The sequence below is a fragment of the Paenibacillus sp. 481 genome (genome assembly GCF_021223605.1).
Taxonomy (GTDB): domain Bacteria; phylum Bacillota; class Bacilli; order Paenibacillales; family Paenibacillaceae; genus Paenibacillus_B.
The window spans coordinates 2,420,172-2,477,842 of record NZ_CP075175.1 but is presented as its reverse complement, the minus strand read 5'-3'; the positions used below and the strand labels follow the sequence as shown (position 1 = coordinate 2,477,842).

The 57,671-nt window shown below is 42.5% G+C and carries 52 protein-coding genes, 2 pseudogenes and 1 riboswitch (2 of these 55 cut by a window edge); of the genes and pseudogenes, 22 read left to right on the top strand and 32 right to left on the bottom strand.

Features of this window, described 5'->3' with window-relative positions:
• The 5 genes from KIK04_RS10805 to KIK04_RS10785 all read left to right on the top strand — a co-directional run.
• Positions 1 to 229, top strand: the 3' end of a protein-coding gene (locus KIK04_RS10805; protein WP_232278236.1) for an HAD family hydrolase. 440 nt of this gene lie to the left of the window's left edge; the window shows 229 of its 669 coding nt (coding positions 441-669); its start codon lies beyond the left edge, outside the window; its stop codon occupies positions 227 to 229.
• A gap of 124 nt (positions 230 to 353) precedes the next feature.
• A complete protein-coding gene (locus tag KIK04_RS10800) occupies positions 354 to 797 on the top strand; it encodes a MarR family winged helix-turn-helix transcriptional regulator (protein ID WP_232278235.1) in 444 nt (147 codons plus the stop codon).
• A gap of 54 nt (positions 798 to 851) precedes the next feature.
• The gene (locus KIK04_RS10795) at positions 852 to 1,793 is read left to right on the top strand and encodes a ring-cleaving dioxygenase (RefSeq protein ID WP_232278234.1); all 942 of its coding nucleotides are present in this window, start codon (positions 852 to 854) and stop codon (positions 1,791 to 1,793) included.
• Between the two features lie 28 nt (positions 1,794 to 1,821).
• Complete coding sequence (locus tag KIK04_RS10790; RefSeq protein ID WP_232278233.1) at positions 1,822 to 2,880, top strand: LLM class flavin-dependent oxidoreductase; 1,059 nt, start codon at positions 1,822 to 1,824, stop codon at positions 2,878 to 2,880.
• A 12-nt stretch (positions 2,881 to 2,892) separates the two neighbouring features.
• Complete coding sequence (locus KIK04_RS10785) at positions 2,893 to 3,465, top strand: NADPH-dependent FMN reductase (protein ID WP_232278685.1); 573 nt, start codon at positions 2,893 to 2,895, stop codon at positions 3,463 to 3,465.
• Between the two features lie 485 nt (positions 3,466 to 3,950).
• Here the strand turns inward: KIK04_RS10785 and KIK04_RS10780 are convergent, their stop codons facing one another.
• From KIK04_RS10780 to KIK04_RS10770, 3 genes are all read right to left on the bottom strand, one after another.
• Positions 3,951 to 6,818 (bottom strand): pullulanase-associated domain-containing protein, encoded by a 2,868-nt coding sequence (locus tag KIK04_RS10780; RefSeq protein ID WP_232278232.1) that lies wholly within the window; start codon positions 6,816 to 6,818, stop codon positions 3,951 to 3,953.
• A gap of 211 nt (positions 6,819 to 7,029) precedes the next feature.
• A complete protein-coding gene (locus KIK04_RS10775; protein WP_232278231.1) occupies positions 7,030 to 8,226 on the bottom strand; it encodes an epoxide hydrolase family protein in 1,197 nt (398 codons plus the stop codon).
• A 214-nt stretch (positions 8,227 to 8,440) separates the two neighbouring features.
• Positions 8,441 to 9,397, bottom strand: coding sequence for a helix-turn-helix transcriptional regulator (locus KIK04_RS10770; protein WP_232278230.1), 957 nt, complete (start codon positions 9,395 to 9,397; stop codon positions 8,441 to 8,443).
• Between the two features lie 198 nt (positions 9,398 to 9,595).
• On the opposite strand from KIK04_RS10770, the gene KIK04_RS10765 reads away from it, so the two are divergent.
• A complete protein-coding gene (locus tag KIK04_RS10765) occupies positions 9,596 to 9,898 on the top strand; it encodes a hypothetical protein (RefSeq protein ID WP_232278229.1) in 303 nt (100 codons plus the stop codon).
• Between the two features lie 150 nt (positions 9,899 to 10,048).
• On the opposite strand, the gene KIK04_RS10760 is transcribed toward KIK04_RS10765, so the two are convergent.
• Positions 10,049 to 10,951 carry a helix-turn-helix transcriptional regulator gene (locus tag KIK04_RS10760; protein ID WP_232278684.1) on the bottom strand — a complete coding sequence of 301 codons (903 nt, stop codon included), beginning with the start codon at positions 10,949 to 10,951 and terminating at the stop codon, positions 10,049 to 10,051.
• A gap of 74 nt (positions 10,952 to 11,025) precedes the next feature.
• Between KIK04_RS10760 and KIK04_RS10755 the strand changes: the two genes are divergently transcribed.
• Positions 11,026 to 11,559 carry a dihydrofolate reductase family protein gene (locus KIK04_RS10755; RefSeq protein WP_232278228.1) on the top strand — a complete coding sequence of 178 codons (534 nt, stop codon included), beginning with the start codon at positions 11,026 to 11,028 and terminating at the stop codon, positions 11,557 to 11,559.
• A gap of 447 nt (positions 11,560 to 12,006) precedes the next feature.
• On the opposite strand, the gene KIK04_RS10750 is transcribed toward KIK04_RS10755, so the two are convergent.
• Positions 12,007 to 12,471 (bottom strand): SRPBCC family protein, encoded by a 465-nt coding sequence (locus KIK04_RS10750; RefSeq protein ID WP_232278227.1) that lies wholly within the window; start codon positions 12,469 to 12,471, stop codon positions 12,007 to 12,009.
• Positions 12,472 to 12,640: 169 nt separating this feature from the next.
• Between KIK04_RS10750 and KIK04_RS10745 the strand changes: the two genes are divergently transcribed.
• Positions 12,641 to 13,591, top strand: coding sequence for an L-lactate dehydrogenase (locus tag KIK04_RS10745; protein WP_232278226.1), 951 nt, complete (start codon positions 12,641 to 12,643; stop codon positions 13,589 to 13,591).
• A 5-nt stretch (positions 13,592 to 13,596) separates the two neighbouring features.
• The gene (locus tag KIK04_RS10740) at positions 13,597 to 15,171 is read left to right on the top strand and encodes an L-lactate permease (protein WP_232278225.1); all 1,575 of its coding nucleotides are present in this window, start codon (positions 13,597 to 13,599) and stop codon (positions 15,169 to 15,171) included.
• Between the two features lie 101 nt (positions 15,172 to 15,272).
• Here the strand turns inward: KIK04_RS10740 and KIK04_RS10735 are convergent, their stop codons facing one another.
• On the bottom strand, positions 15,273 to 15,656 hold the full coding sequence (locus KIK04_RS10735) for a DUF2238 domain-containing protein (RefSeq protein WP_232278224.1): 384 nt from the start codon (positions 15,654 to 15,656) through the stop codon (positions 15,273 to 15,275).
• 573 nt (positions 15,657 to 16,229) lie between these two features.
• Between KIK04_RS10735 and KIK04_RS10730 the strand changes: the two genes are divergently transcribed.
• Positions 16,230 to 16,904 carry a class I SAM-dependent methyltransferase gene (locus KIK04_RS10730; protein ID WP_232278223.1) on the top strand — a complete coding sequence of 225 codons (675 nt, stop codon included), beginning with the start codon at positions 16,230 to 16,232 and terminating at the stop codon, positions 16,902 to 16,904.
• Positions 16,905 to 17,067: 163 nt separating this feature from the next.
• Here the strand turns inward: KIK04_RS10730 and KIK04_RS10725 are convergent, their stop codons facing one another.
• Positions 17,068 to 18,618: an SAM-dependent methyltransferase gene (locus tag KIK04_RS10725; protein WP_232278222.1), complete on the bottom strand. Its 1,551-nt coding sequence runs from the start codon at positions 18,616 to 18,618 to the stop codon at positions 17,068 to 17,070.
• Between the two features lie 276 nt (positions 18,619 to 18,894).
• Here KIK04_RS10725 and KIK04_RS10720 point away from each other — a divergent pair, with 276 nt between their 5' ends.
• Together KIK04_RS10720 and KIK04_RS10715 are read left to right on the top strand one after the other, a co-directional pair.
• Positions 18,895 to 19,776: an AraC family transcriptional regulator gene (locus KIK04_RS10720; RefSeq protein WP_232278221.1), complete on the top strand. Its 882-nt coding sequence runs from the start codon at positions 18,895 to 18,897 to the stop codon at positions 19,774 to 19,776.
• 213 nt (positions 19,777 to 19,989) lie between these two features.
• Entirely contained in the window at positions 19,990 to 20,424 is a 435-nt protein-coding gene (locus KIK04_RS10715; RefSeq protein ID WP_232278220.1) for a hypothetical protein, read from the top strand.
• A 294-nt stretch (positions 20,425 to 20,718) separates the two neighbouring features.
• On the opposite strand, the gene KIK04_RS10710 is transcribed toward KIK04_RS10715, so the two are convergent.
• A complete protein-coding gene (locus tag KIK04_RS10710; protein WP_232278219.1) occupies positions 20,719 to 21,345 on the bottom strand; it encodes a TetR/AcrR family transcriptional regulator in 627 nt (208 codons plus the stop codon).
• Positions 21,346 to 21,403: 58 nt separating this feature from the next.
• Positions 21,404 to 22,861, bottom strand: a complete 1,458-nt coding sequence (locus KIK04_RS10705) for an FAD-dependent oxidoreductase (protein ID WP_232278218.1) — start codon at positions 22,859 to 22,861, stop codon at positions 21,404 to 21,406.
• Between the two features lie 89 nt (positions 22,862 to 22,950).
• On the opposite strand from KIK04_RS10705, the pseudogene KIK04_RS10700 reads away from it, so the two are divergent.
• Positions 22,951 to 23,090: pseudogene (locus tag KIK04_RS10700) on the top strand (dihydrofolate reductase family protein); the annotation flags it as partial.
• A 103-nt stretch (positions 23,091 to 23,193) separates the two neighbouring features.
• Here KIK04_RS10700 and KIK04_RS10695 read toward each other — a convergent pair.
• From KIK04_RS10695 to KIK04_RS10665, 7 genes are read right to left on the bottom strand one after another with little or no spacing between them, the layout of a single operon-like run.
• Complete coding sequence (locus tag KIK04_RS10695; RefSeq protein WP_332330017.1) at positions 23,194 to 24,279, bottom strand: DegT/DnrJ/EryC1/StrS family aminotransferase; 1,086 nt, start codon at positions 24,277 to 24,279, stop codon at positions 23,194 to 23,196.
• 31 nt (positions 24,280 to 24,310) lie between these two features.
• Positions 24,311 to 25,057 (bottom strand): class I SAM-dependent methyltransferase, encoded by a 747-nt coding sequence (locus tag KIK04_RS10690; RefSeq protein WP_232278216.1) that lies wholly within the window; start codon positions 25,055 to 25,057, stop codon positions 24,311 to 24,313.
• The gene (locus KIK04_RS10685) at positions 25,035 to 25,994 is read right to left on the bottom strand and encodes a glycoside hydrolase family protein (protein ID WP_232278215.1); all 960 of its coding nucleotides are present in this window, start codon (positions 25,992 to 25,994) and stop codon (positions 25,035 to 25,037) included. The genes KIK04_RS10690 and KIK04_RS10685 overlap by 23 nt, the downstream gene beginning before the upstream one ends.
• Positions 25,995 to 26,963 carry a glycoside hydrolase family protein gene (locus tag KIK04_RS10680; RefSeq protein ID WP_232278214.1) on the bottom strand — a complete coding sequence of 323 codons (969 nt, stop codon included), beginning with the start codon at positions 26,961 to 26,963 and terminating at the stop codon, positions 25,995 to 25,997.
• 2 nt (positions 26,964 to 26,965) lie between these two features.
• Positions 26,966 to 27,400 (bottom strand): GNAT family N-acetyltransferase, encoded by a 435-nt coding sequence (locus KIK04_RS10675; RefSeq protein WP_232278213.1) that lies wholly within the window; start codon positions 27,398 to 27,400, stop codon positions 26,966 to 26,968.
• Between the two features lie 12 nt (positions 27,401 to 27,412).
• Positions 27,413 to 28,108 carry a WbqC family protein gene (locus KIK04_RS10670; protein ID WP_232278212.1) on the bottom strand — a complete coding sequence of 232 codons (696 nt, stop codon included), beginning with the start codon at positions 28,106 to 28,108 and terminating at the stop codon, positions 27,413 to 27,415.
• 14 nt (positions 28,109 to 28,122) lie between these two features.
• The gene (locus KIK04_RS10665) at positions 28,123 to 30,243 is read right to left on the bottom strand and encodes a glycosyltransferase family 2 protein (RefSeq protein WP_232278211.1); all 2,121 of its coding nucleotides are present in this window, start codon (positions 30,241 to 30,243) and stop codon (positions 28,123 to 28,125) included.
• A gap of 328 nt (positions 30,244 to 30,571) precedes the next feature.
• Here KIK04_RS10665 and KIK04_RS10660 point away from each other — a divergent pair, with 328 nt between their 5' ends.
• Positions 30,572 to 31,522 carry a YndJ family transporter gene (locus tag KIK04_RS10660; RefSeq protein ID WP_232278210.1) on the top strand — a complete coding sequence of 317 codons (951 nt, stop codon included), beginning with the start codon at positions 30,572 to 30,574 and terminating at the stop codon, positions 31,520 to 31,522.
• A 142-nt stretch (positions 31,523 to 31,664) separates the two neighbouring features.
• Here KIK04_RS10660 and KIK04_RS10655 read toward each other — a convergent pair whose 3' ends face one another.
• Positions 31,665 to 32,126: a GNAT family N-acetyltransferase gene (locus tag KIK04_RS10655; RefSeq protein WP_232278209.1), complete on the bottom strand. Its 462-nt coding sequence runs from the start codon at positions 32,124 to 32,126 to the stop codon at positions 31,665 to 31,667.
• Positions 32,127 to 32,462: 336 nt separating this feature from the next.
• Between KIK04_RS10655 and KIK04_RS10650 the strand changes: the two genes are divergently transcribed.
• The 3 genes from KIK04_RS10650 to KIK04_RS10640 all read left to right on the top strand — a co-directional run bounded on the left by KIK04_RS10650 (position 32,463) and on the right by KIK04_RS10640 (position 37,102).
• The gene (locus KIK04_RS10650) at positions 32,463 to 34,820 is read left to right on the top strand and encodes a M13-type metalloendopeptidase (protein ID WP_232278208.1); all 2,358 of its coding nucleotides are present in this window, start codon (positions 32,463 to 32,465) and stop codon (positions 34,818 to 34,820) included.
• Between the two features lie 392 nt (positions 34,821 to 35,212).
• Positions 35,213 to 36,382 (top strand): DUF418 domain-containing protein, encoded by a 1,170-nt coding sequence (locus KIK04_RS10645; RefSeq protein WP_232278207.1) that lies wholly within the window; start codon positions 35,213 to 35,215, stop codon positions 36,380 to 36,382.
• Between the two features lie 453 nt (positions 36,383 to 36,835).
• Positions 36,836 to 37,102, top strand: coding sequence for a hypothetical protein (locus tag KIK04_RS10640; RefSeq protein WP_232278206.1), 267 nt, complete (start codon positions 36,836 to 36,838; stop codon positions 37,100 to 37,102).
• Positions 37,103 to 37,171: 69 nt separating this feature from the next.
• On the opposite strand, the gene KIK04_RS10635 is transcribed toward KIK04_RS10640, so the two are convergent.
• From KIK04_RS10635 to KIK04_RS10610, 6 genes are all read right to left on the bottom strand, one after another.
• A complete protein-coding gene (locus KIK04_RS10635; protein WP_232278205.1) occupies positions 37,172 to 37,636 on the bottom strand; it encodes a hypothetical protein in 465 nt (154 codons plus the stop codon).
• 131 nt (positions 37,637 to 37,767) lie between these two features.
• Positions 37,768 to 37,938: riboswitch (cyclic di-AMP (ydaO/yuaA leader) on the bottom strand.
• A gap of 389 nt (positions 37,939 to 38,327) precedes the next feature.
• Positions 38,328 to 38,744: a hypothetical protein gene (locus tag KIK04_RS10630; RefSeq protein WP_232278204.1), complete on the bottom strand. Its 417-nt coding sequence runs from the start codon at positions 38,742 to 38,744 to the stop codon at positions 38,328 to 38,330.
• Between the two features lie 25 nt (positions 38,745 to 38,769).
• Positions 38,770 to 39,312: a LytTR family DNA-binding domain-containing protein gene (locus tag KIK04_RS10625; protein ID WP_232278203.1), complete on the bottom strand. Its 543-nt coding sequence runs from the start codon at positions 39,310 to 39,312 to the stop codon at positions 38,770 to 38,772.
• Between the two features lie 23 nt (positions 39,313 to 39,335).
• Positions 39,336 to 40,517: a serine hydrolase domain-containing protein gene (locus KIK04_RS10620; protein ID WP_232278202.1), complete on the bottom strand. Its 1,182-nt coding sequence runs from the start codon at positions 40,515 to 40,517 to the stop codon at positions 39,336 to 39,338.
• 290 nt (positions 40,518 to 40,807) lie between these two features.
• The gene (locus tag KIK04_RS10615; protein WP_232278201.1) at positions 40,808 to 41,896 is read right to left on the bottom strand and encodes a phosphotransferase enzyme family protein; all 1,089 of its coding nucleotides are present in this window, start codon (positions 41,894 to 41,896) and stop codon (positions 40,808 to 40,810) included.
• Positions 41,897 to 41,984: 88 nt separating this feature from the next.
• Positions 41,985 to 42,866 carry a helix-turn-helix domain-containing protein gene (locus tag KIK04_RS10610; protein ID WP_232278200.1) on the bottom strand — a complete coding sequence of 294 codons (882 nt, stop codon included), beginning with the start codon at positions 42,864 to 42,866 and terminating at the stop codon, positions 41,985 to 41,987.
• 353 nt (positions 42,867 to 43,219) lie between these two features.
• On the opposite strand from KIK04_RS10610, the gene KIK04_RS10605 reads away from it, so the two are divergent.
• Positions 43,220 to 45,574: a M13-type metalloendopeptidase gene (locus KIK04_RS10605; RefSeq protein ID WP_232278199.1), complete on the top strand. Its 2,355-nt coding sequence runs from the start codon at positions 43,220 to 43,222 to the stop codon at positions 45,572 to 45,574.
• Between the two features lie 227 nt (positions 45,575 to 45,801).
• Here KIK04_RS10605 and KIK04_RS10600 read toward each other — a convergent pair whose 3' ends face one another.
• From KIK04_RS10600 to KIK04_RS10570, 8 genes and pseudogenes are all read right to left on the bottom strand, one after another.
• On the bottom strand, positions 45,802 to 46,434 hold the full coding sequence (locus KIK04_RS10600; RefSeq protein ID WP_232278198.1) for a hypothetical protein: 633 nt from the start codon (positions 46,432 to 46,434) through the stop codon (positions 45,802 to 45,804).
• 36 nt (positions 46,435 to 46,470) lie between these two features.
• Complete coding sequence (locus tag KIK04_RS10595; RefSeq protein WP_232278197.1) at positions 46,471 to 47,010, bottom strand: CPBP family intramembrane glutamic endopeptidase; 540 nt, start codon at positions 47,008 to 47,010, stop codon at positions 46,471 to 46,473.
• 214 nt (positions 47,011 to 47,224) lie between these two features.
• Positions 47,225 to 47,389 (bottom strand): annotated as a pseudogene (locus KIK04_RS24425) (MerR family transcriptional regulator); the annotation flags it as partial.
• Between the two features lie 204 nt (positions 47,390 to 47,593).
• Positions 47,594 to 48,988, bottom strand: coding sequence for an FAD-binding oxidoreductase (locus KIK04_RS10590; protein ID WP_232278196.1), 1,395 nt, complete (start codon positions 48,986 to 48,988; stop codon positions 47,594 to 47,596).
• A 180-nt stretch (positions 48,989 to 49,168) separates the two neighbouring features.
• The gene (locus KIK04_RS10585; protein ID WP_232278195.1) at positions 49,169 to 49,687 is read right to left on the bottom strand and encodes a hypothetical protein; all 519 of its coding nucleotides are present in this window, start codon (positions 49,685 to 49,687) and stop codon (positions 49,169 to 49,171) included.
• Between the two features lie 70 nt (positions 49,688 to 49,757).
• Entirely contained in the window at positions 49,758 to 51,152 is a 1,395-nt protein-coding gene (locus KIK04_RS10580) for a sensor histidine kinase (RefSeq protein WP_232278194.1), read from the bottom strand.
• Positions 51,146 to 51,859: a response regulator transcription factor gene (locus tag KIK04_RS10575; RefSeq protein ID WP_232278193.1), complete on the bottom strand. Its 714-nt coding sequence runs from the start codon at positions 51,857 to 51,859 to the stop codon at positions 51,146 to 51,148. The genes KIK04_RS10580 and KIK04_RS10575 overlap by 7 nt, the downstream gene beginning before the upstream one ends.
• 63 nt (positions 51,860 to 51,922) lie before the next feature.
• Positions 51,923 to 52,525, bottom strand: coding sequence for a TetR/AcrR family transcriptional regulator (locus KIK04_RS10570; protein WP_232278192.1), 603 nt, complete (start codon positions 52,523 to 52,525; stop codon positions 51,923 to 51,925).
• A 163-nt stretch (positions 52,526 to 52,688) separates the two neighbouring features.
• On the opposite strand from KIK04_RS10570, the gene KIK04_RS10565 reads away from it, so the two are divergent.
• Together KIK04_RS10565 and KIK04_RS10560 are read left to right on the top strand one after the other, a co-directional pair.
• Complete coding sequence (locus KIK04_RS10565; RefSeq protein WP_232278191.1) at positions 52,689 to 53,798, top strand: NAD(P)-dependent alcohol dehydrogenase; 1,110 nt, start codon at positions 52,689 to 52,691, stop codon at positions 53,796 to 53,798.
• A gap of 18 nt (positions 53,799 to 53,816) precedes the next feature.
• A complete protein-coding gene (locus KIK04_RS10560) occupies positions 53,817 to 55,265 on the top strand; it encodes an aldehyde dehydrogenase family protein (protein WP_232278190.1) in 1,449 nt (482 codons plus the stop codon).
• Positions 55,266 to 55,477: 212 nt separating this feature from the next.
• Here KIK04_RS10560 and KIK04_RS10555 read toward each other — a convergent pair whose 3' ends face one another.
• Positions 55,478 to 56,392 carry a LysR family transcriptional regulator gene (locus tag KIK04_RS10555; RefSeq protein ID WP_232278189.1) on the bottom strand — a complete coding sequence of 305 codons (915 nt, stop codon included), beginning with the start codon at positions 56,390 to 56,392 and terminating at the stop codon, positions 55,478 to 55,480.
• 134 nt (positions 56,393 to 56,526) lie between these two features.
• On the opposite strand from KIK04_RS10555, the gene KIK04_RS10550 reads away from it, so the two are divergent.
• Both KIK04_RS10550 and KIK04_RS10545 read left to right on the top strand, forming a co-directional pair.
• On the top strand, positions 56,527 to 57,537 hold the full coding sequence (locus KIK04_RS10550) for an alpha/beta fold hydrolase (RefSeq protein ID WP_232278188.1): 1,011 nt from the start codon (positions 56,527 to 56,529) through the stop codon (positions 57,535 to 57,537).
• Positions 57,538 to 57,627: 90 nt separating this feature from the next.
• Positions 57,628 to 57,671, top strand: partial view of an MFS transporter gene (locus tag KIK04_RS10545; protein ID WP_232278683.1) — the beginning only. The gene runs 1,117 nt beyond the window's last position; only the first 44 of its 1,161 coding nucleotides appear in the window; the start codon lies at positions 57,628 to 57,630; the stop codon falls past the right edge of the window.

Genomic DNA, 57,671 nt, shown 5'->3' with positions numbered 1-57,671 from the left:
TAAAGCATTGGATACGCTAGGGATACACCAATCGGAGGCCGTATTCGTAGGAGATAGCAATGCGGACATACTTGCCGGTATGGCCGCGGGGATACGTACTTACGGCGTTCAGTGGCTTTCTACATCCCAAAGCTTGGTCTATGACGTTCTGCCGGATCGAATTTTTATGCGTGTGGCTGATTTTCGTGAGCTGCTTGCTGAAGAGATCGTCTTCCATAGGAGCCGATAGAGTGATAATGGGGGCTGCTTGTCTAGCCCCCATTTCGCCTTGTCAGTTCACCCTTCATGTGATTTGACAATTTATCAGTTGAGTAGTAAAGTGATATTAAGATTAGCGAAGGGGAGAAAACGAAATGCGTAATAATACGATAGGATCATTAATCTGGTTACGCTTAATGCGTTTTACAACCCAGAGCAATCAGATGTCGAATGACTTTTTGAATCGATTTGGATTAACGACAGCACAATTTGACGTACTTATGCAAATTCGCACCTACCAGCCACTCACGCAAATGGAGTTAGCTGAGAAAGTGACGGTTACACAAGGCGGTATTTCGCGTATGCTCGTTCGCCTTGAAAAAGAGGGCTATATTGTACGTAAACTCGATTGGAAAACAAAGACGATTAGTCTTACCGCTAAAGGTGAGTCTATTTTAGAACAAGCGATGCCCGATCAATTGGCCTTTCAATCGTCATTTTTTGACGATGTATTAAGCGAAGAAGAACAGAAAACACTATACTCACTAATGACACGCGTTCATAAACATAGCCTTTCTAAGGAGATACCTCCTGAATAGATTTTTTTACACCATCACTTGACTAATCAAATGATAAATAGAGGAGGAACTGCCATGTACACCATTGCAGGACACCATCATGTGACGATGCTAACTAAAAGCGCACACACCAATAATGAATTTTATCAAAACGTATTAGGATTACGCAGAGTGAAAAAGACGGTCAACCAAGATGACCCTACGATGTATCACTTATTTTATGGCGATTTAACTGGCAGTGCTGGGACGGAGCTATCTTTTTTCGAACTTCCCATTGCAGGGAGAATGGTGCGTGGGACGAATGCGATTACGCAAATCGGACTGCTCGTGCCGTCGTATGACAGCCTTGTATTTTGGAAAGACCGCTTTGAGCAGCTACATGTCAAGCATGGTGACATTACAACGTATGCTGGCCGAGATGCTATCCACTTTGAGGACTCAGAAGGCTTGCGCTTGATTTTAATAAATAACAACGGTGAAGAAATCCCAGCTCATTGGTCAGCATGGGGTGACTCTACGGTCGTGCAGCAACATCGAATTCTAGGATTAGGTACAGTCGAAATGACCGTGCGCTACCTTGACCGTTTAGCCAATGTATTGAAGGACATGTTCGGTTATGCGGAAATAGCTCGCTCTGAACAGGAGGCCATTTATCAGGCCGTAGCTGGGCAGGCATTTGGCGAGATTGTGATTAAACAACAAGAAGGGCCAGCTGAGAAGTATGGCCGAGGAAGTGTGCATCATTTAGCAATCCGAGTGAACAACGAAGACGAGCTGCGTTATTGGGACGAGAATGTGAAGCAACGTGGCTTCCAATCAACAGGAATTGTAGATCGCTTCTATTTCAAAAGCCTGTACTTCCGTGAATCCAACGGAATTTTATTCGAAATTGCGACTGATGGCCCTGGATTCACTGCGGATTCAACCATTGAAGATCTCGGTAAAGCATTAGATTTGCCACCCTTTTTAGAGGCACGACGCGCTGAAATTGAAGCCAAATTAAAACCACTTGATTAACAACTTCATTAAGAGGGAGAGAACAACTATGAAACCATATCGAATCGATCCAGATAAAGGTCTTGAAATCGGTCTATATTCTATTGGAGACCATTTAGCGAATCCACATACAGGCACCAAGATTAGTGCCGAACAGCGGATTCATGAGCTCATTGAAGCAGGTAAGCTCGCTGATGAAGCAGGACTGGATGTATTTGCTGTCGGGGAAAGCCATCAGACGCATTTTACAACACAGGCGCATTCGGTCATTTTAGGGGCCATCGCACAAGCAACAAAAAAGATTAAAATTGCTAGCTCGGCAACGGTGTTAAGTACATCTGACCCTGTTCGGGTGTACGAAGATTTCGCTACCCTCGACCTAATCTCGAAAGGTCGCGCTGAAATTGTCGCTGGGCGTGGTTCACGTGTAGGGGCATACAGCTTACTAGGTTATGATGTACGCGATTATGAGGAATTGTTTGAGGAAAAAATGGAGCTTCTAATGAAGCTGAATAACGAGGAAAGTGTAACGTGGGAAGGGCAATTCCGTGCACCTTTGAAAAATGCATCCATTTTGCCGCAGCCTCAAAATGGCCAGATGCCCATTTGGCGGGCAGTAGGCGGGCCGCCTGCCAGTGCCATTAAGGCTGGAGTTGCAGGTGTACCGATGATGCTGACAACGCTTGGTGGTCCAGCAACTAGCTTTAAGTATTCCGTTGATGCGTACCGTGAGGCAGCAGAGCAAAATGGATTTGATCCCGCGACGTTGCCTATTGCAACGACAGGTTTGTTGTATACAGCTGCAACGACGCAGGATGCGCTGCGCGAGTACTACCCGCATATTAACGCGGGGATGCAGGCTTTGAAGGGCAGCGGTTATCCGAAGCAGCAGTTTGCTCAAGCTGTCGATTATCGTGATGCCCTAATGATCGGTAGCCCTCAACAAATTATTGAAAAAATGCTCTATCAATACGAGCTGTATGGGCAACAGCGCTTTATGGCGCAGGTCGATTTTGGTGGCGTGCCGTTCGATAAGATTGCGAAAAATATTGAACTGCTTGCAACGGAAATCATGCCTGCGGTTAAGAAGCATACAGCCAAAAAATAAGGAGTGATTATGATGAAAATTGTAGGTCTCGCTGGGTCTAATGTCGGAACTAAGACACGTACAGCAATGGATTATACACTCCAAGTAGCGCGTGAAAAATATCCAGATGCGGAGATCGAGATTACTCTGCTTGATCTCGCTGATTACGATATGGTCTTTAGTGATGGCCGTAATTATTCAGATTATGAGGGTGACACCAAGTTCGTTACCGAAACCATTATGGCGGCGGATGCCATCATTATTGGAACACCGACATTCCAAGCTTCTATTCCGGCGACTTTAAAAAATATTTTTGACTTATTACCCGTCAACGCCTTTCGAGATAAAGTCGTGAGCATGCTCGTTACGGCAGGTACAGCTAGACATTTTTTAATGGCGGAACAGCAATTAAAACCAATACTGGCGTATATGAAGGCGCATATTGTACCGACTTATGTATTTATAGAGGAAAAAGATTTTCAACGCAAAGAGATTGTAAATGACGACGTTATGTTCCGTATCGCACGACTAGTAGAGGATACTGTGCAGCTAGTCCATGCGTATGCACGGATTCGAGAAGAGAAAGATGTGGAGTATGATTTTTGATAATTTTCATTGATTTTAGGTGATTTCGCCAAAAGTTAAAATAGAGCGCTGCTTAATAGGCAGCGCTCTATTTTTCAGGCTATCGAAAAAGCAAAGTTAGTTCTTAACGGTTGCCATAGTAGCTATATCGCCAGATTTACCTCGTTTTGATTTCTAATGGTTATAGGTGAGCTTATTTCTCCAATTCCACTCAAAATCCAGCTGTTTTCATCGTAATAAGCGCCATCATAACCGTTACATGTGGAATGGATTCATTTTCGCTGAAATAACAACTGTGGCGACCGTTAGGAGAGGAAGCACAGTGAATCAGCTAACTACCAACCGATAAATGCGAAGCTGCTTGCCGTTATTTCAATGAAGAGAAACCCTCGTCTTAACAAACAGAGGTTGCTCGACAAGCTGCGAACTGGAGCGCTGCTTATTACGCAGCGCTCTAGTTTTTTTCTGGTTTTTTTGAATATAGCCCATTCCAAGCCAGAGGTTACTTACATCCGAATCACAACTGCGCTTAACGGATCAAGCGTAATCGATTTCTTCTTCAACTTGTAGCCGGACCGTTTAGCTACAGCCTTTACTCCTGCTTCGTCACTGTCGACAATGACTGTTCCAGACGTCAAATCGACTGGGAGCGTCAGCTTTCTGCTCTTACTGTCCGCGTTCACGAAGACGTAGTACTGACCAGTGCCATCCGTCGCAACATTTTTGTAGCCGATAACAAGATCGTTCTCTTTCATTTCCGGCGCTTTAATAAGCGTGACATTGGAATCTACCACGTTCTTATCGCCGAGTCTAAACGCGTTCGTATGTTTACGAAGCTCAATAAGCCCCTTTGTGTACTCGCTTGTCACATGGTTGACCGGATATTTCTTCGCATCTGTAGCCTTGGTCCAGTCGAACATATTAATTGCATCCGACGAGTCGTACGAATCGTGTACGAAATGACCAAACTCTTTGCCCGACTGATCCTTAAAAGTATGGTACTTATGCTCTGGAACACCTTCGCCTTTCCATTGCTTCGTACGTCCGTACTCCTGTCCTGCATGGAGGAATGCTGTTCCCTGCGTAGTCAGAACAAGCAAGTTGCCGATACGCATGCGCTTATGGATTTCCAGATTATTCGCTGGAATTGCAGGATCTTTCTTGATCGACTGTGCAATAACGTCATATACAGGAAGGTTGTCATGTGCCTCAATATAAGGCACCATGTCACCTGGGTCATCAGCTGGCGTATTGCTTGGTTGACCTTTAATATTGTTCAGGATCGTCTGAATGTTTCTTGCTCCACCTGTAATGAACCGTGGCTCGCCCTCAGAGCCGAAGCCCGACTTTAACTCATTGCGAATTTCGTCAGAGAATACGCCGACGCTGTTCGTCTTGTTCATCCAATCCTGATCAGCTCCCATGCCAGCGAGCGATGGATCAGCCATATGCCCCTTAAAGGTGCGCCAGCCCTCTCCGATGAATAGTGCGTTCGGATTCAAAGCTGCGGCTGCGTCGTACGCCTTCTGTACGGCAGGGTACGTAGCATCGCCCATCATGTCCCAGCGCATGCCGTCGATTTTGTACTCATCGAACCAATATTTGACCGAATCGACCATTAGCTTCTCAGCCATAGCATGATTCGTCGCTAGATTATTGCCGAAGTCTCCAAGGAAATCGCCATTCGCATTTTGGAAAGCATAATAGTTCGGCACAATATCGTTCAAAATATCTGTCTTCGCCGTATGCGTGTACACGACATCCAGCACGACACCCATATCCGCGTCATGAATCGCATCGATGAGTTCCTTCAATTCCTTCACGCGCAGTTCAGGGTCCTTCGCATTTTCGGAATAAGCACCGTCTGGCGCGAAATAACCGTGGGGATCATAGCCCCAGTTATATTCATTTCCCTTCGTCGAATAGTTCAACTCACGCTTATCCATTGCTGCTTCATCACCGTAGTACCAAGCCATGACTGGCAGCAGTTGAACGTGAGTAACGCCAAGCGACTTAATGTATGGTAGCTTATCAATAAAAGCTTTGTACGAGCCCCAACGTGCTCCAAGCTCGCCTTTCGGAATAGAAGGGTCGGAAGTGAAGTCGCGAACATGAGCTTCCCAAATAATCGCGTCCTCCCGCTTCTCGTAACCTTTAATGTTAGCGTAGCCGAAACCTTGCGGATTCGTCCCGCTTAAATCAACGATTGCCGCTTTTCCTACGGTGTCGCCGTCAGGTCCAGCCTCACCTTTCGTGTTCACACGGAACTCTGCCAACGACTTCGCGTAAGGATCAAGCACCTTTTTCGTTACACCGTCATTCGTAACCTCATATTGATAAAAATAACCGCGCAGATCGGTAACCTTTTTTCCAGACAAATCACTCGGACTCACTTTGGCGAACCAGACGCCATGGTCTCCTCGTGTTAGATCTACACTTCCGACGTGAATCGTAGCGTCTTGTTTGTCAAAAATATTTGCCGTAACCTTGCTCGCCTTCGGCGCCCACAGCTTCAGCCCCACGCTTCCATTATCGTAAGTTGCGCCCAAATCGTTGCCGTTATAAGCATACTTACTATCAATTAAGCGCCACCCTATATTCGCCGTAACCTTACGTCCTTCGTATTCAACGGACAATGGCGCCAGATCCAGATTAACAGGTTTAGTCAACATCAATTTCACCATCGGCTTACCTGCTTGAATGGTTACGGACTGAATCGGCAATAACTCGCCGTTTCGATCTTTGACCACAATAGATTGCGCTAATTTGTGCTCTTCAAGCCCCTCCGTTGCCGTAAATCCAAGCATGAGCTCGGCATCGGAGACTATTTCGGCAGATTGAATCGCCTTAGCGACTTCGCCTGCTGGTGAAGAATATACCTTGTCGTCTCCTTGCTTAATCCAAACCTCATTCATGGACGAAGTGAGCATGACGGACTTGTCGCCGCCTTCTTTCTCTCCTGTCGTACGGTTGACGACGAGAAACCCTACTTTTGAAGCATTTGCAGCTAGTGGAACATCCACATAGGCTCCGTATCCATCCCGTTTCTCGGGCGGAAGGGCTGTTGCACCTTTTGGCCAGTCGTTAGAGGGTGCAGCCACATGCTCCCATAGCCATAAACCATATGTATCATAGTTATTGTCCGCACGTGTGTAGTGAATTCTGAGATGTCCTGCCGGAATCTTATCTGTAACAGCCGATGACGGCCCCCCAATTGTGTCCGATCCAAGCGCCATCTGAGACGCTCTAACTAAAGTAACCTTTTCTGGGAACCCACCGCTAGCTTGCGCAGGCGGAATGCTAATGGTTGTCGAAGTCAACGTTGTAATTAGAAAGGCCGAAATAACTGTTCCGAACCGTTTCATGCTTATCATAAATAGTCCCCTTTCATGTATGCAAACGTTTGCATTTTGTTAAAAATAAATACAAGCGAGCCCAAGTGACCTTTTTCAATCAACCAACTTACGCTGGTGAAAATCAACTTGAAAGCGCTTGCTCAATGTCATTCTAATCTCCACATTTGAGTCCTGTCAATCTTTATTATAAGTTATGAGTGAACAATCACGAACCCCTGTGATTTCTAAATTAGCGAAGTTGACCAAAAAATTTTCGTATATCTGCTACTAAGAGATCAGGTGCTTCCATAGCTGCAAAGTGACCCCCGCGATTGAATTCTGACCAGTGTACGACATGATGCTCTCGTTCGACCAATCTTCGAATCGAACAGTCGTGCGGAAACACAGCTACACCGGTTGGAACTGTCGACTTATGAACCGGTTGGCCCCAAGCGTTAGCCCCCTCTTTATAAATGCGAGCCGATGATCCTGCTGTTCCGGTCAACCAATATAACGTTACATTGGTCAGGAGGAGATCGAGATCGACGGCATCTTCGGGGAGCTTGGCGGTAGGATCCGTCCATTCCTTGAACTTCTCGACAATCCAAGCAAGCTGGCCTACGGGGGAGTCAGTAAGGCCGTAGGAAAGTGTCTGCGGGCGCGTGGCTTGTATAATCGCATAGCCAGATGCTTCATAGCCTTGGTCACTTAATTGTTCTAAGCGCTCGTATTCGATGTCCGAGAGGTCGATCCATTCTGTTGGATCTCCGGATGGGAACGCTGTAAGTCCATTGGCATGAACCCCAATAACATGGTTGGGGGCTATCCGTCCAAGCTCTAGCGAGATAATCGACCCTGTGTCTCCCCCCTGAACACCGTAACGCTCATAGCCTAGACGACGCATGAGTTCAGCCCATGCTTGAGCTACGCGTCCCGTGTTCCATCCCACTTCGGTGGTCGGGCCCGAAAAGCCGAACCCCGGTATCGAAGGGGCAACGATATGGAAAGCATTTTCTGGCTTGCCGCCATGAGCACGAGGGTCAGTTAGTGGTCCAATAATATTGATGAACTCTACAATGGAGCCTGGCCAACCGTGCGTGATGATTAACGGCATTGCCTCAGGCTCTGGTGAGCGAACGTGCAGGAAGTGGATGTTCTGACCGTCAATGGTGGTAGTAAATTGCGGGAATTGGTTCAGTAAGTCTTCATGCTTACGCCAGTCATAGTTAGACTTCCAGTACTCCACAAGCTGCTTAAGATAATCTATTGGTACGCCATAGTCCCAGCCCACATCTGATAATGCATCGGGCCAACGGGTGCGGGATAAACGATAGTGCAGATCATCCAGATCTGCCTGTGGGATATCGATGCGAAAAGGGTTGATTTCGGCGTCCTGACTAGTATTGCTCTGGACGCTGTGTACAAATAATTGTTCGGAGTGAATCATTGGGGGAGCCTCCTCGGATATCGTTATATACATAGTATGCCGTGGCCTACGTCTGTAATGGAATTGCAGAATTGCAGAATTGTACAATCGCAGAATCGTGTTCGCCTTTAGTACATTCATATTAATTCATGATTGCTGACAACAGTGTGTCAACAATCTTGCTGGATAGTCCCCATAGCGCTCCCCCACTTGGCTACCCTTCACTATTAGACAACTACTGTGCATACATAGCCGCTATTTCTAAAGCCGCTTCCCTTACTTTTGCAGCAACATGATTAGGCTCAACTACAAGTACGTCTGTCTGAAATTGAAGTAAAAAGCCGATCAGCCATTTTTTATCTGGAAAAGTGGTTCGTACAAGAAGTGCGCCCGTAGGCAGCTGTTCAATCTCCTTTTCACTAAAAAGGTCGAATACAGCCACTTTAGCCTCTCCTGAGAATTGAAGGACCAGATCAACATGCTGCTGGGTTGGCTGATTCTGAGTTCGTGGCGCTGCCATGCGCTGATTTAGTTCAGAAAGTGTAATTTCCCTGCGCTTATAAGAATCGGGCAGAACTTGAAGCTCCCGAATTCGAGATAGCCTGAAAATTCGGTAGTCCTCACGATGCAAACAATAACCATGGAGATACCACGCGTATCCCTTGAGGACGAGCCCCATCGGTTCAATGCAACGTTTCGTTTCGCTACCTTTACCATCGGTATAGCCAAACTGAATCAACTTGGTATCATTTACAGCCATGCGTAGCGTTTCGTACTTATTTTGTTCGGCTTCACTTTTTTTCCACGGGGTAAAATCGACAATAACTTGCTCGCGCTCGGATAACCGTCCTTGCTCCGCTTGCGAGACTAATGCTCCGACTTTATCGAGCAGGCGATCCATATTCGAATGATTAAGTGCCTTGGTCGACTGGAGACCGCGCAGCGCAGTCGATAACGCGATAAGTTCATCAAAAGACAACATCTGCCGATCCAAACGGAAGTTGTCCATAATCTCATAACCACCTTCTGCCCCTGTATAGGAAACAATAGGGATGCCCGCGAGGGACAATGACTCCAAGTCCCGGTAGATGGTGCGTAAAGAAACCTCCATTCGGTTAGCTAGCTCTTGTGCTTGAACACGCCTTCGGTTCAATAGAAGCATCGTAATGGCCATCATTCGCTCAAGCTTCATTCCTGCCCCTCCATTTCAACGTCATTTAAAAATATTATAAACGGTAGATAGGATCAGTCGACAATTTAAAAAAGGCCCCAAGTTTGATTAAGCCGACTGTAGCCCCCTTTTTCACACTGCATGCCGTTACATGTATGTTTTGTTACAATTTTAACCATTATATAATTAATAACTATTTCCATGATTGGAGACTAAATTGTGACGAACGAGAACCTTGAAGACGACCGTGTCATTGATAAAGAGGAATTGTGTAGCTATATCGTGGAAAGAACAGAACTAAATCGTGAACAGATCGACATCATTTTGAAACATGGTTCAGACTACTTAAATGGTCAAGAGGAAGACGAGGAGGGGGTTATTAGTATTGATATTGACGAGCAAGTTTCCTATATCACACGCCAACCCGATGTTTCACTGAGTGAGGAACAAGTGGAGCTTATTCTTGATCTGGAAATGGACTTCTTCTTGGAGAAGGGGCATGCTTCTGCTCGCGAAGATTAGTCCATAATATTGGTTGGGGTACATTCGAAGAACCCGTATCTTTTAAGAGTTCTTCGAATGTTTCACCAAATCATTGATGTTATTTAATATATGCCCCCGCGCTGCCTGTAACTGCAGCTGTAGCTGTAGCTGTAACGGCAAGCCCTTGCGTTACCTGTACTGACTCAAGCTACGCTCCAGTAACTCCTTCATCATTTCTTGCAAATGACGGGGAGCAATGACCTTCACTTCGGGTCCATAGGAAAGCAGCTTTCGCGCCGTAAACGGGAACTCCTCCGGGGACACCTCCCCACGCCATTCGTTATGTTGAACGGACTTGAATAACACATCTGACTCTGCGATCCTTGCCCCAAAATCAGTGAATTGCAGCACCACTTCTACCGTCTCCCTGCCATCCTCTGCCTTCAGCCACTCTTTAAGGGTCGGAATACACTCGTCCGACCGATGCAGTACATCCAACTGACTCATCCGATCGACCCGATACAACAACACCCGATCATGCTTTTTCGCTGGCATATACCAATAACCATGCTCATAGTAGATGCCAATCGGATGAGCTTGCACCTTTTTTGTTCCGCTGCGCGACTTGTACGAGAACTCAATGGCTCTCTTTTCAACTGCTGCGCTTAATATTTGCGTTGTTAGGGGCTCCGCCTGTACCGAATGATGTTGACGAAAAGTAATATGCTGCCTCATACGAGTAATCATATCTTGCACATCATCGGGCAAACTTGAAAAGTAATGCTCCGCCAGATAAGCGCGTATCGAGCCAAACGGAAAGTCGGGCACCTGCTCCAAATACTCGATCATCATAAACAGACCAAGCGCCTCATGCTGCGTAAGTTGCAGCGGCGGCAAGATTCTGTTAGGAAGAACACGGTAGCCCCCGTGTGCACCCACTTCTGTATACAGCGGAAAGCCTTTCTGCTGCAAATCATCTAGGTCTCGCTGAATCGTGCGTACCGATACATGGAAACGTTCAGCCAATTCACGAGCGGTGAATTTTTTTCTTGAGTCCAATATTCGCATTATCGCAAGCCTGCGATCATTCATTTTCTTCACCTAATTACGTCATATTTTGTCGTAGTTTAAATGTATCATACTTGTTAGAAAGGAGCGATTTGAATATGAAAAACAATAAAGTAGTGCTGTACATTGCTATAAGCTTGGATGGCTATATCGCCAAGCTTGACGGTTCGGTAGATTGGCTCTTTGATGTCGAAGGCGACGGAGGCGATAACGGAATCGGTGCGTTTTATAAGACAGTAGGGACAGTCGTCATGGGGCGACTCACGTATGAAGAGGTACTCACACTGTCTGAAGACTTTCCTTATGCCGATAAGCCGTGCTACGTCCTATCCCGCACGGAACACGCCCCTGCTCCTCACGTGGTGTTTACGGATGAGGACATCACTACTCTTATTCCTAGGTTGCAGCGTGAATCCGAGGGTGACGTTTGGCTTCTAGGAGGGGGACAACTGGTAGCCGCCTTTTTGGAAGCCAAATTACTGGATGAACTCGAGATCACCATCATTCCGAAAGTACTCGGAGAAGGCATTCCACTCTTCCCAACAGGAACGGTGCCAAGTACTTTACGTTTAACGGATATGAAGAGGATGGGGCAAATGGTTTCGCTTATTTATAAAGCGAATAAGAACTAGAGGCTTGGTTACAAGCCTCTCAGGCTGTCGAGAAAGCAAAATGAGTTCCTAACGGTTGCCATAGTGGCTATATCGCCAGATTTGCTTCGTTTTGATTCCTAACGGTTATAGATGAGCTTATTTCTCTAACTCCATTCAAAATCCAGCCGTTTTCATCGTAATAAGCGCCGTCATAACCGTTAAATGTTGAATGGGTTCATATTCGCTGAAATAACAACTGTGGCGACCGTTAGGAGAGCAGTCACAGCGAATCAGCTGACCACCTACGGTTAGGGCACAAGGATCAACTGACTACCAGCTGATAAATGCGAAGCCGCTTGCCGTTATCTCAATGAAGAGAATCCCTCGTCTTAGCAAACAGAGGTTCGTCGACAAGCTTGGAGACTTGGTTACAAGCCCCTATGCCTCTCAGCCTCTATTCCCCCGCATGATATGTGACGGCAGCACTCACGTTCTACTTGCAGGAGCTTCTGATTCAGCCACCTTTTTTACATTTTCCAGGAATGTAACAACGACCTTTTCATTTGCAAAAATCATAAACAGCTTGGCATACCACTTCAATGCTTTATTCGTTGCGGTGTATTTAAGCTTGGTCGTCTGATCATTTACGCGGTGCAGCTCATATAAAGCTGTAATCTCGAACATATTTGCCAATGTGAATCCAATCTTCATTTTCTTATCGTTTGCCTGATTTAAATATTCTAAGGTATGGACATCATACTCCTCGATGCGCTTGCCTTCTTTATATTTTTGACGGTATACACTACCGACAACTTCATCCGTAAGGTGGACGGGAGTATTATCCACCACCTGCGGCATAATCTTCTGCATTTGTTCTAACGAGCCATTTAGATACGACCATACATGTTCAATTGAACTGTTTATTTCAATTTCTCTTGACCATTGCTTCAATATATTTACCCCATTTTAATAAAAATAAAGTTTACGTAACCCTATCAGGATTGCACAACTGTGAAAAAGTATGCATGACTTACGCTCCAAGTATATTTGTAATCATGTGGTGCATAATATTCCATGACCAGACAAGCATCTACTTATGGAAAGTGATTGGGAGGTACCTATGAGCAACTTAACACGTGGAGATAAAGTCGTTTTGATTGGAACAGGTGCGGTGGGATCGAGCTACGCCTTTACTTTGATGAACCAAGGGATATGTAACGAATTAGTACTAATCGATCTAAACGAAGCAAAGACAAAAGGTGATGTCATGGATTTGAATCATGGCGTTGTGTATGCTCCAACTCCGCTAAAAATCCATTGCGGCACTTACCAAGACTGCGAAGATGCCGCAATCGTCGTGATTTGTGCTGGCGCAGCGCAAAAGCCCGGCGAAACACGCCTTGACCTCGTCAACAAAAACGTGGCCATTTTTGAATCTATTGTGAATGATGTTATGGCTTCGGGCTTCAATGGCATCTTTATTGTGGCTACGAATCCCGTAGATATTTTGGCATATGCAACATGGAAATTTTCTGGCCTGCCGAAAGAACGGGTCATTGGTTCAGGCACCATTTTGGACTCCGCTCGATTTCGTTATTTGTTGAGCGAGGAATTCGGTGTAGCTCCAACAAGTGTTCATGCTTATATCATCGGTGAGCATGGAGATTCGGAACTGGCCGTATGGAGTTCGGCCAACATCTCGGGCAAACTTATTGCGCCTTCTTTAACCGATGAAAAGAAAGAAGCCCTGTTTGTACAAGTTCGCGATGCAGCGTACACAATTATCGAGTCAAAAGGCGCTACTTATTACGGCATCGCCATGGGACTGGCGAGAATAACGAAGGCCATTTTACACAATGAAGAAGCGGTGTTGTCTGTTGGCTCTCTTTTAGAAGGAGAATATGGTCATCGGGATGTATATATTGGGGTGCCAACGATTATTAATCGCTCCGGTAGAAAAGATATCGTTGAGCTTTCATTAAATGAGGACGAACAAGCGAAGCTGGCTAACTCGGTGAACGTATTGAAGGACATTCAAGCTCCATATTGGAACGCCTACAAAGGGGGTTAGTAGCCATGTTAGTAGAGACCTTTGATCCCTTTCACAATTTATTGGTGTCCTCCTTGGTTGCGGCCATTCCCATTCTATTATTTCTTCTGTGTTTGACGGTATTTAAAATGAAAGGGATCTATGCGGCCTTGTTGAACTTGGCCGTTACCTTTTTGATAGCCGTGTTTCTATTTAACTTGCCTATCGGTGAGTCGATTGCCAGTGTCATACAGGGCACCATTCAAGGGGTTTGGCCCATCGGTTATATTATTATCATGGCCGTTTGGTTGTACAAAATCTCGGTCGTATCCGGAAAGTTTGACGTATTACGCGCAAGTATTTCGGGCATTTCACAAGACCAGCGAATCCAGCTGCTGCTGATCGGATTTTGCTTTAATGCATTCCTTGAAGGCGCAGCGGGCTTTGGTGTTCCCATTGCCATCTGTGCCGTGCTATTAGTTGCATTAGGATTCAATCCCTTGCAAGCCGCCATGCTCTGCCTCATCGCTAATGCTGCTTCAGGGGCATTTGGTGCCGTTGGTATTCCTGTAGCCATCTTAGACACATTGAATTTGGCGGGGCACGTCACTTCCATGAATGTCTCCATGATGACAGCTCTAACCTTGCCCCTTATTAATTTCACGATTCCATTCTTACTTATTTTCATTATGAATGGATTCAAAGGGATTAAAGAAGTATTGCCCGCTATTTTGGTTGTTGCTACGACCTATACCGTCACTCAAGTTGTGATCACCTTATTTTTAGGACCAGAACTAGCTAATATTATTCCTGCTCTATTAAGTATGGGTGCGCTCGCTTTATTTTTACGAACATGGAAGCCGAAGCATATTTTCTTACTCCACAACCAAGAAACCGAAATCGTCCACCATACCGCGGGTGATGTTATTAAGGCGTGGTCGCCCTTTTATTTATTAAGCTTGTTTGTGTTAGCTTGGAGCCTGCCCGCATTTAAACAGTTGTTTATGCAAGGCGGTGCGCTTGCGTTTACCAAATTGCAGTTCGGCATACCCGGTTCCACGTTAAGTTCAAGCATTGATTTCGTTAGTGCAACGGGAACAGCTATATTGTTGGCGTGCTTAGTCACGATACTGACAACCAAATCAATCAGTATGGCAGCAAGCGTTGAATTGCTTGGCAAAACCGTATCCGAGTTTTGGATTTCCATTGTGATGATTTGCGCCGTTCTCGGCATCGCGAAGTTAATGACGTATGCAGGTTTAACAAATGCGTTAGGTGAATCCGTTGCAAAAACGGGAACCTTGTTTCCCTTATTATCGCCGGTACTCGGATGGATTGGCGTATTTATGACGGGGTCAGTCGTAAACAGCAATACTTTGTTCGCCTCTATTCAGGCTACGGCGGCAAGTATTGTAGGAACCAACTCAACCTTACTGGTTACCGCTAACACGGCTGGCGGAGTGATGGCCAAACTCATTTCCCCACAATCCATTGCCATCGCAACAGCTGCCGTATCGGCAACAGGTAAGGAATCGGAATTAACGAAAATGACCATTCGCTACAGTGTTGGATTACTCGCATTTGTTTGTATATGGACATTTATTTTGTCCCTCTTTTTGTAGGCGTTACATGCAATGCTCCTGTTACAGGTGAAAGAAGCGTCAAAGGACATGAGTCTACTCTTTGACGCTTCAAAAAATACGCCCGACCGCTATATTTAGTCTCACCTTATATTTTCTACTGAATTAGGCGCTCTACGCGCTTTACCAAATAAATATAAGACTGCACCAGCAGCTCCTGCTGTTCCACAAATAATATCAAGCATCGTGTCCGTTAAACTGCCACTTTGCGAGGCAAATCCGAATACATGGTCGACCGCAAACTCGAAAATTTCCCACATTCCAGCCACTGCTACAGATACATAGAAGGAAAACCAAATGATGATGTTGGAAGGCAGGCTGCTTAATGCTTTACGTTTAGCCATCTTGTTCAACATGAATTGTCCTACGAAACATAAAATAATTCCCGACAGCAGATGCTCCATCTTATCTAAATAAGGGATGACAGCATACATACTAAATAAGTTGTCGATTATCATCGTGATCATGATAAAGACCAACACTGCGAATCGTAGTACCGGAGATAGTTCGCTCTTGGTCCATATCATTGAACCCCTGAAGAGTAGCAGGGTAGTAATCGTGAGTGACGCTTGAAAACATTTGTCGTAAGCCCCAAACATGCCAAAATAAATAATCGATAATCCGCATATAACGTACATCAACATTTCAAAAACAAGGTTAAACCTATGCTTTTTTAAAGTAGCCTGCATAGCAGTTCCTTTCTGCCGACTGGATTTGTACTTTAAACCGTAAAAGTAGGTTTTTGAGACTGGTTAAATCGAACGACTATACATCTTGCATATGGCTAGAAGGCCGAGCAATGCCTACTCATCCATATTAAGAATATTCACTTTCTCTACCTTATATGCTGAGTAGCTCTCACATGGGTAACCGCTTTTTGAAACGTTATTAACGTTAAAAAGAGCTGTGATCACAGTAATCCCAGTTATCAGACTAACTTCACGTTATAGTTATTTCCTATTACATTTATTTGTTTTATATATTTTATCAATGATCTCTTTGTCGTTACAATGAAGTTAACACTTGAAGGAGGTCCTGTTATGCATTCATCGGTGAAAAAACTGTTTGATGCTGTTGCCAATGATTATGATCGGCAAAGAAAACAACTGATCCCTTGTTTTGACGAGTTTTATGGAATGGCCGTATCCTTGGTTGAAAGTATAAATCCCTCACCAAGCATTCTTGATCTTGGTGCAGGTACCGGACTTTTTTCAAGCATGGTCCTCCAAAAGTACCCTACCTCGCAGATTACACTTGTTGATCTTAGCGAAAAAATGTTAGAGGGCGCACGTGCAAGGTTTCACCCATTAGACAATATTCAATATGTCGTCGGAGACTATACTAACTTAAACTTCCCCCAATCCTATGACATTGTCATTTCTTCATTGTCGATCCATCACCTGACCCACACAGCCAAAAGACAATTGTTTTCCACCGTTTATCAGTCACTACATGACGGCGGTATTTTTGTAAATGCAGACCAAGTTGCCGGTCATAACTCGCAGAACGATGATTATTATAAGCGACGTTGGTTAGCACACATTAACGAAAGTGGTCTTACCGAGGAGTCCATTAATGCCTCCGTAGAAAGAAGAAAGTTAGATATCAATGCAAAGCTAGGGGATCAAATCAATTGGATGGAGCAAGCCGGATTTCATGATGTAGATTGCATGTATAAACACTTCGACTTTGCTGTTTTTTACGGACGAAAATGATTCGACGACGAGGTAGTTTACGACGTTATAACATTAAAATGACCAGACAAGTGCGTGCTGCGTGCTTGTCTGGTCATTTTATATAATGGCTTTGATTACAATGTCTTCGTAAATAAAGCGTTACGTATTTTTTCACCCGCTACTACAGGTATACGCAATCTCCTTACTCAAATTTACTTAACAACTCTGCTGCCTCTTCATGATCAGGCTCGAGTTCTAATAACTCTCGTAAATAATGCACAGCATCTGCGTCTAGTTCTAACTCAAAACAACAAATGGCCAGACAATAAAATACGGTGGATACGATCTCTTCATCGTCTGCATGTATCGATATTTCTAAGAATCGTTTGGAATCTTCGTACATTTCCATCTCAAACAGGATCAAGCCAGCATCAAGAGCTAAGTCATAACGCTGTTCCATGATATAGTACGAAGACCACATGATCTCGATGCCTCTTGCTATATCCAGCCGTTCTTCATCGTTTGCATCTGACAATAGCTTAGAGATCTGCCGCGCACTCTGAATGAAAAATTCCGCGTCGTATCCGCCTAAACGCCAAAAACTTAATATTGGCTGCAATTGCATGCTTTCGATATTGCGATCGACCCATTCCTTCAGACTAAAGAAGTCGTCCGGTCCAAAGCGTTCAATAAATCGACGATACGCCAGTCTTGTATGACCATAGCTCATCGGCGTATCCAAATTGAACACGCAACCCACATTTATATTTTTATAATGATGCGGCGGAAATACCGTCAGGGCTCCTCTTTGTTCAAAATAATACTGAATGGCATGGTAGTTGGCAGTTAAAGAAAAGCTCCCGTGTATAATCAACTCGGGTGGTTCTGAGAACTTCCAACTCTCAAGCAAGTGATCTCCTTTATCTGCTGTTATTAACAGAAATCCCGCCTGAGACAACCGATCCAGACGCTCTAAACAAGTCAATCCCGCGACAGGGAATAAAATATGTGAATCTTCCAACTCTTCCTGATACAATGCAATGACATCTCGGTAAGGATAGTTCTCTTGCTCATACTCCGGTGTCCGTCGATGCTCATATTGCAAAGAAATTTGACTTAATGCTTCTGACGGTCGCAGGGTATCCATCTGCTTAGGACTATCAACAATAACGTCCACTTCATAAATTTGACCATCGCCGACATAAATCAACTCTTGTGGAATACCATCAAAAAAGTAATTCGCAACAACGATTAAAGGTTGTTGTAGTTCGCCCTCATTAATCGTGGTGTCAGCCACAACCAGATTAAGCGCTGTGTCTTGCAGCGCATCAAATCGCGCAAAATCAAGCAATCCTTCGGCAATAAAAGACTGTAAAGCAGGATGCTCTTTCCAAGCCAGCACATTGTTCATTGCCAAATCGGTCATCACATAACGGAACGGCGGTATTGCCATTCCCGCGTAATCTCTCAATCGACACAACTCAACTAACACGTGGTAAGCTAGACGTCCCGCTCCTGCTCCAAGTTCCACAATGCACACAGGCTCTGTAACAAATCCCTGACTAGCCCGATCTTGAAGTAGCCCAAAAATCATTTCTGCATATGCAGTACCAATCATCGGATTACTCGTTATATATTGAGGGACTTGATCATTATTCCAAGCCTTCAATCCTAATTCTTCATAATAAGTTCGCTGAAGCTCCCATATTGGTGCCTCACTAAAACGGTAACGTTGTTCTTTATTTTCTGTCATTCACTCTTATCTCGTTTCTGCTAGTTATTGACTAGATGTAAATCACATTAGCCTTCTTACCTGCAATCATAACCTATTTTACGTTCAATCCCTAATTCTATTCAGCCAAAATGGGATTACAATCATCCAAAACCGCGATCGATTAGATGCAACAATGACCAAAATAATGTACCCTTTAATGAAATGATCAGCCCGAAACCATGATATTTTCGTGCACCGATTGCAAGGATACACCCCTCACTAACTCCTATAATTTATTTTGAAAGGAGGAACGATATGGACTGGCTAAATCGCATGAGCAGCGTAATGGACTATATAGAAACTCACCTGTCTGACACGATTGATTACGATCAGCTAGCTAGAATTGCCTGTTGTTCGACATATCATTTTCAACGAATGTTCTCGTTCATCACCAATGTGCCTCTGTCAGAGTATATTCGCCGCAGACGGCTGACACTTGCCGCGTTCGATCTTCAGAACGGAAATGTAAAAGTCATTGATGTCGCTTTGAAATATGGTTACGAGTCACCTGAGGCCTTTTCCAGAGCGTTCAAAAAAATGCACGGTGTAATGCCTATATCAGCACGCGATAAGGGTGTGTCACTCAAAGCCTATCCTCGGCTCTCCTTTCATATTTCAATTAGAGGAGATGTGGAAATGAACTACAAATTGGAGGAAAAACAAGCTTTTGAAATGTTCGGTGTTGCAACTGAAATTAATGCTGGCGGTGAGCATCCGTGCGTTGAAATCCCTGCTTTTTGGAGCAAATGTATTTCCGACGGAAGCGTTGACCGAATCCGCACTGCCGCGGGTTTAGGTGAAAATGGTCAGATTCATGCGGTACTGTACAACAATCAAGGCGGTGTATTTTCTTATCTGATTGGATATTTTATGCCTCCAAGTGGACTACCCGAAGGGTTTGAACAGCTATCAATCCCTCCGCAAACTTATGCAGTCTTCTCAACGGGATTATATCCTGATGGGCACAGCGGAATTCAGGAACTGTGGAGGCGTATCTGGGCGGAGTGGTTCCCAACTTGCAATTACGAAGCTATAAATGGTCCCGAATTCGAGATGACTTACGACCGAGGCAATGGCATGTATGAGATGGAAATTTGGATTCCGGTCGTCAAAAAAGACGGAAATGTAGGTTATTAAGAATTCATCTCATCATGCAAAAGACATTTAGATGAAATCGCCATTTAATGTGAATATTATTCATGAATGTAAGTTTAGGCTACGATTTCAGTTATTTTTTCGCTTATTTCAGTGAAATTGGCACCATAAAGCAGCGATTTGTATGGTGATGGCAGTCTTCCTTTGGATAAATTGGGCTTAAGAAATTCAATTCCAATGAGGAGAGTGCTTAGGATGACACAACAACACAACACAGCAAGACAATTGATAGGTGAAGCTTGGATTAGAAAAATTTTGTTGGTGAACGCTGTTGCGTCCGGGGGTACGGGTCTATTGCTTCTTTTATTTCCCGGGTTCGTTGGCGAGTTGACCGGCCTAGACAATCAGGCGGCCTTAATGGGAGTGGGTGCTTACTTACTCCTTGTCGTAGCTCTTCTATTAATAACGGCGAGCAGAAAGGTCGTTTCGCCTAAGGCTGTGCTTACTTTATCCGTCATCGATTTTCTGTGGGTCGCCAAGAGCATCGTTTTACTGGGGGCGAGCGGCCCCTACCTGACAGCTATCGGCGTAACTGCGGTCATTTTCGTTGCTCTGGTCGTCGGCGTATTCGCGGTATTCGAGGCTGTTTATTACAAACACAACCGCTATATAGCCTCATTCAACAGATAAATATGAATGCCATTTGGCGGACTCACAGTCCACATTAGGCGAGTAATTCATGAGGAAAGACATCCTTGGTCCTCCGCCACACACAAACGAACCTTTTGGTTCGCCGACAAGGAATTGGGGGCTTGCCGTCATTTTCAATAACTGTTGCAATGATTGTTATAATGACGTGAAGACATGCCCTTCGTAAAAGTTAGCCGTACATTAAACCGCCTGTCCATGCATATGAGCTCATGCTCTTCAGGCGGTTTAATGTTAATCTCAAGAACATCCTCTACCGTTCAAAAGCGTTGAATGTCATTTCAACAACGCAGGCGTGTCAGCGATTGGTCCGTTCGTGATGATGCGAAGCAGAACATCTACTTCTGGAATGCGGTAATACGTATTTTTTCCCACGTCAATTAACATAAGCGCATGCAGCACCGTAAGGTAGCTGGCAATCAACTGACCTGGATCGCCTTCAAGGAGTTCGCCTACTTGTTGCCCCTCAACAAATATAGGCATCAACACGTCAAAGAACGAAGCTGTAGAATGCTGCTGCAACAAAGCCTTCGCCTCTTCAGGTACTTCATCCGAGGTATCCGTGTACTGAATTAACCTAAAGTAATCTTTATCACTTTCACTAAATATCATCGTTGTTAACGCTCGAATCTTCTCAAGCGGTGATCCGGGCAGGCTAGAAATCTGTTCCATAGCGATTACAGCTCCCTCCATCGCCTCCTGGACGAGCTTAATAAAGAGCTCATTTTTTGAAGTGAAATAGAGATAGAGAAGCCCCTTGCTAATACCCGCCTCTGCGGCAATCATGCTCATTTTGGTACCGTTGATTCCGCTCCTTGCAAATACTTTTAACGCAGCACTCATAATTTGCTCTCTACGCTCATCGCGTACTTGCTGCAATTGATCTTCATTAAATCTTGCCAACGGTACTCACCCTCTATTTTTTATTTAAATCCGTTTGAGGGTTGAGGGCTGAGAGTATTTATATAAACGATGGAAGGATTCGGCTTAAAGTGTTCCAATCTACCGTTCCATCTTCCCTTACCCACTTCGCTGCTAGCCGCCTCCCCTTTGGAGATAGGTCTTTGGCAAGAACAGCAGCAATCCTATCCGGATTTATGACTTCTTGTGGTGAAATAATTAGACTTGTCATCATCATATAATTTTCAAACATTTCTATGTTATACTGTCCAATCGCCTGCTCAAGGTACGAATCAAAATAGTCCTGAGCAAAGGCAATCCCCTCCATGGACACTGGGCCTGTATAAGTCACGCCCGACCAGCGCAGATCGGATACCATACTAAACCACCAAGCCGGCTCGATGGCCTGTTGCATGTTGTGAAGCACATGAAGCTCAAAACGCGGGTCAGGCGTATGTCTCTGCTCTTGCAAGCATCTGGCTAACTGCTCTGCCTCAATTGCAGCGACTGACATGCCTTGACCGTAGACCGGGTCAAAGTTGCAGAGCGCGTCCCCCATGACCAGCAGTCCCGACGGCCAATGTTCCATCTGCTCAAAGTGATTGCGAATACATGCCGATACTCGAAAGCCTCGCGGCGCTGTAAGAGGCTCCAGATGTTTTACGATATCCGTAATCGCCGAGTCAAAAAGATCAGCAATCTCTTGCTCATACTCATCCGCATTCGTCGTCGGATAGGATTGACCGCCTGCACGGAACAGTAGCACTTGAGCGATATTATTCTCAATCGACTCGAACGTTCCAGTCGCAATCCCTTGGGCTGAATTGCCTTCGAGCAGAATCGTACTCCATTCCATCGCAACATGCTCCGGTACTTTATATTGACGGCTACTGTATCCAAACGATACGTTGACTCGTTCCGGCTCTGGCACTTCATAGCCGAGCTCCTGAAGCCATTGACCCAGTTTGGAGGATCGCCCACTCGTATCACATACCATATCCGTCTCAAGCATCATCGGCTGTCCATTGCCCGCTTCTCCTCTTTGTTGCAAATAAACGCCTGTAATCGTCATACCATCCGAACTAGCTTGCAAACTTGTTACCTCATGCTCCGTTATAAACCTTACATTGGGAAGCTGTGCGACACGACGACGGATAACCCATTCCAATAAGGCTCGGCTACAGCCTGCGTCCTTTTCATCAGGAATTACTAGCTTTCCATATCGATGGTAATGTAATTGTATCTGTTTATTCTCCCTTGAAAAAGCCCCCTGTGCGAGCAAATCATCAGCGTAGCCAGGAAACAACTCTTCCAATATGATCTTGCCACGCATTAATAGACGATGAGAATGGAACGCTTGAGGAGTACCGCGACGATTCTCAGGACCGTCCGGAAATCTGTCTCGTTCTACGATCACAACTTCCTCATAGTAATCAGCCAGAACCCTTGCTGCGAGTAGTCCCGCTATACTTCCTCCAATGGTAATAGCCCTTTTCCAACCTTGACTCGTACTCATCATTCATCCCCCTTTTATAATGACCGACTGGGTCAGTCATTAATTGGATATAGGTTAATCCATATTCTTCTAGCTGTCAATCAAAAAGTAAAGATGCTGTGTTAATGGGTGAGAAAAGCTATGAATTCGAGTTCCAATTCAAAAAAACGGTGAGTCTGGCTATAACGGAGTCAAGCACAATATCTTCTCAAACACCATGCAGTTTGAATCTAACTCGGAAGTAGAAATGGTCACCATCCTGCTGTAATTAAAAATGACCAGACAAGTACGTACTTGTCCGGTCATTTTATATCATCGCTTAGAGTTCAATTCCTTCGTGTATGAAGCATTACGTATTATTTCCCCAATATGATATTGCAAATTCGATCAACATCATGTTTTGACAACTCGGGGTAAAGTGGTAAAGTAAGAACTCTTTCAGCTATATATTCTGCCACAGGCGTTTCGTTTGAAGAAAATCTTCCATCATAACATTCAAATTTACTTGTCAGGGGGTAGAAATACTTTCGTGCTATAATGTTTTCTTGAGCAAGAGCGGCATGTACTTGGTCACGGGTTTTCCCGAATTGTTTCTCGTTGAATACAACTGGGAAATAAGAATAATTTGAAGACACTCCCTCCTGCGATTCAAGTAGTGTCAACCCTTTAATCCCCGATAGTCGCTCTTTATAAAGCTCCACAACTGATTTCCTGAATGCTATATTTTCATTCACATAGCTAATATTACAAACTCCCATAGCAGCAGAGAATTCATTCATTTTGCCATTACCACCGGCATAGGTAATACTTTCAGGAGATACAATCCCAAAATTTTTAATTTGGTACAGTTGATTTTTAACTTTTTCATCTGCAAAAGTTAAAGCTCCACCCTCAATCGAGTTAAAGACCTTTGTTGCATGAAAACTAAACATAGATATATCACCAAAGTTCCCTATGCCCTGACCATTTACAGTAACACCGAATGCATGAGCAGCGTCATAAATAACTTTTAAGTTATACTTTTTTGCTATTCTATCTATTTCCATAACATTGCAAACATTTCCGTACACATGGACTGGCATAATAGCAGTTGTTTTATCGGTTATCAAGGATTCAATTTGATCTACATCTATAGTAAAATCACTTGCTGAAATATCACAAAACACAGGAGTCAAACCGTTCCTCGTAATGGCATGAGTTGTTGAAGCAAATGTAAAAGGGGTAGTAATAACTTCTCCCGTTAAATGTAGAACTTCTATTGCCATTTCAAGCGCCAAATGACCATTACTAAACAGTGAAACAAATGGGACACCCAAGTAAGCTTCAAGTTCCTTTTCAAGCTTATTATGTTTCTCGCCCATATTAGTAAGCCATCTAGTTTCCCAGAGAGATCGTATCTCTTCTATATATTCTTCAAATGGCGGTAATGAAGATCTAGTCACATGAATCAATTAAAACACCCCGTTAGTATAATTACTTACCGCCTTTATTACATACAAAAAATATACTTGAACATAAGTCAGGATACTGCTGTCCTAAATCGTAACAGCCATCTAAATATTCCTTGGAAATAATATCGGTGTTAAGCAGTTGATCCCACTGAAAGTTAGCGAGCGCTTTAAAGAATATTCCTGAGCGGTGAATGATGTTAAGTCCTGAAAGCTTGATGTCTCTTTCTAAAGTATCTAATGTATATGTTATTCTATGCCCATGAGCAGCTTCAGCATCTGTTATAGCACTATTGTGGCTGATAAGCCCCATTTTAACGGCTATCTGTCTTGATGGTGCATTTGCGTTAGGGCAAACGATAAAAAAGCGCCCTTCATCTGATAGCCACTCCGTTTTCACCTTTTTGAGTAATGATACAGGATCATCAATATGTTCGAGCACATGAGTTAAAATAATATTGTCATATTTCGTAGGAAATATTGCATCTTCAAATAAGGAATTTACAAACTTTACTTTATTACCAAGCTTTGATTCTGCATAATTACATGCCTCATTGGAAGCTTCGACACCTGTAATATCATCAAAAAACGGCAATAATCTTTTTGTAAAATCGCCTTTATAGCTGCCAAGCTCCAGCATATTTCCCTGTTTGAAAAATGGCTCAAATGATTTCAGCATGTATGGATGCATGACATCTAAATCAAAATTATAAGCATATTTCCGCTCTGGAGTATCTTCCAGCTCTTTATTATAATCTCGTTGGGTACTCATGCATTTCCTCCTCTAACCTCGCTAATCCAAAACCTTGTCTGCCAAACTCATTGCCGTTATACAGTAAGTATATTTCTCCATCAGAACTGAATACATGAGGATAGCACATCATATCAGAATCCCAGCTATTTTCGGTAACATCTATCCCTACTTGTTCATCATCTCTTACCCAATTTACTAGATCATTCGAGTAAGCATAGCCTATTCTGTAAGCTCTGCTACTATTTTTTCGAAAATCTGAAGATTGTCTGTAGCAAAAAAACATATGATATTTATTCCTAAAATAAATGACTGTAGGAAGCGCCTGACTCTCATCAGGAAAACGATCCTGTATAAGCTGCTTGTTATCCTTAACCCACTCAATACCATCTTTAGAAACGGCATGACCTATTTTATAGGTTCGATCCGGTTGGGTATTCCCATCAAAAACCTTCCAAGTTACCCCGTATATATACCACATATGAAATACGCCATTAATTATTTGTACAAATGGATCACCGACTAGAAAGGGCTCATGTAATGACGAAGTTAATACGGGGCCATCACCTAGTTTTTGAAATGTTAGCCCATTGTCATTAGAAATGGCTAACCCAATACCAGTATCCACTGAAACCGACACTTTTCTATTCCAACCCGAAGTATAGCCATATACTTTATTTTCGTATCTTACAATATTCACTGGGAATATACCGTGCTCATCAAAAGCACCTAATTTACCTAGGGGGATTACTGTATCTTTCGACACATTAATGACCTCTTTAAAATGTTTATCAAAATCCACAAATGCGATATGACTCAAATATTTATCTTTGTCTTGTTCTCTCGTTGAGAAATACACTCGAACAAAGTCATCAAACACTAACGCCTGCGGTGATTGCGCGAACATGAAGCCATAATCCCCAGGATCAAAAATTTTGCCTAGCTTGTTCCACTTCATTTAAGTTAAATCCCCCTCTAACTCAGCCAATCCAAACCCAAATTTCCCAACTTCGTTCCCAAGGTAGAACATATATATCTTGCCATCAAGTTCAAATACATTTGGGTATGCAATCATTTCTGAGTCCCAACCATCGTTAGAGGTGTCGATTCCTACTTTGCTATCATCTCTTATCCAATTGATTAAATCATCGGAATACGCGTATCCAATACGATAGCTATTGTCTTTATTTCTTCTAAAATCTACTGCCTTCCTATAACAAAAAAACATATGGTACTTGTTATTTCGAAAAATAATATCTGGGCTGGCTTGAGCCTCGTCTTCTCCTAATTTATCTGAAATAATATCTTTGTTAAGTTTCTCCCAAGTTAGACCGTCATGTGATGTTGCCATTCTTATTTTATAAATGATTTCAGGCTTCCCATTATCCAAAAACCATTTGCGGCCAGCAATATAAGATAAGTAATAAACGTTATTGAATTTTCTGATTTTAGGTGAAGAAATAACGAAAGGCTCACCTGGAGAATAGGATAATACAGGCCCTTCTCCAACCTTTTTGAAAGTGCATCCTCCATCTGTGCTTTTAGCGAAGCCAATTGCAACATTGAATGGCACAGACTCACATCTTGTCCAGCCCCCGTAGTATGCTAATAACTCGTTTCCTTCTCTTATAGCTGAGAAAGGATATATACCAAATTCATCGAAAGTTCCAACATTGCCTAATGGCAGACAGGGGTTGGACGCCATGTTGATGACTTCCAACAAATTTTCTCTATTCAAATCCACAAATGCACTATAGCTCACATATTGTCCGTTTTCATCAGGCTTAGGCCTGCAACTAAAATACACTCGGACAAACTTATCAAACACAACTATGTTAGGAGCTTGAGCAAATTGATCGAGCCATAACGGCCTATTTTCAATCATTGAGGGGTTAAAGACTAGCCCCTTTTTGATCCACTTATACATTCTTACGTTAGCCCCTTTATCATATACTGAGATTGTAGGGATGCTTGTCCAATCGCCACAAAATGATGTTTTTCATAGTGAGCTATTGCCTTGAAATTTAACTTATCAACCTCTAGCTTCATTGTTCTCATTCCATATTGCTTAGAGAGATCGCAGCAAAATTGCAACAATAAACTCCCTATTCCTTTGTTTTGATGTTGCTCCGATACTGCAATATGACTGAGATATGCAACCTTTGTCGATAAATCATTTGCATAAAACACTACCAATCCAATAATATTATCGTGATCTTTTGCTACGTACACACAAGCATGTTCCGCAAGCTTTGCAGCATAGGATTCTAGATCCCCCACTCGACTAATAATGGAACGTGGGAAGTAATCGTTAAAATGCATCAATATCTCCATGATTTCAGTTGCAGAAGAAATTCTAATCATATCTCGCCCCACCTAAATGACATCACGACACTTCAACATTCCTCTTACTGTGGCGAGGTCATTAAACATCATAATATCCATTATAGAAAGCCACGGTACAAACTCATCATCATATTGCTTGTATTCAATTGGTTTTGACTTAATAAAATTCAAGTCGATTCCCTTTTCCGCAAAATCCTCTTTTGAATACAAATCTACTCCCCCAATTGGGTTGATGTAGGTTGTTGCATTTAACTCTTTACATATTGCCAATACCTTGTCCTGCCCCCTAAGAGTAGGATCTACATCAATGGAAGATGAAACAATCATGTTTGTTTGAATATCCAACTCGCCAATCACTTTGTTAATGGAATAGTAAATATACTTAAATAGATTAGATTCATCATGCAATATGCAGTTTTTAAAAATAGGAAATGCCTTCTCGTAATTTGGAGCTTTTTTATATACCTCTCTGAGCTGATTGAGGAGCTTTTCTTTTTTAAATTCCAAAGCAACTGTACGATCAACTACATTTAAGTAGTCTGAAGCCTTTTGGAGAGGGATCGAAAAATAGGCATCTTTACCGTTCTGTAAGAAACGATTTCGATTAATCCATCCTTTTTTCGTATACTGTATATTGTCATAAATGACAAACAGGTCTACTGAATCTATTAGCTGATAATATCCGATATACGGAAAAAAATAAGGTTGCATGATTGCTACTTTCATTCGTTCTCCTCTAGTCAGGCTTTAACAATGAATAGTATGGAATCCATACTGTAAATGCTATCATGAGCACTGTTAACTTCCATGTTAATGCTGGTAGCCATTTTTTTAACGGCATCAACCACTTGTTGACTGCTGCCTGACGTTATACCAATTGTATTGAAAGAAGCATATCCTGCATCTGACAGTAAATTCTCAATAGCTATGTAAGATGCAAACCTCTTAAATACTTGACCACCCGTCATGTTTTGATTAATCGAAAGCATGCTAACAATACTGTTTGCGCTATATGGGTTACTTACCAAGAAGCGTAGTTCACCATTATTGGATAATAGTTTTTTTACGTTTTGAAGAAGTAATTCTCCATCGGCATATTCTTCAATAGGTTTGCAAAATATAATATATTCAAAAGTTTTCCCATAAAACAGTTCCAATAAATCTGCAGTAGTATCAGCTGAAATAAAATGATCAAATATTTTACTGGAAATACCTGCAATATCTTTATCCGTTGAGAAATTATACAATGTTACATTAGGATTCCCATTTTCTTTCATTGCATTTCGTATATGATAAGGTGCCATCCCTAAACCGGGATCAATGCATAAAACATTTATTAAATTGCTAGCCTTACATTCAATATTGGATAATAAAGAGCCGATGTCATATTTTGAATCATGCCAGGCATCTATCTTGTTTTTTTGTTTGAATATCTCCCTGCTTATTTGGAGTGAATTGCTTTCTCGCTGTGCCTCACCTAAAGACACACTTCCAAAGTGATGACAAAATGTATCTTTAGCAAGTATAAGTTTATATCCATTTAAACGGAGTTGTAATGAAATATCATCGTCACAGAACTCACCATATTGAAAAATACGGTCATGACAAATCCCTTTACCATAGACGCTCATGGGAACGATGTGGACAAACGGGCAAATCCTTTCTCTCTCTAGCCATTTGTTAGGCTCTGATTTGTTGTATTCCTTTGCAAAATCATGCATGTTTTCTAACGTATCATAAGGTGCGGATATCGCTTGGTTGTTAGATATGTTGTTTGTGGTTGGAACAACCATTCCTATATTGTTATCCGACTCTATACATACTAAAAGATTTTTAAGCCAATTTTTTGTTACGATAACATCGTTTGAAACAGAGGCAAGAATCCTTCCTTGCACTGCTCTCACGCCCATAAAATAGGCAATCATCGCACCCGTGTTTTTATGGAGATTAATAACCTTTTTATTTGCATAAGGAATGTTCTCAAAATACTCTTTAGTCCCATCACTGGAGCCATCATTAACGAGGATCAATTCAAAATCAATTCCATTTGTATATGTTAATATGGATTCCACGCATTGTTTGGTATATTCAAGTTTATTATAAGCAGGTACTACTATTGAAACGTCATATTTATATTTTCCCGTCTCTAACGATTGCCTTGCATATTGATTTACATTTGCAGAAGCAAACTCGTTTTTATAGTACATATCCATCTTGTCAGCATGCGGATAGATTAATCCAAAGAAGTATACCTCTTCTCGCAATTCCTTTAACAACGAATGGATCGTAAACTCTACTAATATAGTTAATTTTTCATCTCCATTATGGTCGTACTCGTAAAAACAATCTTCTATGCAGACCAGAATATTTTCGAATACATTTGCCATAAAACGTGAGGATACCATTTTTTTTAGTCTTGTAATTTCCCCGCTGCATACACTCATGACGTTTTGTACGTCTTTAAGAATAGACATACATGTGTCAATATTACCTTCATTAAGATTTTTAATGCCGGATTCCACTTTTAAAATCATAGAATCAAAAACAGCAACTATTTTAGTCAAAAATTCCGTATTATCCACGACAGATAGATCTTCATTTGTATGATGAATTTGTTGATTCTCCAAATAATTAAGGTTTTCCCCCGCTGATTGATGGTCGGGATTTATTTCAATAGCCCTAGAGAAACAAGATCTAGCTATAGCTATCTCATTTACTTTGTAACAAAGTGCACCCTTTAGATTCCAAAAGTCAGCATTATTTTCATATCCCTTTTCATTAGATAAGATGAGAGACAGAGCGTTATCGATATCATTATTTTCTATATATTTTTCGATTTCATTCAAAATATTATCGTTCATGAATACTAGCCCCCACATAATGATTCAAAAGAATACTAATTTCATATTTATTTTATTACTTTATTATCGGCCTATTTCTTGATTAGTTTATGCTTAATTCGAGCAGTCCGTAATAACTACATTATGAGATAAATGTATATATACGGTTATATCATGAACTTGTTATGATTACTCTTCCTATTTACTATGAACAATCACCCTCACAAAATGTGTTAAACTACTAAACAGAACCACCTAAAAATGTAAGCTACATAAATGAATGTAGGTAGGCATTTGTACTACCACAATTAGAAAGGAACATCCATAAATGGCGTTCTGGCGGCAAGCGATGAAACCATCAATAGTACCGACAATTCTCGGTGGAATTATAGCCATCCTTATCTTTTGTCTAGAAACTTTCCAACTCAATCTTGTTGAAAAGTTCCTCATGTATGCGGCTTTCGTCATAGTCCCTCTTGTGATTTTACTGTTGAGCTATGACGAACAAAATAAACAGCAAAAGATGATTTATGCTGCGATCAAGCTGCTTCAATTGCCCGCAGCTCTCCTTGCTTTAGCCTCCGTAATGGCCAACAAAACGTGGGGGCTGGGAAGTACAGCAGTGCCAGGGAACCTCTCCCTTGGGTGGCTGCTGTTCACATTGCTGCTCGGTATCTATGGCCTGACCGTGATTGTGAATCACAAGGGGAGAGCAGGGGAAATAGCCATTGGCGCGGGGCTCATTTACTTTTTTATAGGGGGCATTTGGTTCTCCCTATATCAGTATCAATTGGACCTCTTCCAAGTTAAACATACAACACACGCTCTGAGCTCGGCCCATTTTCATTTCTCATCTGCAATCGTTCCGATCTTTATCGGTATGCTGGGCCGGATCATGACGAAGAAGAGCTGGTATCCTTGGGTCGTTGCCATCGATATTATCGGCCCCCTTCTGATTGCTGTTGGTATTATTTTCTCGAAACCGATTGAGTATATCGGGGTGACCTTGTTCGCCTGTAATATTGCGATTTACACCACTTATCTCCTTGCTTATTTGAAGAAAGGCTCGTTACGCAATAAGTCGACCTTCTTTTTAGTGCTTTCTTGTATTGCCTTTTACACGATTGTCGTTATTTCCATGTGCTATCCATTATTGAAAAACATGTTTTCCTTAACCATACACGATTTCATTCCGGTTTACGGACTGCTGCATGCGTTTGGTTTTGTATTATGTGGACTGATCGGATGGGTGTACATGATAGGCTCTCTTAAGGAAAAAAAGCTTGCGTACGGTACATAGATATCCATTTGTTAAGCTCCATTATCCTATCGTTATAAAGTCTAAAGATTAAAATAGCGAGCAACATGAGTGGTTACCACTACGTGTTGCTCTTTTTTTCGTAGGTATTAATCTTATCCATTCAACAAAAATAGTATGTAAATTAACCAACGATTAATTTGTATATCGCCTGCTGATCACTATTTTTTCTATGTTGGTTTACAAATCCAACACTCTCATATAGGCGTATAGCATTCACATTTTCTACTTCTACGGTTAAAGACACTATTTTGCATTCAGGATGTTTCTTTTCAATAAAATCAATAATTTGGTTTAAAGACTGTTTACCATACCCTTGACCCTGATACTCTTTAGCAATCTGAAATCCGCCAATCCAGTAATTATCCTCACTGTCCGGTGTATAACTGATGTAAAAAGCACCAATAATTTTGTTGTTCTCAACTAAAACGTAAGGGTCTAATGCTTCATCCCATGGTTTTATAAATGCATACGCAAGCGACTCAACCATATTAGGAACGAAAGATTTTTGATTCTCATGTACGGACAATTTAACAGCTTCTTCCCAATTTACTTTAGTGATTTCTTGTATGCTAATATCGTACATTCTTATTCCCCCTCAAATTTACTTATTTCCAATTTACATATTCTGTCCGTTAGCGTAAAGCTGGTTCAAATCATTTTTGGGACATGTATCCTATTCGTGACTTAGCTCCAATACCCCTTGTTGATAGCATCTTGCGTAGCTTTTCTCTGATGCTGTATATCAAAGGCACTCGTGCCGTTTAATTATTTGGCGATGCGTTAACCTTCCTTGAATTCGAGCGAGTCCTTACATCATTTTCAAAATGAGGGGAATCAGCTATAATGAAAGGATATAAATGGTAGGTCTTCTATTCATTTATCTATTTTTATACATACAAATACACCTTGGAGGAGCCCGATGATGAAAAAGAAATTTTTATCCTTACTAACCGCCACTATTATGGTCCTTTCAGCTAGCTTACCCGTGTATGCTAATGAAGCGCCGCCTACAGCGACAAGAGGAGAAATCGTCAATAGCTTGTTGTCTGCGGCTGACGCTTACCAATCAGGTATGGGTAAAGAAGCCGTTATTAAAGGTAATGGAAACGGAGATTTAAGAGAGAATGAACCGGCTAAAAAAATCGAAGCTTTAGTCATGCTGAGCAGAGCATTCGGCGAATTGCCTGAGCCTGTCGGAAATGATTTGCGCAGTGGGACATTTGGTGTCGAGTTCACCGATGTGCCAGCTTGGGCTAAGAAAGATATCGATAAACTGGCAAGAGCAGGCGTACTGACAGGCAAGCCTGACGGCACATTAGGCGTAAACGACAACATTACACTCGCTGAGTTCCAAACTATTATCGCCAGAGTGTGGACGCTTAAAGGTTCCCATGTAAATGACGATTTTTATGAAGCCATCAATAAACAGTGGTTAAATAAATCAACGATTCCAGCAGGTGAAATCATGGGTGGTGGATTCTCCGAGCTGCAAAAACAAAATAACGATCACATAGCAAAAATGATAGATGGGCTGTCAGGCAATCAGTTCGCTAATGGAACAAAAGAACAGAAACTTGCCGACTTCTATAAGACGGCGTTGGATACCGAAAATAGAAATAAACAAGGCATCGAGCCCATTCAAAAATACGTAAAGACCATTGATGGCGCTAAAACGTTTGACGATCTCGTGCAAGCCGACCTTGTCATGGAAAAAGAATTAGGTCTAAGCACGTTATTCCACTTTACAATTATGGGTGATGCAAAGGACAGCAGTAAAAATGCTTTGTATTACACAGGATTATCTACTGGTCTAGATAAAAATAGCTTAGTAACGGAAGACGTGAAAACGAAAAAAGCCTATATTCAGCATTTGACCAAAATTCTTGTGCTATCCGGCGAGGAAGAGTCTGCTGCAAAGGCCCGTGCTGAGAAGGTTTATGAAATGGAAAAAAGCTTAGCTGCCGTGTCGCTTGAGCCTCATGAACAAGGTGACGTCAATAAGTACTATAATCCGTATACGATCGAACAATTCGATGATATGCATAAAGAAGTAGATATGAAACAAGCCTTGAAATCGATGAAAGTCGACAGTGCCGATAAAGTAATCGTATTCGATGTGAAGCTGGCACAAAAAGGCGCGGAGTTCATGACTGAAGCTAATCTTGAAGTGCTGAAAGCTTACTCCAAAGTACAGTTACTTTCAGCAACAAGCGGTTTGTTGTCGGATGAATTCAGAGACGCTGCAAATGAATTCTCCGCTACCCTATACGGTGTTTCAGGGGAAAAAACAGATCAGGAAATTGCAGCAGCCATCACACAAACGACGATGAGTGGATACTTGGAGCAAATGTTTGCTGAGAAACATTTTTCACCAGAAGCTAAAAAAGATGTTGAGCAAATGGTTAATAAGTTAATTGCGACGTATGAAAAAAGAATCAAATCGCTGGATTGGATGTCAGACGCAACCAAAGCTAAGGCCATTAAAAAGCTGGATACGATGGTCGTTAAGATCGGATATCCAGATAAATGGGATACGACATTAGACAAAGTAACGATCAAGACTTATGACGAAGGTGGTTCGCTGTTCTCTAATACCTTCGCAGTAACGACTGCATACATCAATAGCATGAAAGCTAAACTTGGTAAGCCAGTGGATAGATCGCAATGGATAACGAGCGTTTACACCGTAAATGCATTCTACAATCCGTTGAATAATGAAATTACGTTCCCTGCTGGTATTCTTCAAGCGCCTTTCTATGACATTAAGGCTAAACCTGAAGCTAACCTTGGAGCAATCGGCATGATCATTGGCCATGAGATCAGCCATGCATTTGATAACAACGGAGCGGCATACGACGAAAAAGGAAATGCGAATAATTGGTGGACGGAAGAAGACTTTAAGAAGTTCAAAGGGAAAAACCAAGAACTGATTGAGTTCTATGATGGAATTGAGAGTGTTCCCGGTGTGTTAAACGACGGTCAGCTTACACTCAGCGAGAATGTCGCTGATTTAGGTGGAATGGCTGCTGCATTGCAAGTTGTGTCCGAAATGAGCAATCCGGATTATAAAGCGTTTTTCGAAAGCAATGCAAAAATGTGGAGATCCACAACGACCAAAGATTTTGCAGTGCTTCTAAGCACAAGTGATACACACTCAGCCAATAAAGTTCGCGTAAACCGCACAATTGTGAACTTCCCGCAATTTTATGAAACGTATGGAATTAAGCCTGAGGATGGCATGTATGTAGCACCGGAGGATCGAGTGTCGATCTGGTAAAAAGAAGAGCAGATTGAGGGCGTTTAGGTCGTTCCTATAGATCATAGAACTTGCATCCTCAAATAAAAGCAAGGCCACTCCTAAGCATGGAGTGGCTTTTTTATTTTTTTCTCTAATTCCTCATATCCCGCCCCCTTGCTTCATTGACAAATCGTCAAACGATCATTAAAATAAAATTGATCGATCAATCAGTTTTTTTAACAAACGACCAAATTCAGTCACTAAGTATTTGAAATGACCTTCACCTGTGACCCCACACATCGAAATCGTTCTCAACCCCACTTTTTATGTAAGATGCACTACCCTGTGGAATAAGATCAAAATAAACTAAGCAATTACGTAAAGATTTGAACGACCAGACGTATTTGCTAAACCAAAGGGAGAAGATTATCATGCCCGTTCCATTAAGCAATAGCACAACCGAAATAAAAAAACGCGCAGTTTCATTGGATCTAGCAAGAGGTACGATGTTGCTGCTAATTGCACTCGCACATGCCCCGCTCTACTTATACGGCTCTGAACCTGGCATCATGCATAGGGTTGAAGGAATTACGTGGTATGATCAGGCTGTAAACTTTTTTGGCCAGTTCCTTATTGATAATAGGGCAAGAGCGATGTTTGCCGTCTTATTCGGCTATGGTTTAGTTCTGGCATTTAACAGCCAACTCTCTAAAGGAACAAGCGCGAAAGACGCACTAAAGAAGATACGGCGCCGTTCGTGGTACTTGATTGTATTTGGGATCGTGTTACTCGTCATCATTGGGGGCCAAGATATTCTTATGGCTTACGGTTTCGCCGGGCTGCTAGTCAGTTGGGTGTTACTACGTAACCATAAAACACTGATTCGAACTTTTGTGTTGATTACTTTGTTGTATGTCATTTTCACCCCCCAATTATGGGGCTTCACCATGCAAAGCGTTGGCAGCTATAGTTTCATTCCACAGCTGTCAGCAACAGACACCTACCTTAGCACGACTTTTAAAAAGTTGATTACTTTTCCCGTAGTCCCTATTTTCATTCATGTTATGGCCCCAATTATCCCTCCCGTTCTGCTCGGCATGTGGATGGCCAGATATCAGCTATTATCCAAACCAGACCAGCATGTAAAAAGTATTTATCTCATCACCATTACAGGATTAATTGTCTCTTTATTAGGGGCCATTCCTTTATCTTTAATCGGAAACGTATGGAATCCTAGTTATTATACAGTTGGATTGGTAAACAGTTTACACATTATGACTGGAATGGCTGGAGGATTAGCTTATGCTACGTTATTTGGCATCATTGGGACAAAAATAAAAGATCCCGGACGCTTTACTTTTTCTTTAATGGCTTTAGGAAAACGTTCCTTAACCTTCTTTGTGTTCAATGAGACATTGCTTGTCCTTTTCTTATCACCAGTAGCGCTTAATTTAGGAGGACAGGTAGGAAACAGCATTGCTGCAATGATTGCAGTGGGGATTTGGGGCCTCTCTGTTGTGTTAGCCACAATATTGGAAAAAAGGAATATGGTTGGACCATTGGAAATATGGATGAGGAAATTGGTATATAAACATAAATAAATGACCAGACAACCGAGTACTTGGAGCACTCGGTTGTCTTTATTTCCACTAGATTGGGCCGTTGCTATTCCCCTATTTTAAGCTGCAAAAATGGGGTCAGCTATAATCGCAAATTTTAAAGGACTGAATCTTATTTGCAATTCGTTCCATACAAATCCACTCCACCCCAGATCTTCTCCAAGAGGCCTAGAATCAGGTTATAACCATCCCTTGTTCCTAATGGTATCTCTGGGTGTCTCTCTTCCTCGCAAGAAACAGTACGATTTGGCACGTTTCTTCAACACTATCAATTGAATCCTTTAGGATGCACGGCTTCGGGCATGCTGTGCTTGCTGCAATCATAGTCGGTTTGAGAACCACTGTAAGAAAAATAGGTCCGCCAAGTCCTGATCATTGTCTATTCCAATCTGCAGGGCATGCATACGATGAGACTGACGGGAGGTGATATTCTGCATGCTCAAAAAAACAGCAGCCGGCAAAGTCGAAAACCAAGTCTATTCCAACCGTGTGGCCAGATCAGAGTTCGACCAGAACTGGCGAACTACTGTGTCAAGAAGCGGATACGTGATCTATATTGCAACAGCCAACCGTGCAAAGGTAACCGTCTTGCTAACTAACGGTTCGAGCAAGCTGCTCATTTTCAACAAAGGTGGGCAAGTGCTAGTTGGCGGCGGCGGAACGAGCCATTACAGTAAGCCTCATATAGCTAAGAATTTGTAGGTAGAATGTAAAGAAACTGGTCCTGCTCTCATCTTCTTATGTGAGCAGGGCTTCTTCCACATGGACTGGTTAGCACGAGAAGTAAGCTTGCGAATAGTCGAACAAAACAGCCCGATCCAACCAAGATATATGGGTATTGCCTTCCCGTTGCATGGCCGGGTTGCGCAGCTTGGATGCCAAATCCATTAAAGAGGCCTTAGCAAGATTCGTTCTAATTGGGCCCCCCAATTTATCTTTCTCTTCTACAATATCCAAGGCCACCGGGATGGAAACACCCTTTAATTTCATAAATACTTTTGCCCATTGAACGAGATCAAAATGACGATTCTCAATTGGAATAAAGTATTCTGCAAAGCCTGACATGTTTCGGCTAGAAATTACCATTAATCCGCACATGCTTTTATCAATGATTCCAATAACTCCACTTTCAATCCTTTTGGTGTCATAAAGATAGGTTTCGATATGATCGATTTTACATTTAGCCAAATCATGTTCTACGCTTTTTTCCGGTAAAGGGGTACTTACTTTCTGCACGATCGATTCCTCCTTCAATGCTATTTATTACGCTCATAAGCTTTTTAGGCAAACAAAAAGAAGCCCTTTGAGCAGAGAATTCTTACTCTCGGACTTCTTCCGCTGAACGATCAAGCTGAAGAACACGATCGTGATTCTCTCTCTTTGCGCTTACGAGGTTAGCTGTCGGATTCGGGCTTGAGAGACGCCCTACCCCAGCTTGCTTAAACAAGCTAGGGATTCACCCCGTGAAACCATCCTAGGAGGATGGCTTCGGTTGGTTCCCCCGTTTCCCTGTTCAGGGAATTCAGCGTTTTGGAACAATAATTCATGCCCGTGCTGTTGAATGAATTGTACGATCTCACAAGCCAATATGTAAAATTCAAATATGAAGAACATACCCTCTTATTTAGCATTATCTGGTGATGAAATCGGATTCATTTTATATAATCTTATATTTTCTATATTATTACTCCGCTAAGCTTCAAGTATCTCCTTTTATCCGATATTGGATTGTCATCTGCAACTCGATGACATTATAAAATAGACATCTTCAGTCCTCCATCATTTAAAACATCAAACAATCTTGATAACACGAATGGCATCAGAGGATACCTTTGCAATTTATTTGCTTTCAGAAGTGTCATATCTATTCGTTATCGTTTCAAACTTTTCCGTATTTCCCACTATTACCTCTCTAATCTAAATGATCTTATTTATCTTTAATCAACGCCTTAAATGATTTCAATTTATGTTGAGCGCGTCGATACATCATATAATCAAATAAATTGGCTATACATATAATGCCCAGCGCTATCAATAATATCGGGGTGAATTCCACTTGGCCTTCCATTTCGCTGCTTGTGAACATCATGGAGGAGATCAAAATAAATGTAGTAACGATTAATGCAATGAAGTTGTGTATAAAGAAGTACGTCCGAGAATTGGCCATACGAATTGGGAGTATTGATGTTAGCCATTCTGTAATCAAACCAATAATGAACCCTACACTTCCGCTGGCTAATACCGTTAAAACTTTGTACGAGAACAGTACATCTGCATCATCATAAAATTGTAGGAGAATACCTATGAAGAGACCGATAAAAAATGACTTTATAATACTTTCCAAATTTATTTTCTCCATTATTGCTCTCCTATATTTTGAGTGTGCTCCTAAGCTTTTTTGAGAACATTTTTGATACTTCAAGTTCAGCGTTATTATCCATTCTGAGTACATATCTAGAGTTAAACCAAGGGATAATTTCTTTTACGTGAAGCAAATTAACGAGTTGTGACTTATTGATTCGTATAAATCCTTTTGCTACCCATACGTTCTCATAATATTGCAAAGTTTCTTTGATACTATAACGATTAGACTTTGTATATGCCATAATTCCATCAGAGCCTGCTTCTACATATAGAACATCCCTTGGTTCAATAACTGCAAATTTATTTTCACTGAAGCCTGTCAGAGTATTCATAACATGTATGTGTTCCCGAACGCCGGAGACCAAAAGCTTAACCACATCCATATAGTCAATAGCATCGAATACAACAATAAGCTTACCACTGGGTATATCATATCCATTTTCAACTAGCACCAAATCGCTGTCTTGCATAATTTCAATTTGGTATTTGGATAATTCTTGTTTCAATTTTTCATAAACCTTATTTGAACACAATAATTGAACCATCATGTCTCCTCATGTAACAGAAGTATTTATCCAACTATCATCCTATCATAAATCATTCTTATTTTTACCAATTCCTCAATGCCTTTTTCCCTAAAATCAAGTGATCCAAAATTAACAATAAAAATAGTGTCCTTTTCTTTATCGACTAATATATAAGTTCCTGTAGCTCCAACAGCACCATAAACATCTGTCATTGAGCCCAACAGAAATGACAACTCGCTAAAGTCAAAATACATCATACCCATGCCGTAATAAATGCCCTTTTGATAGCGATGATTAAAGTCAGTCATCTGTTTATACACTTTCTCGGACAATAAATCCCCGTTCTCTAAAGCCCTCATGAACGCTAACAGATCATCCATAGTAGTAACAACACCGCCACCTGCCCAATCAATCGATAATGCATTTCTCTCACTGTAGTCAACGCCATTTATATAAAACCCAACAATATCAGCTGGTTTATCATGATAAAACATTAAATAACTATTATGTATGCCCAAGGGCTCAAAAATTTTTTCCTCTAAAATATTTGAATACGATTTTCCCTCAATCGCCTCCACAATAAGTCCAAGCAAAATATATCCCGTATCCGAATAATAAAATTGTTGTCCGGGCTGTCCAACAGAATTCTGGTTTTCTCTAGTAAACGCAATCAACTCTTCTGGCGTAAATGAAAGATCAGGATTAGAACATATCCTTTCCAATATAGGTTTCCCGGTGTTAACCGGACCTTCAAAATAATCTCCAACTCCTGATGTATGACTCAGCAAGTGTCTTACTGTTACCTGCGCGCTGTAATCGATGCCGTCTACCACAAATAATCCCTTCAGGATGTCAGCATCTAGCCAAGAATTGATGTTATCGTCATAGTTGATTTTACCCTCGTCAACTAACATCCCGTAGACAGCCGCACACATGGTTTTGCCGATGCTGGCTGCATGATATTGGCTATCCGTTTGAACGGGTTGCGCCGAAGATTGATTTTTAGTGCCTACTGCAAATTGTTCAAAGTAGCCTGTCTGGCCAGAGTAAATGGTTAATAACACGCTAGATAACGAATCATTTTTTTTCACTATTTTTGCTATGCGATTTTTAATTTTTTCATTAACTACTTCTTTAGATATCGGCCTATTCAAAAAGGCTAATACACCATATCCAATTGCAACTAAGAGGATTATGCCAACCAATATTATAATTCCTAATTTCATATGGACCACCTTTCGTATCATGTATTTTTCATACATAAATCTAATCGGTGGCTTTACATTTAGAAACCCTTTTGTTCTAAGTGGTCAAAATTCAACGTTAAGACGACTCTGGGGTGGCCTGACTATGTGCAAGGAAACCTAAGGCTTAAATCTAAGGCAACTGCGGTTATGTTTGCCTATAATCGCATGAAAAAAGCCCTTGCGAGGTCATACTCACAGGGGCTTTGCGTGCATCTTGGAAAACGCAATTTCCAACTAACAACTCCTCTTAAAAAGCCGCAGCACAAAGGCTAAATATTTCGTTCCTCATACTCAAACGGTTCTTCATAAGAGTAAATTTCATCGAAAAACCCCTTATACGGGATATCGTCTTCCAAACACTTTATGAGATACGACAGTCCCTCATCACACTCAGGCTCTTCACCATCATTTCGCATGACCTCGAAACTATCTATTATATTTTCCATGAGCGTTACTTGAATAAATAAAGGCAATTTATCCAACATCGAATCTTCAAGCGTGGTCTCCGATCGATATCCCGCGAGAACTGTTGAAAAATAATGATCCATAAACGCTTGGCGTTTAGCGGCATCTTGCTCAAATTGGATCCAGCCTACTCCGTGTGTCCAGAGATCTGCGAGGTCATACATATACCAACCGAAACATGAGTTATCGAAATCATATACAGTTATTTGTCCGTTATCAAAATCTATTGAATAATTCCCATCATTAAAATCAAAATGGATCATACCGAAAGACTCCTGATTCTGTTCCAATTCTGCTAAGGTATTAAGAAGTTCCGTTAACTTCTTCTTCAGCAGAGATAACGAGTCAGGTATTAGTGCATCGATATATTCAACATTGTATTTGTCAAAAAAATGATGCCTACGATGGACAGGATTATATCTTTTCGAGATTTGGTGCAATTTCCCGAGCTCTTTTCCGCAATTATAATAGTATTCGGTAATGGGTGCCCCTTCCCGGTACCGATAATGATTTTCTACTAGCATTTTTCCCTTAGCCTTTTTAAACAGGCATATAAAAAAGGTGTGATCGTTATGGGTAACCTCTTCGAGCAGATTTCCTTGTTTGGAGCTGACTACATCCGAGACGCTTCCCCCATGTTCAAATAAATACCTGATATACTCGACTTCTCCCAAAAAATCTTCTCGGCTCCTGTCAGGTAAGAAAGAGATTCTAAGTATTTTAGCGTCATCCCCCTCTTTCTCACACGTGTAGACGACATTTCGCCCTCCGTCATGCGCCGGAATCAGCCTAATTTCATAGCCTTTTAGTTCGAACAACTCTGATACTAATGGTAGTAAATGAGAATCACCAATTGAAATAACCTCGTTATAATTTATAACCATTTCCTCCATTTCGCCATTCCATTATTGTTGTTACTGCACAATTAGAACGTACCACAATAAGAGGTGCGCTCAATGAACTTTTTTGATCATTTTTAAGTTATAGCACTCTGATCGGTGCAAACCATTCCATTTCACAATATTGTCCATCATATGCATCCGTATCAATTTTTTCGAAAAATAATTCGCTATCCAAAAGCTCATATCTCCCTTTGTGCTCCTCTGCAAGCCTATTGATGGCACTATACAGCGCCTCTGCGCGTAGTTCGTCAATCTCCTCATAATGGTGGTTCCCAATATAACGAAGACCGACGCACAAGGAGGCAGGGACAGTGTCGCCTGTAAAGCCTTCAGGAATATGGTTTAGATTCTTAACGCGCATGGACGGCAGATAGTACGTCCAACTAAGCGATGGATCAGGTGATCTTGTTAGACCGTAATAGATATTGGGTTCTACTGGGTTAGGTACTTCATGCCGCTTGTTCCACCAGAACTGCTTGGCAGCTTCGGGTGCTTTTGTCACTGATTCAGCGATCTCAATTTGATACGTTTGCCCGATTAAATGAAAAGAGGGAATCATGACCATATCCGGTCCGTACAGCAAATTTCCGCAAATATTGTTCTCTGGAAACAGATGAAGAGGAGGTGTTACGTGAATGTTTCTACCAGAATGTCTGCATTCGCCAGGCGTAAGCCCGTATTCTCGTTTAAACGCTCGTATGTAAGCTTGCTCATGTTCATAACCGCATTCGATTGCAATGTCGAGGATCCTCTTATCGGTTAGCATTAAAGTCTCCAAGCTGACGGCCAGCTTGCGCGAGCGGATATAGCTTTGCAACGGCACACCGAATGCGAACTTAAAAATTCGGCGCAAATGAACGAGAGAAATAGGAAAATCAGCTACATATTCTGTTTCACTAGTACCGTGCACATTTTCTTCTATTCGTAGTAGGAGATCAGAGAGAAGCTTATATGGTTCCATAACTTATGCCACACTCCTAGGATGTTTTTGTTCCTTATCATAAGCATATTAGCAGTTACATGATTACATTTTAACAAGGTACGTGTATCACAGCGCAACAGCTCCCACGAATTAAAATACTCATAATTACACCTTCCACGCTGTACGTACGCCTCAGCATTCATTCTCCCGTTGAACCTTTCATATTTACACTTCTACCATAAAATCGACTATTATTTGTTCGAACCCCAAGTGGATTTACAGTATTTTCAAAACAGACTTCGTCAGCTATAATGTAATGTTAGGATATAAATGGAAGAAGGTCTATCCATTTATTTTTTTATACACAAAATACACCTTGAAGGAGCCCGACGATGAAAAAAAAGTTCTTATCCTTACTCATGGCCACAGTTATGATCCTATCAGCCGGTGTGCCCGTGTATGCAAATGATGCGCCGTCGCTAGCCACAAGAGGCCAAATCGTGAACACCTTGTCTACGGCTGCTGACGCTTATCCACCCGACGTAAAGAAAGAAGCCATTATTCAAGGCTATCAAGATGGGAAATTAAGAGAGCATGAGCCTGCTAAAAAGATCGAAGCTTTAGTCATGTTGAGCAGAGCATTCGGCGAGCTGCCGAAGCCTACCGGAAACGATCTTCGTGTCGGCACATTTGACGTTAAGTTCACCGATGTACCCGCTTGGGCACAGAAAGCTATCGGTAACCTTGCACAAGCAGGCCTGCTAACAGGCAAGCCTGACGGCACCTTAGGCGTCAACGATCCTATTACACTCACTGAGTTCCACACGCTGATCGCCAGAGTATGGACGTTGCAAGGCTCCCATTTAAACGATGATTTTTATACAACAATGAATAAAAAGTGGTTGGATCAATCGACGATTCCCCCCGGAGAAATGATGAACGGTAGTATTTTCGAGCTGCACAGGCTTAATACCGATAAAATTACGGCCATGATCGAGGGTCTGGCTGGGAAACCGTTCGCAGCAGGTACAAAAGAGCGTAAGCTCGCCGATTTTTATGCAGCGGCGCTGGATGCCGAACAACGGAACAAGCAAGGGATCGAGCCTATTCGAAAATATATAGCTGCAATTGACGGGGCAAAAACGCTCACGGAGCTTGTTCAAGCCGACCTCACGATCGAGAAAAACATCGGTCGGAGCACGCTGTTCCGCTTTGAGATTATGGGCGATTTCAAAAACAGCAATCAAAATGCTATTTATTTTACTGGATTAAAAATAGGTCTAGATAAAGACAGCTATGCAGCAGACGACGCAACAGCGAAGAACGCATACGTGGAGCAAGTCGCCAAGTATCTCGTGTTGACGGGCGAAAAAGAGTCCGCAGCCCAAGCTCGCGCTGAAAAAGTGTACGAGCTGGAAAAGAGTTTGGCAGCCGTGTCGCTTGAGCGCTACGAGCAGGGCGATGTCAACAAAATTTACAACCCGTATACGATTGCACAATTTGATGAGCTGTATAAAGAAGTCGATATGACGCAGGCCTTGAAGTCCATGGAGGTCGGCCATGCCGATAAAATCATCGTCATCGATACGAAGCTCGCGCAAAAAGGCGCGGAGCTCATGACCGAAGTTAATCTAGATGTACTGAAAGCTTATGCCAAGACACAGTTGCTTGCAGAGACGGGCCTGCTGTTGTCGGATGAGGTTAGAGATGTTGCGAACCACTTTTTCGCAGCCATATACGGTATTTCTGGCAAAAAAACAGATAAGGAACTTGCCATAAGCGCTACGAGATCGGCGATGAGTCCATACTTGGAGCAAATGTTCGCCGAGAAGCATTTTTCCGCGCAAGCCAAAAAAGACGTGGAGCAAATGGTACAGACAACAATAGCTGCGTATGAGAAAAGAATCCAAGCGCTTGCTTGGATGTCCGAAGCGACCAAAGCTAACGCCATCAAGAAGCTGAAAGCGATCCATGTTAAGGTCGGGTATCCGGATAAATGGGATACGACGCTTGACCGAGTGGCAATCAAGACATATAAAGAAGGCGGTTCGCTGTTCTTTAACTCCTATGCCGCTACCACCGCTTACATGGATGAGAAGAAAGCTAGTCTAGGCAAACCAGTCGACAAGAAGAAGTGGACAACTAGCGTCGACACTGTAAATGCTCTTTATAGCCAGCAAAATAACGACATCACAATCCCAGCCGGTATTCTTCAAGCGCCTTTCTATGATGTCAACGCCAAGCTGGAACAAAATCTTGGAGCAATCGGCACGTTGATCGGTCATGAGATTAGCCATGCGTTTGATAACAGTGGAGCAGCATATGACGAGCAGGGCAATGCGACTAACTGGTGGACGGAAGAAGATTTGAAGAAGTTCGAAGAGAAATGCAAGAAATTGATTATATTTTATGATGGAATCGAAATTATACCTGGTGTGGTGAGTAACGGTAAAAATACGCTAAGCGAAAATATAGCGGATTTGGGCGGTATGGCTGCGGCTCTTGAAGTGGTGTCCGAGTTGGATAATCCAGATTACAAAGCGTTTTTTGCAAGCTATGCCGCAACCGAGAAGACGACAGCAACCAAACCGTTTGCGGCGATGCTCAGCAAGGCAGCCTCTCATCCGGCCAGCAAGGTTCGGGTAAATCGCACGATTGTGAACTTCCCGCAATTTTATGAGGCGTATGGTATTAAGCCAGGTGACGGCATGTATGTGGCGCCAGAGGATCGAGTCTCGATCTGGTAAAAAGGAAGAGCGACTTGGCCTTGCAACTGAACCTGTAACGGTTACCACAGAGGCTATATCGGCAAATTTGCAAGGTTTCAATTTCTAACGGATGCCAGCGCGCTTATTTGATGATTGGGCACGGTATACAAGCCATTTTCAATCAAATAAGCGCTGCTATAACCGTTAGATTTCAAATGTGTGGCAACCATTAGCATCGAAAGTGCGATTCGTACTCACATAACGAATTAAATAACCTGATTTACGAGAAATTTGAATGTAGTACCTGTACCCTTGGAATAGTCACGCCATACCATTGTATATTCACCATCAAGGTACAAAGACTCCCCCAGAGACTGGATAGTACTCTTTGCTGTGTCTTCTTTCCACTTAAGCAGACCACTCACAGCCGCACCTTCATGAATCCGAAATGCCTTATCCTTCGTGTCTTTGGGCCTTTTCCATTCTTGCCAATACTCATTATCATTAGTTACAGCAATAGCATACCCTGACGTATTCGCCATATATTTCACTACACGCTCGAGACGCTCTATATCTCGAATGATTAGAAAACGATTATTAGCCGGTGCACCATGGCGTTCCAACTCATACCTTTCACCTAGATGAACGAGTTCTGTCTTCTTTGTTTTATATTTAAGTTCAATCGCAACATTTCGCCCATTAGGAAAATGAATCCAAATATCAATATATTTCTTACTTTCAAACACATGAGGATTATACTCTAGTCTAACCGCTGCATCTGGGTATAATAATCGAATTTTCCATGCTAATGCGAATTGAAAATCTGCTTCTGAATGAAGAACTGGACGATCTTGTGCTAATTTATCAAGTACACGATAAATATCAAAATTGGAATCCACGCTTTTCCTCCCTTATCAACGACGAAATATACCCTCCTACTTATACAAACACTTCTTATCATTTACTAGAACCAAGCCTACCGCCACTATCAAATACAATACAGACCTAACTAATAAAATAGGTAGCCGATCCCCCAGCTGAATCGCCAGCAAATAATTGAACAGCTGATGAATCAAAATAGGAATAACGAGATTATGATTCAAATTATAAAATACCGTTATCATAATAGATACAACGATAATGGAGACCATGAAACATACGATATACAGCAACAAATCCATGCCCATATAACCAGACATCAGCCATAACGATGCGTGCCAGCATTCCCAAGTTACACCAACGATCAATGCCGCTTTTATCGGACTGAACCTTTTTTGTAATTCATTTAAGACAAATCCACTCCACCCCAGCTCTTCGCCAAGCGGTCCCAAAATTAGATTGTATCCGAACAAAATAAGTAGTGTCGTCCAAGAAGCAGCTATTTGTTCGAACACGGGCACATGCCATACGACCTGTACGACGAACAGAGTTCCTATCAAAATAAACATTTGCAGCAGGATACTCGCGAAAAGCATTAAAATCAGAAATTTCCCCCATCACTTCATAAGTTGGAAAGGGCCTGATGGAATATTGATGTACATGCTTGTGTATTTCCGCACAAAACTGCTTAGTTTCGTTAATTTTGCAAAGCATATGCTGCTGCAACCGGATCGTATTTTCTAATTGCATCGCTTTATGCGCTAATAACGCTTCCAGATCCTCAATTTCGCTACCTGCCTGTAATTTATGAACTTCCTTAATTGATAAATTTCTCTTTTTATAAAAATCTGCCACCATCAAGGTGTAAATATCATAATAATCGTACTGCCGATAATGATTGACTTCATTATGTCTAGGATTCACAATCCCTTGTTCCTCATAATATCTCAGAGCATCTCTTGATACGCCAAGAATGTCTAATAATTAACTTGTTCTATATGTATGGTTTGCCTCCATTTCAAGTGAGCCTCCTGATGCAATCTACTTATCTTCCTTCTAATCTGAAAATAGAGCCGTGTGTCCAAGAAGAGAAGGGGAGCGTTTCAGCATTTCAGCGTCCCCCCCCTTCCTCACTAAGAACAGTACGACCCGACACAGCTTCTAACGAGCTAACTCAGCTCACTTTGAAGCGAAACGTTTACTCACCCGCTTCCCTACGGGAATGCTCTGAGCAAATCGAAACACATTGTGCGGATCATACTTTCGTTTCACCTGCTTCAATCTAGCAAAATTCACACCATAATACGCCTTCGGCCAATTCTTGATCTGCAAATCGGGAAAATTCACATAATCCCCAATGACAAAAGGGCGCAGCGCCCTGCGGAACCTTTTCACCCATCGGATATTCCGCTGCTGCTCACAATCGTCCCTCCAACGCGCCGACAGCTCATATATCGTCTCTGCCTTCCGATGCGGATAAGCCGTTGCGGTCGGGGATACCCGACTTACCGCGCTGCCTGCGCCTCCCAAGCTTTGAGACCATACGCTAGCGTGCTTGTTAGGCGCTCGAGAGAGGAAATTGCGTATGATCCGCACTCCTTCGCGAGGCAGCGGCTTATATCCGTAAGCGCCCGTAATTTTAAACTTCGGCTCCAAATTCAAATCCGCTTCGGCAAAAAACTTGGTTGCTTCGATAAAAGGTACTGTCCGCACCATGACCTTCACCGGACTTCCTGCTTGCAGCAAAGGTCTAATTAATCGCCGCAGCTCTGTTGCACTACCCAGCAACTGCCCAGTAGACACAATAGTTCCTACCTGCTTGGCAGCCACTTCTATCGTCGAAGTCAAGCGATTAGTAACCGAAGGTGACCAGCGCTGCCAAGCTGGGAGCACCTTCTCCAAATCGCGGAACTTCCACGTAATACTGTAGATGGCGACCTTAGAAATAGGCCGCACCCTAAACGTATACTTAGTAGCAATGCCAAAGTTCCCACCGCCTCCGCCCTGCGATGCCCAGAGTAGGTCGGAATGCTTCTTTTTGTTGGCTACGATCGTCTTCGCCCCATGCCGTCCTGAAGCTACGACCATCTTCACTTCTTTCAAATTATCGCAGGTTAGTCCAAATTTGCGCGAGAACAAGCCAATTCCGCCGCCTAGGGTAAGTCCGGCGACGCCCACGTCAGGCGCGGTCCCAGCAGGAAGCGCCACGCGCTTGTTCCACAGCTTCCTGTATACGCGGGCCAGCGGATTTCCCGTCTGTACATGAGCCACCAGCTTTTTACGATTCACCGTAACCTTATTCATTTCACTCACATCGATAATAATTCCGCCATTTATAGTTGAAAAGCCTTCATAGCTATGTCTACCGCTGCGTGCACGCAGCCGCACGCCCCGCTCGCGGGCCCATTTGACCGCGTTAATCACATCCTGCGTACGTCCGCAAAACACAATTACCCGCGGAAACTTGGAGAAGCGCCTGTTGAATTCCAGCCTAGCCGTATTGTATGTCGGATTGCCAGGCAACACGATCCTGCCGGTTAATTTTGTACCTGTCTTCTCCCGGTTCTGTGCCATCGAATGTTCACCGTCCTCGTTCATGAAATACGCTCTACTTATCTGCTTATTCCTATGTCGGGACAGCTGACCTTGGTAACGGCACCTGCCCTGTAGGGGATGGATACAAAAATAAATGATCTAACCGAGGTTACATGGTAAGAAAAAGGAGTCCGGATTCGTCCCGGACTCCTGTTCATTTTAGATGTTCGTTGCGTTCAACGCCGTTTGCAAACTTTGATTTAGAACTAAAATTTGCTGCTTCGCTTGAATGATTTGCTCCTTCAGCGATATGATTTGCTCTAGGTTTGTCACTCCCGCCGCTGTAGTGCCGGCTTGTTTAGCCGCTTTTACTTGAACCCAAAGTGCTTGCTTCTGTGTACGAAGAGATTGGATTGAATCACGCTGAGATTGAATTTGTTGCCCCAAACCTTTAAGCGTCTCCTTCAGCACCGCTGCCTCTTCCTTAGAGAGCGCTTTTCGTGCAGACTTATTAGCTGCATGCAGCGCCTTCACCTGGCTGGATAAAGCTTTTTGCTCAGTCCTCAAGGACTCCAATTCACTTTTGAGCGATGCCGTCTGCGCTTTCCATTCGGAATGCTTTTCCTGTTTATTAGATGGGGGGCTCATCACATCCGTACTTGCTGCAAATGCCGATTGTGCAGCACCAACCGAGAGAGCCAACCCTAATACCGTAACTACCATCTTCTTTTTGAACATGTCATTTTCCCTCCTGCATACGAATTGTTCTTACCGCTCAATTGTATTAGGAAAATGTATCAAAAGTTTGTCATGTGCGGACAAGAGGAAGTTCTACATGAATTTCCGTACCTTTTCCGAGTTCCGACACCACCAGAATCGTTCCACCGTGTGCATGTACAATAAACCGAGAAATCGTAAGTCCGAGCCCGGAGCCTCTGAAGGAACGACTGGATTCTGCTTTGTACAGTCTTTCGAACAGATGCGGTAGGTGTTCCGGTGCAATGCCCCTTCCGTTGTCTTGAACAATTACTTTCACCTTTTGTTGGTTACCATAAAGACGGACAATGACCGAAGTTCCCTCTGGGTTATGATCAAGCGCATTCCCAATTAGATTAATTAAGAGCTGCCTAATACGTACAGGGTCTGCTTCCAATGAAATATGCTTTTCCTTCTCCATATCCACTTGGAGTTTCATTCCGGCCTTGTGCTTGAATTGTAGCACCGTCTGATCGACGAGTTCGGTTAAGTCCACAGTCTTGAACTCGAACTTGATCTGGTGCTCCTCGAAGGCTGACAGTTCATGAATATTATTAATCAACTGTCCAAGACGCAGCGTCTCTTCCAAAGATAGAGCAATAAATTCCTGCTGCTCCTTGGTAGTAAGAATCCCATCTGAAAGTGCCTGAAGAGTACCCCGAATACTAGTTAGCGGAGTCCTTAGTTCATGTGCCACCTCCATAATTAGCCGTCCTCTTTGTTCCTCTATACGCTCAATTCGCTCTGCCATGAGATTGAACGAGGAACCAAGTCGCGCGATCTCGTCGTTACCTTTAATCTCGACACGGCTTGTAAAGTCACCGTTGGCAATTGATGATGCAGCTTTGTCCATCTTCCTAATCGGTCTAACGAATTTACGCGCAGCAAACCATAGAAGAAGAATCAATGGTCCTGCGCCCGCAAGTGAAACCAGCCATACACTTTTGCGTATGGGTGCCGCTAATTGTTTAACATCCTCTATGGGCAAGTATACGAATGCGGAGGCGGCCACTTGTTTATTTTTCATTAATGGAAATCCGATAATGAGCGTCTTCGAGTCATCTTGCTTTCGGAACTTCGCTATCTCCTCAATTCGATGCCCTTCGCTAACAGCGTTTACCCAGCTCTCAATATCAGGACGAACTCCTATTTCATACAGGTCCTTTTTGGAGTACTTTACTTTTTTTCCGAAAATACTAATCTTAATATGGTGTTCTTGTTCAACCCTTTTCAATTCCTGTCGAAATTCGACATATGTAAGTTTCCCCTGAGAGAACTGTTTATAAGCTCTTTCCACGGTTATAGATCGATCGTTTAATTGATTTAACCCTTGCCGGTAGAATTGCTGCTGCACCAGCCAACTAATCGTAATGGTAAGGATAAGAAGAATGGCTACAGTGATAGCAATCGAAGCAACAAGCCATTTTCGAAAAATAGAGTTTAACATGAAGAGGCCACCTCGAACTTATACCCTACTCCCCATACTGTAGTTAGTTTCCAGCCGTCTCCCGTTCCTAATTTGCGCCGAATACGCTGGATATATAAATCTACTACCCGATCCTCACCATCAAAATCCCAACCCCAGATCTGAGAAATTAATTCTTCTCGGGAAAACACTTTACCTGGTCGCTTGATCAAAAATGCAAGCAAATCAAACTCACGTCGGGTAAGGCTCACAGGATCTGAATGTATCGACACCGCAAAGGAATCCATCTGCAAAGATAGATTCCCCATTTTCAGTTCATTGTCCTGAATGGAGGCAACGTCCGTTCGATTTAGCTCTGTCCTTCTTAGCACGGAATCAATCCGTGCAAGCAGTTCATTGGGATCGAAAGGTTTGACAAGATAATCATCCGCTCCCATGCGAAGACCTTCAATCCTCTCATGAACTTCACCGCGTGCGGTTAACATAATAATTGGCGTTAGAATACGATCCGATCTTAGTTGCCTGCACACCATCCAACCATCCACTTTGGGCAGCATCAGATCGAGTACAATCATCTCGAAACTTCCAGCCTTAATTTTCTCCAATGCGGATTGACCATCGTAAGCTTCATCAACTTCATATCCGTTTTTAGTTAAATACAATTTTGTAATTTTAACGATGGAAGGATCATCGTCCACAATTAATATCCGTTTTTGAATAAGAACCATCCCCTTCCCTGTTATTCATTCCATGTACTATCTTAATCATTGCATTGTTCAGCATAAACGGTTCTATCGGAGATCACTGCTAATTTGCGTCATAATTGGCGAATGATAATGCAGCAAATTAATAATGCGTCGCGCCATCTCAGAAGGCGTGGCATCATAGCCATTACGAATCCACTCTAAAATAAATCCATAAATACCGTATGATCGATAGTGGATAAAGTACTGTGCATTCATTTCAGAGGCTTGATCGCCTACAAAGGACATCCGATGCTGGAAAATTTCTTGAATTTCCCGCAGCAATATTTGATTTATATCAGGTACTAGGTCATCGCAGACAAGTAAATCATAATAGCTCCGATTCTCTTTAATATAATGAAAGACATCCGTTCCTGACGGGCTCATTTGGCGCAAGTCAAGCACCGGATTGTCGCGCAATGGTTTACAAAATTGATGAACAAAACTTTTCATTTCAAGTTCAATAATGTCCTTCGCAAGCTCTTCTTTCCCAAGAAAATGGACATAAAATGTAGTCCGATTATAATTGGCTGCCTCAACAATATCTTTTACACGGACGCGTGAATAGCCTCGTTCTAGAACAAGTTCTTTAAACGTCTTTCGTAATATATCCTTTGTTCGCTCTACACGACGATCCTCTTTTCTTTCCATTTCTCCACCCTCTAAAAGACATTCTGCAAAAAGTGTTGAAAACCCATACAAAAAACAATTTTTAATGATTGAAGCAATAAGTCAAAGATAATATAACATAATTGACCCACAAATTTTATTTTTACAGCAGGATCTGCATCATACAATTTAAGGGGCGATCATCATGAAAATACAAGCTATGGTAACAAATAGCGAAAACCATTTTAACAAACAAACTCTTGTATTGGATGAACCAAAAGCAGATGAAGTTCTTGTTAAAATCATTGCAACAGGAATCTGTCATACGGATGCAACCGTGTTAGATCATACATTACCTGTACCTTACCCTGCCGTTTTAGGCCATGAAGGCTCAGGTATAGTCCAACAAGTAGGCAGTAACATCACTACAGTCAAACCAGGCGACCATGTCGTTCTAGGGTTTTCCTATTGTGGTCACTGTGACAACTGTTTAGAAGGTAATGCTGGCGGCTGCGAAAGTATGATTCCGTTAAACTTCGCAGGTAAAAATAATCACGGTGCAACACCACTTCATACAGAAGACGGCCAAGATGTTTCACAATTTTTTGGACAATCTTCATTTGCAACGTATGCAACAGTAGGCGAGAACAATATTGTAAAAGTAGATAAAGACGTAGATTTACGCTACCTAGGCCCATTTGGCTGCGGGGTTATGACGGGTAGTGGTACGGTATTTAACTCACTTGCTCCAGAACCAGGTTCAAGCTTCGTTGTATTCGGAACAGGCGCAGTTGGTCTGAGTGGGATGATGGCTGCTAAAATTGCAGGTTGTCACCCCATTATCGCGGTAGATATCCATGATAGCCGCCTTGAATTAGCGAGAGAATTAGGAGCTACACATACAATTAATAGTAAGCATGAAGATGTACTAACGAAAATTAAAGAAATTATCGGTAAAGGCGCCGATTATTCACTAGAAACAACGGGGATACCGGAAGTCACACTATCTGCTCTACGCTGCTTACGGGTTAAGGGTGTAGCTGCAACGGTAGCCGTTGGTAAGCGTGATTTAACATTTAACGTATTTAACGATATAGTAGCAAACGCATTAACATTAAAAGGTGTGATTGAAGGCGATGCCGTTCCTCAATTAATCATTCCAAAGCTTGTACGATTCTTTAAAAATGGCCAATTCCCGGTTGATAAAATGGTTAAATTTTATGAATTCGAGCAAATTAATCAAGCATTTGAGGATTCAAAAAGTGGTTCTGCGATTAAACCTATTTTAATTTTAGATCAAACATACCAAGCATAATGCAAGGGGGACTGAACGATGAACTTTGAGCAATTAACGCGAAGCTATATTAATGGTGAGTGGGTAAGCGGAAAAGGTTCAAGCTATACATTAACAAATCCGTATAATGATGCTGATCTCGCAACGTTTCCAATCGCTACGAAAGCGCAGCTTGAAGAGGCATATGAAGCAGCGAATGCTTCATACAACACGTGGGCGGCAAATACGGAGCTTCGTACAGAAGTATTGATGAAAGCGCTTCAATATTTTAAAGATCATGAAGAAGAAATTATTAACGTATTAGCTGTAGAGGCTGGCTCGACTTATATTAAAGCAAAAGTAGAGCTTGAGTTAACGATTGCTTGTTTAGCAGAGGCGTTAACTTATGTTGACTCTTTAGGTGGTCGTGAAGTGCCCATGACGATGCCTGGCAAAATAAATAAGGTGTATCGTAAGCCGCTCGGTGTTATTTCTTCGATTTCGCCATTTAACTTCCCGTTATTTTTATCGATGCGTACGATTGTCCCTGCATTGGCATTAGGAAATGCAGTTGTGCACAAAGGTGATATTCAAACTGCATTAACGGGTGGTACCATTATGGCAAAAGCCTTTGAAGAAGCAGGCATTCCAGCTGGCGTTTTCAATGTCATTTTAACAGAAATTCCGGAAATCGGTGATACGATGATCGTACATCCTTATTCCAAATTTATTAGTTTTACAGGCTCTACGCCCGTTGGCCGTCATATTGGCCAAGTAGCTGGTGGTCTGTTAAAACCTGTGGCCTTGGAGCTTGGTGGCAACGCGCCATTTGTCGTACTCAAAGATGCAAATATTGATGCGGCCATTAATGCTGCAATCTTCGGTAAATACCTTCACCAAGGTCAAATTTGTATGATGATTAACCGTATTGTGCTTCATCAAGATATTTATGATGAGTTCGCTGGTAAGTTTGTTGAACGTGCCAAACAATTACCAATTGGCGATCCACTAGACCCGTCTGTCGTAATCGGCCCGATGATTAACACACGCCAAATTGAAAAAGCACAAGGATTCATCGCTGATGCGAAAGCTAATGATATAGAAGTATTGCTTGATGGTACACGTGAAGGCAATATTTTAACACCTACAATATTCGGCAATATTTCACCTGATAGTCAATTAGCTCAAACCGAATTCTTTTCACCGATTGTCGTAATCATTAAAGCCGCATCGGATGAAGAGGCGATTGAAATCGCCAACCATACCGAGTATGGTTTGAGTTCTTCCATCTTTACATCGGATTTAGCAAAAGGCGAGCAACTAGCAGCTGATTTGGAGTTTGGTATGACTCACGTAAATGACCAAACCGTCAATGCGATTGAAAACACACCTTTTGGTGGTGTAAAAGGCTCGGGTATGGGCCGTTTCGGTAACCCTTGGGTGATCGATGAATTCACGGAAACGAAATGGGTTTCTATTCAAGTAGAAGAACGACAATTCCCATTTTAAGCTATGTGAATCGAATATCCCTTGGGTAACATAGAGGGCTTAAATATTTTCGAGACAATTCATTACTCGCCATCTCCCTCACAAGAAAATGGCAAGTTCCCATCTCAATATTTCGCCTTATTTGTGATACAGTTCAGCGTATCATAAGTAAGGCGATAATAGGGTATCCCCATTTAGCCATTTAGACACGCCTAATACCTATAAAATGTAATTCAGTGGTCTTCATTTTCTAAGATACTATTTTTCAAAAATGTATCTCGGGTCAAGTTCAAAAAGGCCTCAATCGCAGGCGAGATCCACTTGTCTTCATGCCAAAACATTTGAGTTGCAAACGTTGTAGTGGTCAAATCCCACGGCAGCGGAACCAATTCTCCCCGACTCACTTCTGCTGCCACAGCCATTTCAGGCAGTATGGCGATACCCATCCCTATCTTCGCACATTGTTTAATAGCTTCAGCGCTGTGAAATTCCAATTCATTAACTCCGCCCATTCCCTTCTGTGAAAGGCTCCGCTCAAAAAACGTGCGATAGGAGCATCCCTTCTCCGTCAACAAAAAGGTCTCGCCATGAAAATCTTCAATAGCTAACGCAGGTTGTGCAGCCAAAGGATGTTCGGGTGATACTAATAAATAAAAGGGCTCATCCAACATTTTTTCTCCGCAAAAACCTGTCTCGCCCTTGTCCTCATCGAGCATAAAAATAATGTCCGCATCCCCTTCACGCAAGCTATGTTTGAGATTCGGATTAGCTAGCGGTCGGAAAATCAGCCGAACCCCAGGATAGCGCAAGCCAAAACTGCGCAATACGGCCGGTAGCCGGTATGTACATAACGTTTCATCGGCACTTATGACTACCGTGCCCGTCACCTCTCCCGATTGCTTGACGGCATGCTCTGCTTCTTCGAGCAACGACAATATATTTTCTACATAGCTAAGAAAGCCTCTTCCCGCATCCGTAAGAGCCACTTTTTTATCCAATCTGTCTACTAACTTCACACCCAGTTCTTCCTCCAATGCCTTCATCTGCATCGTAACCGTGGAGGGAACATAATTTTGCACTTCTGCAGCGCGTGTAAAATTGAGCGTCGAAGCAAGTATATAAAAGGTTTTCAGTTGACGTAATTCCATGGTACATCCTACCCCTTGATTCAAAATTATTGAACGTTCTATTCACAAACGTTTCTTTGACTTAACAATAACATCATCGTAGAGTGATGAAAAGAAAGCACGCCATCTTTTAGTTATGTAAAGGAGATATTCACATGAGAGATTATGAACTATATGAACTGGGCGATGTTTTGCTACAATCCGGTGAGACTCTCCCCCATGCCATTCTTGCTTATAAAACTTATGGGACGCTAAATGCAGCTAAAAATAATGTGATTGTATATCCCACATGGTTCGCAGGCCAGCATACCGATAATGAATGGTTAATTGGACCTGGCAAGGCGCTGGACCCCGAAAAGTATTTTATCATCGTCCCGAATATGTTCGGCAATGGACTATCCTCCTCGCCAAGTAATACTCCCCCGCCTTATCACCAAGCTAATTTTCCGCAGGTTTCGATTTATGATAATGTGCGGTTACAGCATCAACTGGTTACTCAAAAGTTTGGTATTACGAAAATAGCCCTAGTAGTAGGCTGGTCACTCGGAGCAGTGCAAACCTTCCAGTGGGGAGCAAGCTATCCTAATATGGTGGAACGAATCGCTCCATTCGGTGGAGCTGCCCAGACTCGGCCACATGCACAGGTTGTATTTAAAAGCATGATCGCTGCCCTTCAGGCTGATTCCGCTTGGAAGAATGGCTTCTACACGCAGCAACCCACAGCTGGGTTAGCAGCCATGGGTCGAGTATATGCACCTTGGGGCTTCTCTCAAGCCTATTATCTCGAGCAGCTCTATCAGCAAGAGGGCTACCCTACTTTGGGGGAGTATCTCGTGGATTACTGGGATCAAGTATTTTTGACCTTTGACGCCAATGACCTGATCGCCATGTTACGTACCGGAATCACCGGTAACATTAGCGCTAATTCGACGTATAATGACGATTTTGAACTTGCATTAAGTAAGATTACAGCACAGGCGCTAGTTATGCCGGGAAGTACGGACCTATTCTTCCCGCCCCAGGATAACAAATATGAGGCGGAGCATATGCCAAATGCGTTCTTTCTTCCTATTGAGTCAAAGTGGGGGCATTGCGCAGGCATTGGTCAGCATGAATCAGACTCGGAATTTATAGATCAAAACCTAAAAACATTGTTACTTCAATGAACACTCCGCTCACTGGACTGAAGAGTAGAAGAAATTTCAGAGCTCTTTCAATCACTCTACTAATTATTATCAAAGGAGGAGGAATTGGAATTGAAGAATAACCTGATCATTTATGTCCTAGCTATTATTGTCTT

What these genes read in the sequence shown, in the direction of transcription:
- KIK04_RS10800 (WP_232278235.1), top strand. Translation starts at nt 354, where the DNA reads ATGCGTAATAATACGATAGGATCATTAATCTGGTTACGCTTAATGCGT.
- KIK04_RS10795 (WP_232278234.1), top strand. Translation starts at nt 852, where the DNA reads ATGTACACCATTGCAGGACACCATCATGTGACGATGCTAACTAAAAGC.
- KIK04_RS10790 (WP_232278233.1), top strand. Translation starts at nt 1,822, where the DNA reads ATGAAACCATATCGAATCGATCCAGATAAAGGTCTTGAAATCGGTCTA.
- KIK04_RS10785 (WP_232278685.1), top strand. Translation starts at nt 2,893, where the DNA reads ATGAAAATTGTAGGTCTCGCTGGGTCTAATGTCGGAACTAAGACACGT.
- KIK04_RS10780 (WP_232278232.1), bottom strand. Translation starts at nt 6,818, where the DNA reads ATGATAAGCATGAAACGGTTCGGAACAGTTATTTCGGCCTTTCTAATT.
- KIK04_RS10775 (WP_232278231.1), bottom strand. Translation starts at nt 8,226, where the DNA reads ATGATTCACTCCGAACAATTATTTGTACACAGCGTCCAGAGCAATACT.
- KIK04_RS10770 (WP_232278230.1), bottom strand. Translation starts at nt 9,397, where the DNA reads ATGAAGCTTGAGCGAATGATGGCCATTACGATGCTTCTATTGAACCGA.
- KIK04_RS10760 (WP_232278684.1), bottom strand. Translation starts at nt 10,951, where the DNA reads ATGAATGATCGCAGGCTTGCGATAATGCGAATATTGGACTCAAGAAAA.
- KIK04_RS10755 (WP_232278228.1), top strand. Translation starts at nt 11,026, where the DNA reads ATGAAAAACAATAAAGTAGTGCTGTACATTGCTATAAGCTTGGATGGC.
- KIK04_RS10745 (WP_232278226.1), top strand. Translation starts at nt 12,641, where the DNA reads ATGAGCAACTTAACACGTGGAGATAAAGTCGTTTTGATTGGAACAGGT.
- KIK04_RS10740 (WP_232278225.1), top strand. Translation starts at nt 13,597, where the DNA reads ATGTTAGTAGAGACCTTTGATCCCTTTCACAATTTATTGGTGTCCTCC.
- KIK04_RS10735 (WP_232278224.1), bottom strand. Translation starts at nt 15,656, where the DNA reads ATGATCACGATGATAATCGACAACTTATTTAGTATGTATGCTGTCATC.
- KIK04_RS10730 (WP_232278223.1), top strand. Translation starts at nt 16,230, where the DNA reads ATGCATTCATCGGTGAAAAAACTGTTTGATGCTGTTGCCAATGATTAT.
- KIK04_RS10725 (WP_232278222.1), bottom strand. Translation starts at nt 18,618, where the DNA reads ATGACAGAAAATAAAGAACAACGTTACCGTTTTAGTGAGGCACCAATA.
- KIK04_RS10720 (WP_232278221.1), top strand. Translation starts at nt 18,895, where the DNA reads ATGGACTGGCTAAATCGCATGAGCAGCGTAATGGACTATATAGAAACT.
- KIK04_RS10715 (WP_232278220.1), top strand. Translation starts at nt 19,990, where the DNA reads ATGACACAACAACACAACACAGCAAGACAATTGATAGGTGAAGCTTGG.
- KIK04_RS10705 (WP_232278218.1), bottom strand. Translation starts at nt 22,861, where the DNA reads ATGATGAGTACGAGTCAAGGTTGGAAAAGGGCTATTACCATTGGAGGA.
- KIK04_RS10690 (WP_232278216.1), bottom strand. Translation starts at nt 25,057, where the DNA reads ATGAGTACCCAACGAGATTATAATAAAGAGCTGGAAGATACTCCAGAG.
- KIK04_RS10685 (WP_232278215.1), bottom strand. Translation starts at nt 25,994, where the DNA reads ATGAAGTGGAACAAGCTAGGCAAAATTTTTGATCCTGGGGATTATGGC.
- KIK04_RS10680 (WP_232278214.1), bottom strand. Translation starts at nt 26,963, where the DNA reads ATGTATAAGTGGATCAAAAAGGGGCTAGTCTTTAACCCCTCAATGATT.
- KIK04_RS10675 (WP_232278213.1), bottom strand. Translation starts at nt 27,400, where the DNA reads ATGATTAGAATTTCTTCTGCAACTGAAATCATGGAGATATTGATGCAT.
- KIK04_RS10670 (WP_232278212.1), bottom strand. Translation starts at nt 28,108, where the DNA reads ATGAAAGTAGCAATCATGCAACCTTATTTTTTTCCGTATATCGGATAT.
- KIK04_RS10665 (WP_232278211.1), bottom strand. Translation starts at nt 30,243, where the DNA reads ATGAACGATAATATTTTGAATGAAATCGAAAAATATATAGAAAATAAT.
- KIK04_RS10660 (WP_232278210.1), top strand. Translation starts at nt 30,572, where the DNA reads ATGAAACCATCAATAGTACCGACAATTCTCGGTGGAATTATAGCCATC.
- KIK04_RS10655 (WP_232278209.1), bottom strand. Translation starts at nt 32,126, where the DNA reads ATGTACGATATTAGCATACAAGAAATCACTAAAGTAAATTGGGAAGAA.
- KIK04_RS10650 (WP_232278208.1), top strand. Translation starts at nt 32,463, where the DNA reads ATGATGAAAAAGAAATTTTTATCCTTACTAACCGCCACTATTATGGTC.
- KIK04_RS10645 (WP_232278207.1), top strand. Translation starts at nt 35,213, where the DNA reads ATGCCCGTTCCATTAAGCAATAGCACAACCGAAATAAAAAAACGCGCA.
- KIK04_RS10640 (WP_232278206.1), top strand. Translation starts at nt 36,836, where the DNA reads ATGCTCAAAAAAACAGCAGCCGGCAAAGTCGAAAACCAAGTCTATTCC.
- KIK04_RS10625 (WP_232278203.1), bottom strand. Translation starts at nt 39,312, where the DNA reads ATGATGGTTCAATTATTGTGTTCAAATAAGGTTTATGAAAAATTGAAA.
- KIK04_RS10620 (WP_232278202.1), bottom strand. Translation starts at nt 40,517, where the DNA reads ATGAAATTAGGAATTATAATATTGGTTGGCATAATCCTCTTAGTTGCA.
- KIK04_RS10615 (WP_232278201.1), bottom strand. Translation starts at nt 41,896, where the DNA reads ATGGAGGAAATGGTTATAAATTATAACGAGGTTATTTCAATTGGTGAT.
- KIK04_RS10610 (WP_232278200.1), bottom strand. Translation starts at nt 42,866, where the DNA reads ATGGAACCATATAAGCTTCTCTCTGATCTCCTACTACGAATAGAAGAA.
- KIK04_RS10605 (WP_232278199.1), top strand. Translation starts at nt 43,220, where the DNA reads ATGAAAAAAAAGTTCTTATCCTTACTCATGGCCACAGTTATGATCCTA.
- KIK04_RS10595 (WP_232278197.1), bottom strand. Translation starts at nt 47,010, where the DNA reads ATGCTTTTCGCGAGTATCCTGCTGCAAATGTTTATTTTGATAGGAACT.
- KIK04_RS10590 (WP_232278196.1), bottom strand. Translation starts at nt 48,988, where the DNA reads ATGGCACAGAACCGGGAGAAGACAGGTACAAAATTAACCGGCAGGATC.
- KIK04_RS10585 (WP_232278195.1), bottom strand. Translation starts at nt 49,687, where the DNA reads ATGTTCAAAAAGAAGATGGTAGTTACGGTATTAGGGTTGGCTCTCTCG.
- KIK04_RS10580 (WP_232278194.1), bottom strand. Translation starts at nt 51,152, where the DNA reads ATGTTAAACTCTATTTTTCGAAAATGGCTTGTTGCTTCGATTGCTATC.
- KIK04_RS10575 (WP_232278193.1), bottom strand. Translation starts at nt 51,859, where the DNA reads ATGGTTCTTATTCAAAAACGGATATTAATTGTGGACGATGATCCTTCC.
- KIK04_RS10570 (WP_232278192.1), bottom strand. Translation starts at nt 52,525, where the DNA reads ATGGAAAGAAAAGAGGATCGTCGTGTAGAGCGAACAAAGGATATATTA.
- KIK04_RS10565 (WP_232278191.1), top strand. Translation starts at nt 52,689, where the DNA reads ATGAAAATACAAGCTATGGTAACAAATAGCGAAAACCATTTTAACAAA.
- KIK04_RS10560 (WP_232278190.1), top strand. Translation starts at nt 53,817, where the DNA reads ATGAACTTTGAGCAATTAACGCGAAGCTATATTAATGGTGAGTGGGTA.
- KIK04_RS10555 (WP_232278189.1), bottom strand. Translation starts at nt 56,392, where the DNA reads ATGGAATTACGTCAACTGAAAACCTTTTATATACTTGCTTCGACGCTC.
- KIK04_RS10550 (WP_232278188.1), top strand. Translation starts at nt 56,527, where the DNA reads ATGAGAGATTATGAACTATATGAACTGGGCGATGTTTTGCTACAATCC.